This is a genomic window from Ruegeria sp. D4 (assembly GCF_056534475.1).
In genome coordinates, this window is the sequence record NZ_JBQFPJ010000026.1 from 1 (window position 1) to 51,720 (window position 51,720).

49 protein-coding genes are annotated in these 51,720 nt (G+C 56.8%); 30 read left to right on the forward strand and 19 right to left on the reverse strand.

The features are described 5' to 3' along the window. Positions 1-234: 234 nt before the first annotated feature. Complete coding sequence (locus ACR0MI_RS22150; protein ID WP_480855609.1) at positions 235-1,131, reverse strand: LysR family transcriptional regulator; 897 nt, start codon at positions 1,129-1,131, stop codon at positions 235-237. 135 nt (positions 1,132-1,266) lie between these two features. Between ACR0MI_RS22150 and ACR0MI_RS22155 the strand changes: the two genes are divergently transcribed. The 4 genes from ACR0MI_RS22155 to speB all read left to right on the forward strand — a co-directional run bounded on the left by ACR0MI_RS22155 (position 1,267) and on the right by speB (position 5,222). Continuing rightward, complete coding sequence (locus ACR0MI_RS22155; protein ID WP_480536788.1) at positions 1,267-2,283, forward strand: TRAP transporter substrate-binding protein; 1,017 nt, start codon at positions 1,267-1,269, stop codon at positions 2,281-2,283. Positions 2,284-2,351: 68 nt separating this feature from the next. After that, positions 2,352-2,957, forward strand: a complete 606-nt coding sequence (locus tag ACR0MI_RS22160) for a TRAP transporter small permease (RefSeq protein ID WP_170617296.1) — start codon at positions 2,352-2,354, stop codon at positions 2,955-2,957. Further along, complete coding sequence (locus ACR0MI_RS22165) at positions 2,954-4,234, forward strand: TRAP transporter large permease (protein WP_170619798.1); 1,281 nt, start codon at positions 2,954-2,956, stop codon at positions 4,232-4,234. The genes ACR0MI_RS22160 and ACR0MI_RS22165 overlap by 4 nt, the downstream gene beginning before the upstream one ends. A gap of 22 nt (positions 4,235-4,256) precedes the next feature. After that, a complete protein-coding gene (speB, locus tag ACR0MI_RS22170; protein ID WP_170617292.1) occupies positions 4,257-5,222 on the forward strand; it encodes an agmatinase in 966 nt (321 codons plus the stop codon). A 226-nt stretch (positions 5,223-5,448) separates the two neighbouring features. Here the strand turns inward: speB and ACR0MI_RS22175 are convergent, their stop codons facing one another. Further along, on the reverse strand, positions 5,449-6,129 hold the full coding sequence (locus tag ACR0MI_RS22175; RefSeq protein WP_170617290.1) for a GntR family transcriptional regulator: 681 nt from the start codon (positions 6,127-6,129) through the stop codon (positions 5,449-5,451). Between the two features lie 322 nt (positions 6,130-6,451). Here ACR0MI_RS22175 and ACR0MI_RS22180 point away from each other — a divergent pair, with 322 nt between their 5' ends. After that, entirely contained in the window at positions 6,452-7,441 is a 990-nt protein-coding gene (locus ACR0MI_RS22180) for a TAXI family TRAP transporter solute-binding subunit (RefSeq protein ID WP_480442265.1), read from the forward strand. Positions 7,442-7,514: 73 nt separating this feature from the next. Beyond that, positions 7,515-8,465 (forward strand): aminotransferase class IV, encoded by a 951-nt coding sequence (locus ACR0MI_RS22185; RefSeq protein WP_170617288.1) that lies wholly within the window; start codon positions 7,515-7,517, stop codon positions 8,463-8,465. A gap of 294 nt (positions 8,466-8,759) precedes the next feature. Here the strand turns inward: ACR0MI_RS22185 and ACR0MI_RS22190 are convergent, their stop codons facing one another. Together ACR0MI_RS22190 and pdxR are read right to left on the reverse strand one after the other, a co-directional pair. Next, positions 8,760-10,301 (reverse strand): phospholipase D family protein, encoded by a 1,542-nt coding sequence (locus tag ACR0MI_RS22190; protein ID WP_170617286.1) that lies wholly within the window; start codon positions 10,299-10,301, stop codon positions 8,760-8,762. A gap of 287 nt (positions 10,302-10,588) precedes the next feature. Next, positions 10,589-11,986 carry a MocR-like pyridoxine biosynthesis transcription factor PdxR gene (gene pdxR, locus ACR0MI_RS22195; protein ID WP_170617284.1) on the reverse strand — a complete coding sequence of 466 codons (1,398 nt, stop codon included), beginning with the start codon at positions 11,984-11,986 and terminating at the stop codon, positions 10,589-10,591. 94 nt (positions 11,987-12,080) lie between these two features. Here pdxR and ACR0MI_RS22200 point away from each other — a divergent pair, with 94 nt between their 5' ends. The 4 genes from ACR0MI_RS22200 to ACR0MI_RS22215 are packed head-to-tail and all read left to right on the forward strand — an operon-like array spanning position 12,081 to position 15,086. Continuing rightward, positions 12,081-12,827, forward strand: a complete 747-nt coding sequence (locus tag ACR0MI_RS22200) for a GNAT family N-acetyltransferase (RefSeq protein WP_480855614.1) — start codon at positions 12,081-12,083, stop codon at positions 12,825-12,827. Continuing rightward, positions 12,824-14,008, forward strand: a complete 1,185-nt coding sequence (locus ACR0MI_RS22205; protein ID WP_170617280.1) for an MFS transporter — start codon at positions 12,824-12,826, stop codon at positions 14,006-14,008. The genes ACR0MI_RS22200 and ACR0MI_RS22205 overlap by 4 nt, the downstream gene beginning before the upstream one ends. After that, complete coding sequence (locus tag ACR0MI_RS22210) at positions 14,005-14,745, forward strand: YggS family pyridoxal phosphate-dependent enzyme (protein ID WP_170817383.1); 741 nt, start codon at positions 14,005-14,007, stop codon at positions 14,743-14,745. The genes ACR0MI_RS22205 and ACR0MI_RS22210 overlap by 4 nt, the downstream gene beginning before the upstream one ends. Continuing rightward, entirely contained in the window at positions 14,742-15,086 is a 345-nt protein-coding gene (locus ACR0MI_RS22215; RefSeq protein ID WP_170617276.1) for an antibiotic biosynthesis monooxygenase family protein, read from the forward strand. Before ACR0MI_RS22210 ends, ACR0MI_RS22215 begins: the two co-directional genes overlap by 4 nt. Before the next feature lie 49 nt (positions 15,087-15,135). Here ACR0MI_RS22215 and pcaQ read toward each other — a convergent pair whose 3' ends face one another. After that, positions 15,136-16,053, reverse strand: coding sequence for a pca operon transcription factor PcaQ (gene pcaQ / locus ACR0MI_RS22220; protein WP_170617274.1), 918 nt, complete (start codon positions 16,051-16,053; stop codon positions 15,136-15,138). Between the two features lie 93 nt (positions 16,054-16,146). On the opposite strand from pcaQ, the gene pobA reads away from it, so the two are divergent. The 12 genes from pobA (at position 16,147) to ACR0MI_RS22280 (ending at position 26,787) form a co-directional block, all read left to right on the forward strand. Continuing rightward, positions 16,147-17,316 (forward strand): 4-hydroxybenzoate 3-monooxygenase, encoded by a 1,170-nt coding sequence (gene pobA / locus ACR0MI_RS22225; RefSeq protein WP_170817382.1) that lies wholly within the window; start codon positions 16,147-16,149, stop codon positions 17,314-17,316. Between the two features lie 23 nt (positions 17,317-17,339). Further along, a complete protein-coding gene (gene pcaC, locus ACR0MI_RS22230; protein WP_170617270.1) occupies positions 17,340-17,723 on the forward strand; it encodes a 4-carboxymuconolactone decarboxylase in 384 nt (127 codons plus the stop codon). Continuing rightward, positions 17,720-18,445 (forward strand): protocatechuate 3,4-dioxygenase subunit beta, encoded by a 726-nt coding sequence (pcaH, locus tag ACR0MI_RS22235; protein WP_170617268.1) that lies wholly within the window; start codon positions 17,720-17,722, stop codon positions 18,443-18,445. The genes pcaC and pcaH overlap by 4 nt, the downstream gene beginning before the upstream one ends. Before the next feature lie 2 nt (positions 18,446-18,447). Further along, positions 18,448-19,047 (forward strand): protocatechuate 3,4-dioxygenase subunit alpha, encoded by a 600-nt coding sequence (gene pcaG, locus ACR0MI_RS22240; RefSeq protein WP_170617266.1) that lies wholly within the window; start codon positions 18,448-18,450, stop codon positions 19,045-19,047. Then, on the forward strand, positions 19,040-19,891 hold the full coding sequence (locus ACR0MI_RS22245) for a 3-oxoadipate:acetyl-CoA acetyltransferase (RefSeq protein WP_170619803.1): 852 nt from the start codon (positions 19,040-19,042) through the stop codon (positions 19,889-19,891). Before pcaG ends, ACR0MI_RS22245 begins: the two co-directional genes overlap by 8 nt. After that, entirely contained in the window at positions 19,891-20,676 is a 786-nt protein-coding gene (gene pcaD, locus ACR0MI_RS22250; RefSeq protein ID WP_170617261.1) for a 3-oxoadipate enol-lactonase, read from the forward strand. Before ACR0MI_RS22245 ends, pcaD begins: the two co-directional genes overlap by 1 nt. Further along, positions 20,673-21,731, forward strand: coding sequence for a 3-carboxy-cis,cis-muconate cycloisomerase (locus ACR0MI_RS22255; RefSeq protein WP_170617259.1), 1,059 nt, complete (start codon positions 20,673-20,675; stop codon positions 21,729-21,731). Before pcaD ends, ACR0MI_RS22255 begins: the two co-directional genes overlap by 4 nt. A 73-nt stretch (positions 21,732-21,804) precedes the next feature. Beyond that, the gene (locus ACR0MI_RS22260; protein ID WP_170617257.1) at positions 21,805-22,839 is read left to right on the forward strand and encodes a TRAP transporter substrate-binding protein; all 1,035 of its coding nucleotides are present in this window, start codon (positions 21,805-21,807) and stop codon (positions 22,837-22,839) included. Positions 22,840-22,902: 63 nt separating this feature from the next. Then, complete coding sequence (locus ACR0MI_RS22265; RefSeq protein ID WP_170617255.1) at positions 22,903-23,400, forward strand: TRAP transporter small permease; 498 nt, start codon at positions 22,903-22,905, stop codon at positions 23,398-23,400. After that, a complete protein-coding gene (locus ACR0MI_RS22270) occupies positions 23,393-24,784 on the forward strand; it encodes a TRAP transporter large permease (protein ID WP_170617253.1) in 1,392 nt (463 codons plus the stop codon). Before ACR0MI_RS22265 ends, ACR0MI_RS22270 begins: the two co-directional genes overlap by 8 nt. Before the next feature lie 135 nt (positions 24,785-24,919). Then, complete coding sequence (locus tag ACR0MI_RS22275) at positions 24,920-25,846, forward strand: MBL fold metallo-hydrolase (protein WP_170817381.1); 927 nt, start codon at positions 24,920-24,922, stop codon at positions 25,844-25,846. Further along, on the forward strand, positions 25,843-26,787 hold the full coding sequence (locus ACR0MI_RS22280) for an MBL fold metallo-hydrolase (protein WP_480442251.1): 945 nt from the start codon (positions 25,843-25,845) through the stop codon (positions 26,785-26,787). The genes ACR0MI_RS22275 and ACR0MI_RS22280 overlap by 4 nt, the downstream gene beginning before the upstream one ends. A 1-nt stretch (position 26,788) precedes the next feature. Here ACR0MI_RS22280 and ACR0MI_RS22285 read toward each other — a convergent pair whose 3' ends face one another. From ACR0MI_RS22285 to ACR0MI_RS22350, 14 genes are all read right to left on the reverse strand, one after another. Continuing rightward, positions 26,789-27,847, reverse strand: a complete 1,059-nt coding sequence (locus ACR0MI_RS22285) for a YeeE/YedE family protein (RefSeq protein WP_170617249.1) — start codon at positions 27,845-27,847, stop codon at positions 26,789-26,791. Between the two features lie 52 nt (positions 27,848-27,899). Continuing rightward, a complete protein-coding gene (hemA, locus tag ACR0MI_RS22290; protein ID WP_170617247.1) occupies positions 27,900-29,123 on the reverse strand; it encodes a 5-aminolevulinate synthase in 1,224 nt (407 codons plus the stop codon). Between the two features lies 1 nt (position 29,124). Beyond that, positions 29,125-29,559: a DUF302 domain-containing protein gene (locus tag ACR0MI_RS22295; RefSeq protein WP_170617245.1), complete on the reverse strand. Its 435-nt coding sequence runs from the start codon at positions 29,557-29,559 to the stop codon at positions 29,125-29,127. 81 nt (positions 29,560-29,640) lie between these two features. Then, entirely contained in the window at positions 29,641-30,903 is a 1,263-nt protein-coding gene (locus ACR0MI_RS22300; protein ID WP_170617243.1) for an NAD(P)/FAD-dependent oxidoreductase, read from the reverse strand. A gap of 24 nt (positions 30,904-30,927) precedes the next feature. Further along, complete coding sequence (locus ACR0MI_RS22305; RefSeq protein WP_480442271.1) at positions 30,928-31,581, reverse strand: c-type cytochrome; 654 nt, start codon at positions 31,579-31,581, stop codon at positions 30,928-30,930. A 56-nt stretch (positions 31,582-31,637) separates the two neighbouring features. Then, positions 31,638-32,696, reverse strand: coding sequence for a c-type cytochrome (locus ACR0MI_RS22310; protein WP_170617240.1), 1,059 nt, complete (start codon positions 32,694-32,696; stop codon positions 31,638-31,640). After that, a complete protein-coding gene (gene soxC / locus ACR0MI_RS22315) occupies positions 32,680-33,951 on the reverse strand; it encodes a sulfite dehydrogenase (RefSeq protein ID WP_170817379.1) in 1,272 nt (423 codons plus the stop codon). The genes ACR0MI_RS22310 and soxC overlap by 17 nt, the downstream gene beginning before the upstream one ends. A 64-nt stretch (positions 33,952-34,015) precedes the next feature. Continuing rightward, positions 34,016-35,713 (reverse strand): thiosulfohydrolase SoxB, encoded by a 1,698-nt coding sequence (soxB, locus tag ACR0MI_RS22320; RefSeq protein WP_170617236.1) that lies wholly within the window; start codon positions 35,711-35,713, stop codon positions 34,016-34,018. An 87-nt stretch (positions 35,714-35,800) separates the two neighbouring features. Next, positions 35,801-36,646, reverse strand: a complete 846-nt coding sequence (gene soxA / locus ACR0MI_RS22325; protein ID WP_170817378.1) for a sulfur oxidation c-type cytochrome SoxA — start codon at positions 36,644-36,646, stop codon at positions 35,801-35,803. Positions 36,647-36,716: 70 nt separating this feature from the next. After that, entirely contained in the window at positions 36,717-37,046 is a 330-nt protein-coding gene (soxZ, locus tag ACR0MI_RS22330) for a thiosulfate oxidation carrier complex protein SoxZ (protein ID WP_170617232.1), read from the reverse strand. A 34-nt stretch (positions 37,047-37,080) separates the two neighbouring features. Further along, positions 37,081-37,497, reverse strand: a complete 417-nt coding sequence (soxY, locus tag ACR0MI_RS22335; protein WP_170617230.1) for a thiosulfate oxidation carrier protein SoxY — start codon at positions 37,495-37,497, stop codon at positions 37,081-37,083. A 46-nt stretch (positions 37,498-37,543) separates the two neighbouring features. Continuing rightward, on the reverse strand, positions 37,544-38,020 hold the full coding sequence (soxX, locus tag ACR0MI_RS22340; RefSeq protein ID WP_170617228.1) for a sulfur oxidation c-type cytochrome SoxX: 477 nt from the start codon (positions 38,018-38,020) through the stop codon (positions 37,544-37,546). Positions 38,021-38,151: 131 nt separating this feature from the next. Next, entirely contained in the window at positions 38,152-38,730 is a 579-nt protein-coding gene (locus ACR0MI_RS22345) for a thioredoxin family protein (protein ID WP_480855624.1), read from the reverse strand. Between the two features lie 14 nt (positions 38,731-38,744). After that, on the reverse strand, positions 38,745-39,485 hold the full coding sequence (locus tag ACR0MI_RS22350) for a cytochrome c biogenesis protein CcdA (protein WP_170617224.1): 741 nt from the start codon (positions 39,483-39,485) through the stop codon (positions 38,745-38,747). Between the two features lie 80 nt (positions 39,486-39,565). On the opposite strand from ACR0MI_RS22350, the gene ACR0MI_RS22355 reads away from it, so the two are divergent. The 8 genes from ACR0MI_RS22355 to ACR0MI_RS22390 all read left to right on the forward strand — a co-directional run. Further along, positions 39,566-39,940 carry a thioredoxin domain-containing protein gene (locus ACR0MI_RS22355; protein ID WP_170617222.1) on the forward strand — a complete coding sequence of 125 codons (375 nt, stop codon included), beginning with the start codon at positions 39,566-39,568 and terminating at the stop codon, positions 39,938-39,940. Between the two features lie 100 nt (positions 39,941-40,040). Further along, positions 40,041-40,349 carry a metalloregulator ArsR/SmtB family transcription factor gene (locus tag ACR0MI_RS22360; protein ID WP_170617300.1) on the forward strand — a complete coding sequence of 103 codons (309 nt, stop codon included), beginning with the start codon at positions 40,041-40,043 and terminating at the stop codon, positions 40,347-40,349. 43 nt (positions 40,350-40,392) lie between these two features. Next, entirely contained in the window at positions 40,393-41,454 is a 1,062-nt protein-coding gene (locus ACR0MI_RS22365; protein ID WP_170619808.1) for a YeeE/YedE family protein, read from the forward strand. Positions 41,455-41,587: 133 nt separating this feature from the next. Then, positions 41,588-45,187: an adenylate/guanylate cyclase domain-containing protein gene (locus ACR0MI_RS22370; RefSeq protein ID WP_480442244.1), complete on the forward strand. Its 3,600-nt coding sequence runs from the start codon at positions 41,588-41,590 to the stop codon at positions 45,185-45,187. A 26-nt stretch (positions 45,188-45,213) separates the two neighbouring features. Next, positions 45,214-45,471 (forward strand): DUF4242 domain-containing protein, encoded by a 258-nt coding sequence (locus ACR0MI_RS22375; RefSeq protein ID WP_170617216.1) that lies wholly within the window; start codon positions 45,214-45,216, stop codon positions 45,469-45,471. Positions 45,472-45,580: 109 nt separating this feature from the next. Then, positions 45,581-46,996, forward strand: a complete 1,416-nt coding sequence (locus ACR0MI_RS22380) for an FAD-binding oxidoreductase (RefSeq protein ID WP_170617214.1) — start codon at positions 45,581-45,583, stop codon at positions 46,994-46,996. Positions 46,997-47,580: 584 nt separating this feature from the next. Next, positions 47,581-48,678, forward strand: a complete 1,098-nt coding sequence (locus tag ACR0MI_RS22385) for an efflux RND transporter periplasmic adaptor subunit (RefSeq protein WP_170617212.1) — start codon at positions 47,581-47,583, stop codon at positions 48,676-48,678. Beyond that, the coding region (locus ACR0MI_RS22390) for an efflux RND transporter permease subunit (RefSeq protein ID WP_480442242.1) at positions 48,678-51,720 on the forward strand (3,043 nt) is incomplete at its 3' end. The genes ACR0MI_RS22385 and ACR0MI_RS22390, both read left to right, overlap by 1 nt.

The following is a 51,720-nucleotide window of genomic DNA, read 5'->3' on the forward strand; positions in this document are numbered from 1 at the left end:
AGCCGCGACCCGATAAAACCCGCGCCCCCCGTGATCAGAATCTTCATTAAGCTATCCACCATGTCTACAGATGGCGCGTCACTAGTTCATTCAGGCGAATTTCGCAATGTAGCCCGGATGTGCCGGGTGCAACCGGCCTGAAAATTCAACGTCTCAGGCGTTGTCCTGGAGCCGGCAGGTGCCGGCATTTATTGGGGCAGGTGAGCCCAAATACTAGCTACACGGCCAGTGCATTTAGGTTTCAACCGCCTCGCATGACCGGAGCACGTCCGCCACAAAAAGTTCAACTGCCTGTCTGTGCAGGCTGGAAGATCGCGTTGCGAGGTAGAATGTCGAGGTCCAGTGCAGTCTTTCAGGCGCAAGTTCTCTCAGACGGCCGTTTTGCCCAAGGCCTTCCACAAAGTGAACAGGCAGCGGCCCCAGAAAATGGCCGGTTTCAATCAATGTCGCCATCGCCTCCATATTCGCCACGACCGCTTTGGATTCCTGGGATTGCAGTTCTGGCGATACCAGCATTCCGTAGGACCGCTGGCAAATCTGATGTTGCGAGATGACGTCGAAATCGATTTTGTTGTCGGGCAGACCGAACAACGGATGGTCGCGTCCGCAGTAGAGCCGATGTTCTTCCTGACACAGTTCATTATAGGTCAGTTCGGCAACCTGATTGCGAAAGGGCGCAATTGCCACATGCAGTTCCCCGGTCAGCAACCGTTGCGTCAATTCTGTTGGTGAGGCAACGACGACTTCCAGCTGCACCTCGTTTGGCCGATCCAGAAATCGCTTGAGGGCTTCTGCCAGGTTCAGCTCGGCCAACGAGTTGACAGCGTCCACGACGCCGATCCTCAAATCGCCGGCTATCGTGTTTCGAAGCCCCAGCAGTTCGGCATCAAAATCACGCGCGCTCCGCAATATGTCTTTGGCCTTTTTGTACGCAATCTCGCCGCGTTCCGTCAGCCAGAAACCGCCGCGCCCCCGTTCGCAGACCCGGTAACCAAGCGCAGCTTCCAGGTCGCGGATTCGGATGCTGATGGCTGATTGGGTGATACCCAGCGCATATTGCGCATCGGTGAATCCACCGGAATCGACCACGGCAACAAAAGTCTCCAGAAGTGTATTTCTCAGCAGTTTCAACGATCAGCCCTCACTGAGGTCATTACATGAAGAATCCTTATGTCAACATTTACAGTATGATATTTTTTAATGAAAGGAACCGTGATGTGATCTCCCTCAGAAGCAACTGACTAAGCGAAACGGGAGGATATTCGCGTGGCTTTTACTCTGAGTACCCTAAGAACAACTGCGACCGCCGCGCTGCTCGGGCTGGCGCCCATTGGTGTGCTGGCGGAAGACTGGAAATTCGCCATCGAGGAAATTCCGGGCTCGATCATGGACGCCTATGCGCAGGAGTTCAAATCCCGCATCGAAACCGCGACGAATGGTGACGTGACCGTGACCGTCTATCCGATGGGCGCGCTGGGCACGCCGACAGAAACAGTCGAGCAGGCCGCCGATGGCATCATCCAGTTCACCAATGTCTCGATCGGCAACCTGGGCACTGTTGTGCCGGAAAGCCAGGTGTTCCTGCTGCCCTACCTGCTGCCGTCCGACCCGGCTGCAATCTCGAACATCCTGAGCAGTTCGGAAACCATATACGGCCCGATGAATGATGATTTTCGCCAGCGCGGTCTGGAAGTTCTGACGATGTATTCCGAAGGCCCGCAGGTCTGGACCACCAACCGCGAGATCCGCACGCCTGAAGATTTCGACAACTTCAAGATGCGCGTGATGGTGTCGCCGATCCTGTTGGAAACCTACAAGAACATGGGTGCAAGCCCGACACCGCTGCCGTTTGGCGAAGTGTTCGGGGCGCTGCAACTGGGTGCTGTTGATGGTCAGGTCAACCCGATCCCGACCATCGAAGAGATGAAGTTCTATGAAATCACCAGCCACCTGATCTGGGCTGGCGAGCAGGAGCTTGTCACCACTGTCGTGGCCGGCTCGGATTGGTTTGAAACCCTCAGTCCTGACCGTCAGCAACTGGTGCGTGACACCATGGCGGACATGACCGGTTTCATCGACGGTGTCGTTGCCGACTTTAACCAGCAGCGTCTGGACATCATCAAGGAAGCCAAGCCCGACATCGGTCTGGTTGTTCTGACCGAAGAAGAGCGTGACGTGTTCCGTGCACGCAGCACCGACACTTCGGCGGCCTATGTCGATACCGTCGGTTCCCGCGGTCAGGAATTGCTTGACGCACTGCAGGCGGAGCTTGCGGGTAACTGATCTCCCCACCACTCACACAAAACTTCCTCACGCCCCCCGCGCGTGAGGGCATTCAAAGGGAGGACATCATGCAAAGCGGCACTGCCACTCCCTTCGGCTTTCTGGGAAAGATCGACACCGTCATCGGACGGATCGAAGTCTGCATCCTGGGCTGGGGGATCATCCTGATGGCCGTGAACACAATTGCCAATGTTTTTGGTCGCTATGTGTTCAACCAGTCCATCTATTTCTCTGAAGAACTGAACGAGTTCCTGATCGTCATCGTCACCTTCATGGGACTGGGTTATGCCACCCGCAAAGGCATCCATATCCGCATGTCGGCGATCTATGACGCATTGCCGATCAAACTGCGCAAGGCTCTGATGGTGGTGATTGCCGCCACCACCGCAGCCGTCATGGCGGTTTTGGCCTGGTACGCGCTTGAATATGTTCAGAAAGCCGCCTCGCGCGGGCGGATAACTCCGGCGCTGCAGCTGCCGCTGTACCTAACTTACGTCTGGGTGGTGATCGGACTTGCGCTGGCCTCGTTCCAATACCTGCTGACCGCGATCCGCAACCTGAATTTCGCCGAGGAAGAGGTCTACGTCTCGTACCTAGAGGTCGACAGCTACGAAGATCCCGAGACTGCGGCGGCCATCAAGAAATTCGAAGATTCCAAGGAGGCAGGCAAATGACCGAGTTGATGCTGGTCGTCATGATCGTCCTGCTGCTGGCAGGCTTCCCGATGAAAATGCCGCTGATCTCGGCGGCGGTGCTGGGGTTCCTTGTCTACTTCCCAGACATGAACATGCAGATCCTGATCCAACAGATGATCGGGGGTGTGAAACCGGCTGCGCTGATCGCGGTGCCGATGTTCATTCTGGCCGCTGACATCATCACACGTGGTCACTCTGCCAACCGGCTGATCGACCTTGTCATGAGCTTCATGGGCCATATCAAGGGCGGATTGGCGATCTCTGTCACCTCGGCCTGCGCCTTGTTCGGCGCGGTTTGCGGTTCGACCCAGGCGACGGTTGTGGCCATCGGCGGCGCGATGCGCCCCCGGATGCTTAAATCGGGCTACAGCGACAGTTTCTCGATCGGTCTGATCGTGAACGCCGCCGACCTCGCCTATCTGATCCCGCCGTCGATCGGCATGATCATCTATGGCGTCGTGTCGGGCACTTCGATCTCGCAACTGTTCATCGCGGGTATCCTGCCGGGTCTGCTGATCGTGGCGCTGTTCTCGGCCTATTGCATGGTCTACGCCTATCGCCGTGACATCCCCGTGCTGCCGCGCGAGGGCTGGGCACAGCGTTTTACCGCCCTGCGTAAAGCGCTATGGCCGATGGGTTTTCCAGCGATCATCGTGGGCGGTATTTATGGCGGTGTCTTCTCTCCGACCGAGGCGGCGGCGATCTGTGTGCTCTATGCGGTCGTGCTGGAGGTCGTGATCTTCCGCTCGATCAAGGTCGGTGATCTGTTCGATATCGCGTTGTCCACCGGTGCCATCACTTCGGTCGTTTTCATCCTGATTGCGGCAGGCGCGGCATTCAGCTGGACGCTGAGTTTTGCCCAAGTGCCGCAGACCATCATCGCCGCACTGGGTCTGGAAAACGCCAGCCCGCTAATGGTGTTGCTGGCAATCAACGTGGCCTTCTTCGTCGGCTGCATGTTCGTGGACTCGATCGTGGTGATCCTGATTCTGGTTCCGATCTTTGCGCCGATGATCAAATCCAGCGGCCTCGACCCGGTATTGGTCGGTGTTCTGATCACGCTTCAGGTTGCCATCGGCGCGGCCACGCCACCCTTCGGCTGCAACCTGTTCACTGCCATCGCGGTCTTCCGCCGCCCCTTTGTTGAGGTGGTACGCGGAGTACCCCCGTTCCTGATCATCCTTTTGATCGTGACGGGCTTGCTGATAACCTTCCCTCAAATCGCCCTGTTCCTGCCGGAACTGGCCTATCGCTAAACCATAAGAAACGGAGAAAATCATGTCGGGACATGGTTATGAAGCTGGTCGTCTGAATCTGCCTTTTGTCGGCATCTCGACCTTTGGCAAGAAGCCTTATGTCGAGAACTGGGACGAAATCGACGCGGATGTGGCGATCCTTGGCGCGCCATTCGATTTCGGCTGTCAGTTCCGCTCGGGCGCACGGTTCGGGCCACGCTCGGTGCGCGAGGCATCGACCCTGTTCAGCTTTGGTCACGCGGGAGCTTATGATCACGAGGATGACGCCACCTATCTGGGCAGCGACGTTCGCATCGTCGATCTGGGGGACGCCGACATCATCCACACCAAGACCGAGGAGAGCCACGCCAACATCGAATACGGCGTCAGGAAAATCCTCGATGCCGGCGCGATCCCTGTCACCATCGGCGGCGACCATTCGGTCAATATTCCCTGCATCAATGCATATAAGGACGACTGCGCCAAAAACGGACCGATCCACGTGATCCAGATCGATGCGCATCTGGATTTCGTCGATGAACGGCACGGTGTCACCGTTGGCCATGGCAACCCGATGCGCCGCGCCATCGAAAAGGACTATGTCTCGGGCATGACCCAACTGGGCATCCGTAACGTGTCCTCGACCGCGAAAGAAGGTTATGACGATGCGCGGGCGCGCGGATCGGACATCCTGTCGGTGCGGCAGGTTCGCAAGCTGGGCGTCGAAGGCGTTCTGGATCGCATCCCGGAAGGCAGCCGGTACTATGTCACGATCGATATCGACGCTTTCTGCCCGTCGATTGCGCCGGGTACAGGAACACCCAGCCATGGCGGGTTTCAGTATTATGACGTGCTGGAAATCCTGCAGGGCCTCAGCAAACGCGGCGACGTGGTCGGCATCGATCTGGTCGAGGTCGCGCCTGCTTATGACCCCTCGGAAAGCACACAAATCCTGGCGGCCCAATTGTTGCTGAACTTTATCGGGTTCATTTTCCACAACAGGAAATAAGCTCCCTCCCATGGCGTTTTCTGATGCCGTGAGATGCCGGCGCGCTGACAACAAACGTCGCGTGCCGGTTTGGACTGTTCCCATGATGCATTGACGGTTGCGAGGCTTGAACCAAGGCCCCTTTGCATCCTCGGACGATCGGTTCGGGAAGTGGCGCGAATCTCAAGATGTGCGACTCTAAGGGCGTGCAGTGTTTGTTCAATCCCCGGGAAAGCTATGGCCTGACTTACGAAACGTTTCGTTCATCAAGAAACTTCATCGTATTTTCCAGGCCTTGTTGCATGTGGTCTTCAAGGTGATCCAGCATGTCATCCAAGCTGTCCCCGTAGGCTAGCTGAATATACTTGTCGTGGGACTCATGGAGCGGGCCGCCACGCCCATGCGCCTTTTGATGCATGGCAAAGTAGAACTGCAGGTTGGGTTTCAGACGTTCCCAGCTTTGCAACAGCAGGGTATGCCCCGACAGCTCGTAGCACCAAGAATGAAGATGCATTTCGGCCATGATCGCACCGTATGGATCATTGTTCGAGATGCAATCGCATAGCTTGTTGTTTCGCATCTGCAGGTCGGCGAGGCTGATCAGATCGCGCTTGTCCCAGCAGAACCGGAAGGCCATCTTCTCGAGCCCGGTGCGAAACGAATAGATTTCATCCAGATCAACCGGATCCAATGTACGCAGGAACGTTCCGCGGAAAGGCAGATAGACCAGAAGCCCGATCTCGCTCAATTGAACCATGGCCTCGCGAAGCGTTGCGCGGCTTACGTCCAATTGGGCGGCAACTTGTGTTTCAAGCAGCTTTGCACCCGGATTCAGATTGCCGGTCAGGATCAGTTTCTGGAGACGCTCCAATGTTCTGTCTTTCAGCGTATCGCCGGATTTCTCTGGTGAGGATGCTTGCCGTGTCATTTCGATCCCGTTGGTGGAACACCCGATGGGTGGAAGGCGAGATTACTTCTTTAAGCCAGGATAGCCAGAAAAATGACCGAAGCTGAACTTTCTATTCCGGTTCGATGGCTGGCTGCGGTGTTTGGAAACTTGAGTTAGTTCGAATATGCAATATTGTCGACAATAATACAAATTGTCGACAATATAAAAATCCTGCTGTAGTGTCATGCCAGGTGGGGATTCGAAAAGCGCGAAACCTGGCTGCGATTGCCCACCCCATCGGCAGGAACAGTTCATCCGGTCCGGAACCGGAATGACGCAACAGGTGAAAAGGGAGAAATTCATGTTGTCGACCGGCGTTCTTAAACGGAAAATGCACTCGGGGCTCGCGGTGATTGGCGCCGCTGCGCTGCTGTCGGGCGCTCCGGCAAAAGCCGAAGAGTTCCTGACCATCGGCACGGGCGGTGTTACCGGCATCTATTACGCCGTTGGCGGCGGCATCTGCCGACTGGTCAATCAGGGACGGAAAGAGCACGGCATTCGCTGTTCGGTCGAGAGCACCGGCGGTTCGGTCTACAATCTGCGCACGATGCGTGAAGGTGAACTGGAGATGGGCATTGTGCAATCGGACTGGCAGTTCCACGCCCTGAACGGAACCAGCTTATTCGAAGAGGACGGTCCGGATTCGGAGCTTCGCAGCCTGTTTTCGCTGCATCCGGATACGGTCATCATCGCCGCGCGCAAGGATACGGGAATCGAGTCGCTGGACGATCTTGGCGGTCGGACCATCAACTTGGGCAATCCCGGCTCTGGTACGCGAGGGACGGCAGAGGTTCTGGTAGACGCGTTGGGTTGGGACATGGATCACTTCGGGCTGGTGACCGAATTGAAGTCCGCAGAACAATCCGCAGCGCTGTGCGACAATACTATCGAGGCGTTTCTGATGGTCGCTGGGAACCCGGTGGCCAACGTTCTGGAAGCCGCTACAACCTGCGACATCAACATCATTCCGGTTGAAGGCGAAGCCGTGCAGGCTCTGGTCGAGAGCAAACCCTATTACGGTAACGTCACAATTCCGGGTGGTCTGTACCGCGGCGTAGATGGAGACGTTCCGTCCTTCGGTCTTCCGTCCACCTTCGTGACATCCTCGGACGTGCCGGAAGAAACCGTATACGTGATGGTCAAGGCGGTCTTTGACAACTTTGATGCCTTCAAGTCGTTTCACCCGGCCTTTGCCAACCTCAAGAAAGAGGAGATGGTCGTAAACGGACTGTCCGCTCCGATGCACCCCGGTGCAGAGCGCTATTTCCGCGAAGTCGGGTTGTTAAACTAACCACCTTTACCGGGGCGGCGGCCATCGCCGCCTCTGCACCACCTAAACCCAGCGTCCAGCTACGAGCGAAGATATGAGCGAGCAATCCCTGAGCCATTCCACCCATGACGCGCAGGAAGACCTGCGCAATCGGGACATCAAGATCTTTCTCAACGGCAGGATCGTACCGCGCAGCGAAGCCATGGTGTCCGTCTACGATTCCGGCTTCATGCTGGGTGATGGAATGTGGGAGGGGCTACGGCTTTATGACGGTGTATGGGCGTTTTTTGACGAACACATGGATCGGTTTTTTAACAGCTGCAAGGCCGTCTCGATTGATGTTGGCATGACCAAGGCCGAGGTCCTGCAGGCGCTGAACGACACCGCCAAGGCCAACGGTATGACAACGGACGCGCATTGCCGGTTCATGGTGACTCGTGGTCCAAAGGACAAGCCGTTTCAGCATCCGGGGTTGTCACGTTCCGGGCCAACGGTAGTTGCGATCGTCGAGCACTCGAAGCCGGTGGACAGCCTGATGAGCCAGGGCATCCGGCTGGCCACCGTGCCTCAGGTGCGTGGCCTGCCGATGAGCCAGGACGCCAAGTATAACAGCCACTCGAAACTGAACTGCGTTATCGCATGTTTGCAGGCCGAGCAGGCGGGTGCCGACGAAGCCCTGATGCTGGACCCTCATGGCTTTGTGAACACCACGAATGCATGCAACTTTTTCATTGTGCGCCGTGGCGAGGTTTGGACATCCAACGGAGACTACTGCATGAATGGGGTGACGCGCCAAAAGGTCATCGACCTGTGCCATGCTAACGACATCCCTGTGTTCGAAAAGAACTACTCGCTCTACGAAGCCTATGGTGCCGACGAGGCATTCCTGACAGGTACTTTCGGCGCCCAGACACCCGTCGCGTCAATTGACGGGAAAAAGATCGGTGAACATGAAGGTGCCGGTCCAATAACACATCGCATCCGAGAGCTTTACAAGGAGCTTGTGCAGCGAAATGTCCACCATCAAGGCGGTTGCCCCTACTAAGCGGAGAGCATTGAGCGCGACCTGGCCAAACTGTTGCTTTTTTTCGGTCTGCTATGTGCGCGCCGTCTTCCAAAATGAGTGATGTTGAGGAAGGGGAACCTGCAAAATCACAGCGGACATTGTCCGCCCACATGGCCTCCAGAGTGAGAGAGGCATGTTCTTCCAACAGCAACTTGGCGTTATCCGCATCTTTGACCAGAGCAGCGTCGAACATGCCTATGGGATCAGAACCCTCAGTCCGGTTATCGCAAGCAACGACGGCTCGTAAACACCTGACTGTTCAAAGTAGGGTAACTAGAGCATCCACTCGACCGGCAGCCACCTTACGACCGCCGTCATCGCGCGCTGGAAGCTGCTGGTTTCCGGTTCCGTCGTGTGAACAGTGACTGTCCCGTCTTTTTCTTCTTGCAGCCAGATCACCTCACCGTTGTCGGCCAGTTCAACACGGTACGCGAATTCGGGCCTGTTCAGTTGATCGGCAAGCGACGCTGCAATCGCGGGGCTTTCGACCAGCAATCCCATTTCGGTATTGAGACGCGCAGATCTAGGGTCAAGGTTATAGGAACCGATAAAGACCCGCTTTCCATCCGACCCAAAGACCTTCGCGTGTAATCCCGATGCTGAACCGGCCAGTATCTCGGGCAGGCTTCGGTCGCGATGTTCCTGCCGTAACGCCCGAAGTTCCAGCAACTCGACACCGCTGTTCAGCAGGCCATCCCTGTATCGCATATAGGCCGCATGAACCGGCATGACGTCCGTGGCGTCCAGCGAGTTGGTCAGAACGCGGACCTTAACGCCGGACTTCGCCAACCCTTCCAGAATGTCAGCGCCTCTTTCGCCGGGAATAAAATACGCCGACACAAGGTCCAGTGAGGTTTCAGAGCCTTGCGCGAATTCGATCAGCCGTTCCACGATCAGGTCTTCGCCTTTGACTTCGCCAAGGCCTTTTGCCGGGTCGTCAGCAAAAAGGGTGATTTCGCTCCATTCGAACTTCAGATCATGTGCGGCTATTTGGTCGGTCAGCGCATTTTCCTGGATTGCCTTTTGATAGCCCGCGCCAACGGCAGTCTGTCGCGCAGCGTCGGCCGTGGATTGAAGGCTTTGTTCCGCCGGAGGCCCAAGAAAGAGGTCGGCGTCGTAGGATGAACCGCTGTTCCAGTATGAGTCGAAGGATTGCGAAACCTCGTCCACGATCGGACCAATGGCTATCGCGTCCACGTCCAGGTAGTGGGTTCCAGCGCCGTAATCGAAGTATATGTCGCCGACATTGCGGCCCCCGACAATCGTTGCCACACCGTCCACTGTCATTGATTTGTTGTGCATGCGTCGATTCAGGCGGCCGAAGTCAAAAGCATATGACAGGAGTTTTGGGTTTCTCAGCGTGAACGGATTGAAAATACGCACATTTGCGGTCGGTAGGGCATCGAGTTCGGCAAGATAACTGTCCATTCCGGATATGCCGTTATCGTCGACCAGCAATCTGACCCGCACGCCGCGCTCGGCCGCCGACCTAAGCTCATCCAGCAGCATCAGGCCCGTGACGTCATCTTGCCAGATGTAGTACTGAGCATCGATTGAGGAAACCGCCTCTCTCGCGAGGATGGCCCGGGCCGCGAAAGCCACGCGCCCATTGCCCAAAGGCCGAATTCCGTCCCGCCCGGGATTCCGTTCGAGAGCGTTTTTGATCGTCTCCCCCAAGGGTCCGGTCCAGTCCGCATCTTGCTTCAGCGTTCGCTCTGAGAAGTTCTCTTCAGGAAGCGGAAACGCCAGTCTTAACCCGACTACGGCGATTGCGATCACCGCCACTGCAATCAAACAAATCCTGATCAGCCGCATTCAGGGTCCCTTGTTGTGTGCGCCGGATTGGCCTTGTTGCCGAGATTGACCTATTGGAACTTGGATTTTCAAGAGAATAGATCGAAGCAAGTGGTCTAGCGACATGCTGTGATTGCCTTTGGGCGGAATCAGACCATCGCGCTAAGTTCCGGACTCTGAGGTAGGGTGCGGATCTCAGGCAAAGTGAGGATCAGCGCATCGAACAACAGGATCGTTCACTCGAATTTCGGCTGGGATTGGGCTTGACGCTTTGCAGAGCGAACGGACGGTCACTGGCGGGCTTTGCGCTACATGAAACAGGTTTTTAACGCGGCCAATGCCGAATCCATTTCTTCCTCGGAATATCCGCAAAAGCCAAGGATCAGGCCATTGTGGGCCGAACCTTTGACTGAGAACCGTGATAGCGGCTGCGCTGTGACGCCCATCTCTGATGCGCGCATGGAAATCTCGGTATCTTCGAAGCCATCGTTGAGGTGCAACACTACCTGCATACCCGCCTGGTGGTTGATGAAGTGCCCATAATCCGAGAAATCGTGCCTGAGCCGTTCCAGAAGATATTTCCGCCGATCATCGTATATCCGACGCACCCGGCGCAAGTGTCGGTAAAATTCCCCTGACTTCATGAACTCGGCCAGCGCCTGTTGGGGCATATAGCTCGCTTTCAGCCCGAAGCGCCTCAACGTTGTTCGGAAACGGTCGATCAGGACCTCGGGGACGATGACATATCCCAACCGCAATGAATTAGAGAATACCTTGGAGAAACTGCCGACATAGATTGCTCGGTTCAGACTATCAAATCCCGCCATGGCAGGGATCGGACGGCCCGCATACCGGAATTCGCTGTCGTAGTCGTCTTCGAGAACCCACGCGTCATTTCTTTGCGCCCATGCCAGGAAGTCCAGCCGACGGCTTGGCGACATGGCCCCACCAAGCGGGTATTGATGTGACGGCGTCAAAACGGCAAGCTTTGGCACGGTGCCCTGTTCGGGCAAACGGGCGCCGCTTTCATCCACGTCCAGATAGGTCGGCGCAAGCCCCTGGGCGTCGGCAAGCTGGCGAACGGGCAGATAGCCCGGGTTTTCCAGGCCGACGATCTCGCCTTTGCCAACCAGACTGCGCAAACAAATCTCGATTGCATCGATTGAGCCGGCGGTCACGATGATCTGATGCGGCGAGGCATCGATCCCACGCCACTCTGATACATGTGCGGCGATGGCTTCGCGCAGATCGCTATTTCCAAAACCGGAACTCCCGACCAGCATGGCCTCGGGATTTGTTCGGCAGACGCGGGCAACCGCCTTGGCCCACTGCCGGTGCGGGAACAATCGCATGTCCGGATAGCTGGCCTCGAAAGGGATCGGGGTTTTGATTTGTTTATCGGCGGATCGGGTCCCTGTGCGATTGCCTGACTTGGTCAATTCAACTTCACCCAAGGCACAAATAGTGTAGCCCGACCCTTGCAGGCTGTTCAGGTAGCCTTCGGCAACCAGTTGTTCATAGGCTGTCACGATGGTCGAACGCGACACACCAAGTTCGGTGGCAAACACGCGGGTTGGCGGCAGTTTCGAACCCTCGGCCAGATCGCCGGAAATGGCGCGGTCTCGGATAGCGGCACAGATCTGCTCGAAGACCGGTGTCTTCGCGGACCGGTCGATGGAAAAGGCAAGCCAGGGTGTTTGCTTCATATTGGTATGCTCATTTTTGTCCATTTTGGACATTAATGAACATCCAAAATCATGACAATCGATTCCCGACCAAAAACACCTTGAGGACGCCGCCATGACAGTGCGTAGAAATGAACACGGCCAGCTGATCGGCATGGCCTTGCCCAACTGGGCAGGCGCCGAGCACCCCGGACACAAGGGAATGGCCGGGCGCTATGCGCGCTTGATCTCTCTGGATCCGTTGACGCACACAAAAGAACTGTTCGAGGCGTTCAGCCAGGATCGTTCGGGAAAAATCTGGACCTACAACTTCATTGGACCGTTCAACACGGCTTCGAGTCTCAGGGCCTGGACCGAAGGCGCCAGCGGCGTTGACGCGCAACCCTATTTTGCTGTGATCGATCAGGAAACCGGCAAGGCGTCGGGGATTGCCAGCTTTATGCGCATCCAGCCCGAACATGGCGTGATCGAGATCGGCGGCATCACTTTCGCACCCGGCTTGCAACGCACAAGGGTTGCGACCGAGGCGATATACCTGATGATGCAGCGCGCCATGACCGAACTGGGCTATCGCCGCCTGGAATGGAAATGCGACGAGTTGAACACACCCTCTCGGGCAGCGGCAGAGCGTTTCGGTTTTCGGTTCGAAGGCGTGTTCCAACAGGCAGCCACTTACAAGGGCCGCAACCGTGACACCGCTTGGTATGCGCTTTTGGATCGGGAATGGGAACCCGTCCAGCGTGCTTTCCAGACGTGGCTTGCACCGGAAAACTTCGATGAAGGTGGCCGACAGCACCAGAAGCTCTCGGACCTGATCGCGCTGGAACGCTCCAAATTCTACAAAACGGAGGACGTCGCATGAACCGACTGACCATGTTCGCCCTGTTTTACACCGCCAGTTTCCTTCAGGCGGGTGCCTATGGCCTCACGTTCATGTTGCCGCGCCTGTTCGAAACCTTTGGGGCCAATGAGAAAGTGGTGGGCGTAACGTTGTTCGTCACCACCATCGCCACGCTGATCACTGTCTATTATGCCGGTCATCTGTCAGACAGGTTCGGGCGCCTGCGCACGCTTGGTGTGGCCTGTTTGTCCATCGCGGCCGCGCTGACCGCCTATGGCCTCGCCGAAGGTGTCGGGGCGCTTCTGATCTTTGCCAGCATCGCGATCGGCTTTGGCTGGGGACTGACCTACGCGCTGTCGCCCATCGTTCTGACCCGCTTGGTCACGACCGCTGAACGGGTTCGTTATTTTGCCATTCTGTCGGTCGCCTTGATGGCCGGGTTCGGCCTGTCGCCGGTCATGGCGTCGATGATGGAAAAAGCCGGCATGACGGTGAACACCGCATTCTTTGTCACGGCCGCACTGTGCGCACTGGCCGGCGCTATCTTCTTTGCCCTCATCAAGCCTGTTCGCGCTCATTCCGAGGGCTCCGGCCCCGAGCTGCGCTCCTCCCTCTCGCTGGCCGGCGTCGCCGCTATCATGCGCTCGCGTGCGCGACTGCCGGTGATCATGGTCTGCCTTGGCGCGTCGGTCTTTGCCGGGATGAACAACTTTCAGACCGTCTTTGCGGATGAGCGTGGACTGGATTACGCCGATTATTTCCTGATCTACACGGTCACTGTCGTGCTGTTCCGGGTGGTGCTGGCGCGGTTCAAAGGCGGGCGCAATCCCTACATGACGATCGCCGCCCTGCAATACGTGATGTTCGGGTCCGTTGTGCTGTTCATGGGGATCGGCGGCAATGTCCAGATGTATCTGGTCGTCGCCTTCCTGTTCGGCATCGGTTACGGGGTAAGCTATCCGATCCTGGCAGCGATGGCAGCCAATGATGCCGACCAGGACCTTTTGCCCCAGACACTTCAGTTCTTCGCTCTTTCTTACTTCATTGGCATCTTCGGCTTCCCGCTGGTGGCGGGATGGATGATCGTCGAATTGGGCAACTTAGCACTTCTGATCCTGGTGGCCGCCCTGGCCGGGATCGAGGCAACCATGGCGGCATTACGCGGCGCGCAGCAACGCAAGGCTGTTCCGGTCAGCACATGACCCGGATTGCCGAGAACCTTGCGGCGGTGCAAGCCCGGATCACCTGCGCTTGTATCGCCTGCAACCGAAACTCGGCGGAGGTGACGCTGCTGCTGGCGACCAAGACGCAACCGGCAGCACGGATCCTGGAAGCCATGGCGCACGGCCCCTTCCTGACCGGCGAGAACCGCGTGCAGGAACTTGTCGAGAAATCACCGGCTCTGGCCGGGCACAGGATACAACGGCATCTGATAGGGCACCTGCAATCGAACAAGGCGGGTAAGGCATTGGAACATGTCACTTGCGTGCAATCCGTCGACCGGCTGTCGATCGCCGAAAAGCTGAATCGCCTGTGCGAGGTTCGAGAACGGGAGTTAGATGTTTTCCTGCAATTCAACACATCGGGCGAGGCCAGCAAGTTCGGCATGGATCCAGCCGACGCCATATCATTCGCCCGTGCCGTGGCTGCACTGCCCAACCTGCGGGTGCGGGGCTTGATGACGGTTGGTTTGCTGGCCCCGCACCCGGTTCTGTCCCGCGATAGTCTGCGCGACTTGCGCCTGTTGCGGGACAAGATCACATCCGAAGATATAGACGACGTGGACCTGCGCCACCTGTCGATGGGCATGAGCACGGATCTTGAGATTGCTATTCAGGAAGGATCAACCATGCTTCGCATCGGGACTGACGTTTTCGGAAAACGAAACCTGCCGCCGGGAACCTTTTGGCCCGAAAAAGAATGGGAGTATCTGGCATGATTGCAGTCATCTTCGAGGTTGAAATCGCCGACGGGCGAAAACAGGACTATCTGGACGTTGCCGCAGACCTGAAGCCGCTGCTGGAGCAGGTGGATGGGTTCATATCCGTCGAACGCTTTCAAAGCCTGACCAATCCCGGAAAACTGCTGTCGCTTTCATTCTTTAGGGATGAGAAGGCTGTTGAAGCTTGGCGCAATCTGCCGCGTCACCGGGCCGGACAGGCCATGGGCCGAGACGGAATTTTCGAAGGTTATCGCCTGCGCGTTGCCGGTGTGATCCGGGACTACGGAATGAACGACCGGGAACAGGCCCCGAAGGACAGCCGGGAAACGCACAGTTGAAGGTTGGGTGCCTCGCTGCCGTCGATCCGCATCTGGAATTGCCTGATGACTAAGCAAGGTTCAGATTGCTCACAGCGCGAACAGATGCTTGCCGGAACAGACTTGCCAATGGGGACATTTCACTGTCCGCCCGGGCCATTATGCCAATTGGCCCCGCAGTCAGACTTGTATCGATCGGTAGCGCCTTTAGCCGTCCGCTTTGGATGTCTGCGGCGACCACGCCCGTTGAAATGATCCATACGGCACCGCCGGCAAGCGCAACCTGCCGCCCGAACGCTGCGGAGACGGATTCGATCATTCTTGGAAAACTGCTCAGACCGTTGGCGATCATCATCCGGTCGACCAGCGGTCGGATCGCCGAGTCATCCGGCGGATAGATAACGGGATAGTCTGACAACTCGCTCAGGTTCTGGGCATGGACCAATGGGTGATCGGGCGCACAAACGATTGCGACGCGTTCGATATACATTTGAGTGAACGAGATATCCTTCATCGTCGTTGGTTTTCCCAGCCGACCGATGACAAGCTCCAACTGCCCCGCGTGCAAGCGATCGATCAAATATCCATGGGGGCCGTCCTCGACCCGGGGAATGGTGTCGGGCGAAAGCTGGGAAAAGATCTCGAGCGCATGCGGCAGTAACCGGGCGGCAACGCTGGGCAGGGCGCCAATGGAAATCGAACCGGCATCTCCCTTGCGGATCGCGGCGACGCTGTTCATCGCCATGTCCAAGGCTGTCATTCCACTTGTTGCGTGTCGCAAGAACACGTCCCCGGCCACGGTCAGTGTAATGCCACCCCTGTTGCGCTCCAGAAGGGTGGTGCCGGTGATGTCCTCCAGTTCTTTCAGGGTTTTCGAGATTGCAGGCTGACTGAGATTCAGGTTCTCGGCCGCAAGTTTCATGCTTTGTCGCCGCACGATTTCAACGAAGGCTTCGATGTGCCTGACTTTTAGCCTGCGATCGATCATCACTTTCCATTTTTGGAAACTAAATGGGACATAACGTCATTTTACATAACGGAAACCGTAGTGCAATCTGGTCGAAGTTGGAGGAGGGGACAGATGCGCACACAAGTCGTGGTCATCGGTGGCGGACCGTCAGGCTTGCTTTTGTCGCAGCTTCTGCATGTCCACGGCATAGACAGCATCGTTTTGGAGAGAAAGACCAAGGAATATGTCCTCGGTCGCATCCGCGCAGGAGTATTGGAAAAGGGATTTGTCGGCCTGATGGAAGAGGCCGGTGTCGCCGACCGCCTTCATGCCGAAGGTTTCGAACATGACGGCACGCTGATTGCTTATGATGACGAGTGCTTTCGCGTCGATTTTCGCGAACACACCGACACGCCTGTCGTCATCTATGGCCAGACGGAAGTGACGCGCGATTTATACGCTGCCCGCGAAGCCGCAGGCGGCAGGATTGTTTTCAACGTGGAAGATGTCACGATCCATGATGCCGACACCGACACGCCGTTTGTAACATTCACGGTCGACGGTAAGGAGCAGCGTGTGGATACCGATTTCGTGGCTGGCTGCGACGGGTTCCACGGCGTCAGTCGCCAGACCATTCCTTTGGATGTGCGCCGCGAATACGAAAAAGTCTATCCATTCGGTTGGCTTGGCGTTTTATCTGAGACGCCCCCTGTCCACGAAGAACTGATTTATTCTTCATCGAGCCGTGGTTTTGCGCTGTGCTCCATGCGCAACGAGTCTCTTAGCCGCTATTACTTTCAGTGTTCGTTGTCCGACAAACCCGAAGATTGGTCTGACGCGTCTTTCTGGGCCGAGCTCAAGCGTCGTATCCCGTGCGAATTCGCCGAAGCGTTGGTGACGGGACCGTCGATCGAGAAATCGATTGCGCCGCTACGCTCGTTCGTGACGGAACCGATGCGCTGGGGGCGGCTGTTTCTTTGTGGCGATGCCGCGCATATCGTGCCGCCGACCGGAGCGAAGGGGCTGAACACCGCGTCTTCGGACGTACACTACTTGTACAACGCCCTCAGGGACTTCTACGAAAACGGCTGCACCCGGGGAATCGACAGTTATTCGCAAAATGCGCTGGCCCGCATCTGGAAAGCTGAACGCTTCAGCTGGTGGTTTTCATCGCTGCTGCACCGGTTTCCGGATCAGTCCGAATTTGACCTTAAGATGCAGCAGGCCGAGATCGACTTCCTGCGGACAAACACGGCGGCCCAAAGGGCGATGGCTGAAAACTACGTCGGTTTGCCATATTGATGGGCATAGCCAAGGAGATAACGATGACGGATCGCTATACCACGGGAATGTCAGTCCGGCGCCGGGTGCTTGGTGATGTGCATGTGGACCGGGCGGAGGCACAGAAATCCGCCTTTGATGCGCCGTTCCAGGAAATGATAACTGAAACGGCGTGGGGCACCCTTTGGGCCAACGATGCGATCACACCGCGCGAACGTTCGATGATCACGCTTGCCCTTTTGGCGGCCACGCGGAACTTCGAGGAGATCCCGATGCATGTGAAGGCGTGCAGAAATACAGGTGCCTCGAGGGAAGACATCATGCAAGCTTTCATGCATGCGGCGGTTTACGCAGGCGTTGCATGCGCGAACCAGGCCGTGAAGCTGGCAAAACAGACATTTGCCGAAATGGAGGGTGAGGTGAAATGACCAGGCCGATGGACCTGTACCAGCGGGACCGCGAATGGCACCCGCCTGCCTTTTCCCCGAATTACAAGACGAGTGTGTCGCGCTCGCCCAGAAATGCCCTGTTGTCGCTGGAACCTTCGCTGAGCGAGGCCACAGGACCGACATTCGGCCATGATGATCTGGACCCGCTGGATAATGACCTGATCCGAAATTACGCCAAGACAGGCGATCCGATCGGCGAGCGTATCATCCTCCATGGCCGGGTTCTGGACGAAAACGCACGGCCGGTTCCGAATACCTTGGTGGAGATCTGGCAGGCCAATGCAGGGGGCCGCTATCGCCACAAGAAAGACACCTATCTGGCCGCGATTGATCCCAATTTCGGAGGGTGTGGCCGTACGCTGACGGACGAGAATGGCTGTTACACTTTCAGAACGATCAAGCCAGGGGCTTATCCGTGGCGCAACTGGGTCAACAGCTGGCGGCCGGCGCATATTCATGTTTCGGTGTTCGGCCCAACCTTTGCGCAGCGGCTGATCACGCAGCTTTATTTTGAAGGCGACCCCCTGATTGCCAAATGTCCGATCGTGAACACGATTCCGGATCAAAACGCGATTGATCAACTGGTTGCCGCGCTGGATCTGAACGCGACGGTTCCGCTGGACAGTATCGCCTACAAGTTCGACATCGTGCTGCGCGGTCATCGATCGACCTATTTCGAAAATCGCCCGGACGGGAATTGATCATGGTTCAGAAGCTCGACTATCTGAAAGAAACCCCATCGCAAACGGCCGGACCCTACGTTCACATTGGCCTGGCCCCGGGGGATGCAGGGTTTGACATCTACCGGCAGGAATTGGGCCGGGACGTTGTCGGCGCGCAGGCCGAAGGTGAGCGGATCACTATTCGGGGCAGGGTGCTGGATGGCATCGGCGCGCCGGTCAAGGATGTTCTGATCGAAGTCTGGCAAGCCAATGCAAAGGGGATTTACCCCGGGCAGGGCGAGGTTGAGCCCGGTTTTCGTGGATGGGGCCGTATCATACCCGATTTTGAATCCGGAGAGTGGATCGTTGAAACAGTCAAGCCCGGCTCTGTTCCGTATCGGGATGGCAGGCCAATGGCTCCGCACATCAGCGTGTGGCTGGTAGCCCGCGGCATAAATGTTGGGCTGAACACGCGGCTCTATTTCCCGGAAGAAGAAGCCGCCAATTCGGTTGATCCGGTTCTGAATCTGATCGAACAGGTTGACCGGCGGCAAACCCTGATAGCTGAAAGAACCCCGGATGGCTATCGGTTCGACATTCGCTTGCAGGGGGAAAATGAAACGGTGTTCTTCGATGTCTGACGAAACAAAACAAAACCCGTGTATTATTTGCGTGGCAATCACCGGCTCGGTTCCGACCAAGGCGGACAACCCGGCTATTCCGATCAGCGTGTCGGAACAGGTTGAAAGCACACAGGAGGCTTTTGAGGCCGGTGCTGCCATCGCCCATTGCCATGTGCGCGATGAGGAAGGCAAACCTACTTCGGACCCCGATCTTTTTGCCGCGTTGAAAGAAGGGATCGAAACCCACTGTCCCGGCATGATCGTGCAGCTTTCGACGGGTGGGCGGTCCGGGGCGGGCTCCGCCCGTGGTGGCATGTTGCCGCTGCGGCCGGACATGGCGTCCTTGTCCGTCGGATCGAACAACTTTCCGACCCGCGTTTATGAAAACCCACCTGATCTTGTCGAATGGCTGGCCAGCGAGATGGTGAAGTACGATGTCAGGCCAGAGATCGAGGCGTTCGACCTGTCTCATATCTTTCAAGCGGCCAAAATGCATAAGGCAGGTCAAATCAGGGATGTGCCCTATGTCCAGTTTGTCATGGGCGTGAAAAACGCCATGCCCGTTGATCGTGAGGTTTTTGATTTCTACGTGCATACAGTGCGCCGCCTTTGGGGGGATGTGCCATGGTGTGCGGCGGGCGTCGGGGCAAATCAGATCGTGTTGAACGAGTGGTCCGTTGTTTCCGGCGGGCATGTTCGAACGGGGCTTGAGGACAATGTGCGCCTGAACAGAACCACGCTTGCCCCCTCGAATGCAGCGTTGGTTCGTCGAGCTGTCGAAATCTGCGAAACGCACGCACGCCCTGTCGCGACTGTCGCGCAGGCGCGCGCAATCCTTGGGTTGCGAGAGGTCGCCGCCTGATGCCGAGCTTCGCCAGACCCCGTGACGTAATCTTGCACTACGAAGTGGCAAACCACGGTGTCGGCAGAGTGCCTGTTGTCTTTCTGAACTCTTTGGGAACGGATTATCGCATCTGGCGGGAAGTCGTGGCAGGTCTGGGCAAAACAGAATGCCTTCTTTGGGACAAGCGCGGGCATGGCCTGTCGGATTGCGCCGCAACTTCAATTGATACGCTGGCCGAAGATGTTGCCGATCTGATGGACATGTTGGGTTGGCGTCATGCAATTCTGTGCGGTGTTTCGGTCGGTGGACTGATCGCTCAGCGCATTGCCCACCGACGCCCCGATCTTGTGGCCGGGCTTATCCTGAGCAATACCGGCACGAAAATTGGGGATGACGAGGTTTGGAATACGCGCATTCAGGCTGTGCGTGAATCCGGTATCGATGCCATCGCCGACACGGTAATGGAACGTTGGTTCTCCAACCGTTTCCGAGCCGAGCACCCCGATGCTGTGGCCGGTTACCGGAACATGCTGACACGCATACCTGCCGAAGGTTATGTCGCGACCTGCGAGGCCATTCGGGATGCGGATCTTGCCGAAACAACCAGCCAGATCAAAGTACCCACCATCTGTATCGGTGGGCGTGAAGATCAGGCAACGCCGCCCGAACTTGTAGAGGCTTTGGCCGACCTCATCAAAGGCGCAGAGCGGCATATTTTGCCGGATGTCGGGCATTTGCCATGCGTAGAAGCGCCGGGATTTGTCGCGGGTCAGATCCGGGCACTATTGGGTCGTGTGGCATGAGTGACGTGTTCAATCATCCTTGGTTGTCGGGCCTTTTTGGCGATCAGGACGCCGAGGCGATCTGGTCAGCCGAACGTACACTGACCCATATGCTTGCCTTCGAAGCCGCTTATTCCCGCGGACTTGGCGCCATTGGCGTCGTACCAGAGGACCAGGCCCGGGCCGCCGCCGAGTTGATTGAGCGCGCCAATCCGGACCTTCGGGATTTGCAGGCCGGAACCTTAAAAGACGGGATGCCAATTCCCGCATTTGTGCGTGGTCTGAAGGCCGAGGCCGGGCAATTGGACGGTGCGATCCATACCGGCACAACCTCACAGGATGTGATGGATACAGCGCTGGCAATGACAATGCGCGAAAACTCAGATCTGATCGCGGATCGCCTGTCGACCCTGACCGAGCGATTGGGTAGTCTGGGCCGCCGGTTCGGCAGCAACAAGATGATGGGCCGCACACGGATGCAGGCCGCATTGCCGATCTCGATCGGGCACCGGATCGAGAACTGGCAAGCGCCGTTGATCGAGCACGGCGATCGCATCGAACAGATGCGCAAGAGTGTCGAGCGCCTACAATGGGGCGGGGCAGTCGGGGATGGACAGGCCATTGGTGAAAAGCATCGCGACCTGGCAGCCTTTGTTGCCAAAGCGTTGTCGCTGCGCCCACCCAGCCGCAACTGGCATTCAGATCGCGCAACCGTCACCGATTATGCAAATCTGTTGTCGCTTATTTCCGGTTCGATTGGAAAAATAGGGCAAGACATCTGCTTGATGGCGCAGCAAGGTGTCGACGAAATCAAGCTTTCGGGCGGCGGTGGGTCATCAGCCATGCCGCACAAACAGAACCCAATTCTTGCCGAATTGCTGGTGACGCTGGCGCGCTTCAATGCCACGCAAGTATCCGGGATGCATCAGGCGCTTGTGCATGAACAGGAACGTTCAGGAAGCGCCTGGTCGCTGGAATGGATGCTGTTGCCAAACATGGCCAGGTGCACGGCCAGATCGCTTTCTGCAGCGAATGCCCTGTGCGCGCAAATTGATTCAATGGGGGTGCGGGAATAGGCGCGAGGCAGACATCGCGCCGAACGCCAAACACCGAACTGCGCCATCACGACACAACGGAGGAGGAGAAATCATGACCATAAGGAAATCCTTGCTGAGTTCACTGGCCGCCCTGGCCGTTTCAGCAACAGCCAGCCTGGCCCAGGAAGTGACGCTGACGATGCATCACTTCCTGCCGCCAGTCGCAGCGGCGCACAAAGGCATGCTGCAGCCATGGGCCGATAAGATCACTGCCGACAGCGATGGCAGGATTGCGATTGAAATCTTCCCGTCAATGTCGATGGGTGGCAAACCACCTGAACTGTTCAGCCAAGTGCGTGATGGGTCTGCCGATATTGTCTGGACAGTCCTGGGATACACGCCGGGTGTCTTTCCGCGCACCGAAGTTTTCGAGCTGCCGCTTGTACACGCAGGCTCTGCGACGGATACAACGGTCGCCATGAACGCCTCGATGGAGATGCTCGCGGAAGACTTCGATGACGTCCACGTCATCTTTCTGCACACCCATGATGGGAATGTCATACATTCGGCGTCCGACCCGGTGCGCACTCTGGAAGACGCAAAGGGGATGAAGCTGCGGACCCCCAGCCGTACGGGCGCGTGGGTGATCGAAGGCATTGGTGCGGAACCGGTTGGCATGCCCGTGCCAGCCTTGCCCGAAGCCATGTCGAAAGGCGTTGTGGATGGCGCGCTGATCCCGCTGGAAATCGTGCGACCCCTGAAATTGCAGGAACTGGACAAGTCCATAACGGAACTGCCGAACGGAGACCGCTTTGGCACCGCGACCTTCATGGTGGCGATGAACAAAGACGCCTACGAAGCGCTGCCGGATGACCTTAAGGCCGTTATCGACGCCAATTCAGGCGCCAATGTCGCGCGCGAGGTCGGGTCCAATTGGGAAGGTTTCGAAGAAAGCGGCACCGAGGCACTTGAAGACGCAGGTGTAGAACGGATCGTGTTGTCCGACGAAGAAGCGGCCAAGTTCAACGCCGTGAGCGAACAGATCGTCCAGCGTTGGATTGACGAGGTGAGCGAGAAGGGCATTGATGGTGCTGCCCTCGTCGACAAAGCCCGCGCGGCAATTGCCGCAGCCCAGTCTGGCAAATGATTGGAAACCGACCGAGCGGTCCGATGATCGCCCGGTCGTTTGTGAAGCCTCGGGAATATGAGAATGCGCGTGGTTCTGAAACGGCTGGCGGATGCTTTTGCATTGCTCGGCGGCGTCATCCTGCTTGCGATTGTCGCCGTCACCACAACGAATGCTTTTGCCTTCATCCTCGATCGGTTTGCCGGGGCGTTTGGCGCGGATGTGTCGGGCCTGCCGGGCTATGAGGATTTTGTTCAGCTGGCAATCAGCTGCGCAGCCTTGATGTTCTTTCCCTACTGCCAGGAAAACCGAGGCCATGTGTCAGTGGATTTGCTGATGGATCACTTGCCGAAGGCCGTGCAGCGCGGCTTCGATCTTCTTTGGTTGGGGGTCACCGTCATTGTCGCTGTGTTTTTAAGCTACTGGATGGTTTTCGGTATGCTCGAAGTACGCTCGGACGAGGTGGTGACCAGCGTTCTGGGGTGGCCGACCTGGCCATTCTATTTCCCCGGCCTGCTGTCGATGATCCTGTGGGCTTTGATCGCGGTGTCTCAGGCATTCGAGGGCGCCGCAGATGCTTGATCCCATTTCCATCGGCATTCTTGGCCTGATCGTTCTTTTCGTCCTACTGCTGCTTCGGATGCCCGTCGGGATCGCGATGATCGTTGTGGGGATTGGCGGCACGTGGGTGCTGAGCCAATCTGTCAGTTACATCCGGTTCGTGCCCTACCTGAAGCAATTCAAAAGCCTGTTGTGGGAAAACGTGGCCAACTATGACCTTTCCGTCGTCCCGCTGTTTGTCCTGATGGGCTATGTTGCGGCCGAAGCGCGACTATCCACTGATCTCTTCAAAGGCCTCGAAGCGCTCATGTCGCGTTTGCGCGGTGGCGTTGCGATGGCTGCGGTCGCGGCTTGCGGTGGTTTCGGTGCAGTTTGCGGGTCTTCTCTGGCGACCGCAGCCACGATGGGGCGCGTTTCGTTGCCCGAACTGAAACGGCTGGGATATGCGCCCAGTCTTGCCTCAGGATCACTGGCCGCCGGAGGGACCTTGGGAATTCTGATCCCGCCATCGGTAGCCCTGGTGATCTATGCGATCATCGTGGAAGGCTCGATCCTGCGGATGTTTCAGGCCGCTATCGTGCCAGGGATATTGGCCGTTCTGGGTTTTATCGCCGTGATTGCCATTCAGGTGAGGATGAAACCATCGCTGGCGCCAGAGCCGACGCAGATGGATCCGGTTGAACGAAAACTGGCTATACGTCGCCTCTGGCCCGTTATTCTGATTTTCGGTGCCATCATACTGGGTCTGGGCTTTGGTCTGTTCACGCCAACACCCGCCGCCAGCATTGGGGTTTTTGTGATAACGGCCTACGGTTTTGCGCTGCGGGTTTTTACGGGCGAAGGATTGGCGTTTTCCGGGTTGTTGAAGGCCATTCGCGCCACGGCAATCACCAGTGGAATGATCTACCTGATCCTTTTTGGCGCCGAAGTTCTGAAAGGCTTTTTTGCCCGCACTCAGCTGCCGCAGGCCTTGTCCGACTGGGCCGCAACCAGTGGTATGGATCCGATGCTGATCCTTGTGATCATGCTGTGCCTCTTTGTCATTCTTGGCTGCTTCATGGAAAGCTTGGCAATGATCCTTGTGGTGGTCCCGTTTTTCTGGCCGACCCTGATTGCGTTGAATGGGGGCGAGTACGCCACGGTCGAGACGGCGGCGTTCGGAATGGACGCCGATAACCTCAAGATCTGGTTTGGAATACTGGCGCTGATCGTTGTGGAACTAGGGTTGATAACGCCCCCCGTCGGGTTGAACGTGTTCATCATTTCGTCGCTTGAAAGGGATACGTCCATGGGCACGGTGTTCCGGGGCGTCTTTCCCTTTCTTGGTGCCGAGGTCGTACGGGTTGCATTGATCCTGTCGATACCGGCCCTGACGCTAGCGGTGCCGGCACTCATCGGGGGCTAAGCAAGTTTTGATACCTGTTTTGGACGCTTGCGCAGTATCTCCGACTTAGATGCGCTGTGATTTTGAGGAAAACGGCACGGCACCAAATTCCTTTTCGCCGTTTACAAATTAAAATATTCATTTTAGTGATTGTGTATGAGTGAGAATGCATGGTCCCGACGCACTTTCTTGTTTCACGCCGCATGCCTGACGGCATTGGGTGCTCAATCCAGGATTGCACTCGCCGAGCTGCAGCTTGGTACTTCGGCCCGGATATCAACAGTGTCAGACGGGCACCTGTCGTTGCCGCCGGAGATGGTGTTCGGATCCATGCCGAATAAAGAGCTGAAGCAGCTTCTGAACCGCAATAAGGTGGACACGACCAAGTACGAGCCGGAGTGCAACGTTGCACTTTACCGCGACAATGAAAACACGGTGTTGTTCGATGTTGGGGCGGGGTCTGATTTCATGCCGACGTCCGGCAAGCTTCTGGAAACTCTTGAAACAATTGGCCTGGCGCCTGAAGACGTAACTCAGGTGATCTTTACCCACGCGCACCCGGATCACCTTTGGGGCGTTTTGGACGACTTCGACGATCTGCTTTTTCCCAACGCCGCACACCACTTTGGTCGCAAGGAATGGGACTATTGGTGGAACCCTTCAACGGTAGGGTCGATAGGGGAAGATCGCGCCGCGTTTGCCGTGGGCGCAAAGCGACGCATGGAGGCGATTGAGGATCAGGTCGCGTTCTTTGACGACGGTCAGGAGATCCTTCCCGGTATCGCCGCTCGGGCAAGTTATGGGCACACGCCCGGCCATATGGCATTTGAAATTCGCAATGGAACCGAGGCCGTCATGATCGTCGGCGATGCGCTCGGGAATCCGCATGTCGCGTTCGAACGCCCGGACTGGCACAGTGGTACTGATCAGGACCCTGAAGCTGCAGCAACTGCGCGCACATCACTGCTGGATCAGATTTCTCAGGAGCAAATGAAAATCATTGGCTTTCACCTGCCGAACGGTGGGATTGGCCGGGTCGAAAAGACCGGCTCCGTATATCAATTCATTGGAGAGCCTTCATGATGCGATCGTTCGTGATTGCCGTTGCCTTGGCCACACCAGCCTGGGCCAGCGAAGATATTGCAGATCAATACCCGCAAAGCGTGCTGTATTCCAAACCGGTCGAATACATTCCCGGCGTCTATTCTGCCATTGGCGCAACTGCTCCGCCCACCTATGAAAACTCCGGTCACAATAACAACCTCAGCTTCATCGTAACAGGTGAGGGCGTGGTCGTTGTAAACGGTGGTGCGGCCTATGTACTTGCCGAAGCGCTTCACAAGGAAATCCAGGCGATCACGGATCAGCCGGTCAAACTGGTCTTTAACGAGAACGGTCAGGGGCACGCGATGCTTGGCAATGCCTACTGGTCAGAACTTGGCGTTCCAATCATCGCACACTCGGATGCAGCGGCAGAGTTTGAGGAATACGGCGCCCAGATCCTGCAGGGGATGCAAGAGTACAACAAGGACAAATCCGAAGGGACGTTCCTGGCTGGCCCGACCGAAACATTCGACGACGAATATGTGGTCGAGCTGGGCGACTATCGCATTGAGGCGAAATACCTTGGACCGGCACACAGTCCCGGTGATATTTCGATCTGGTTGCCCAACCAAAGCCTTGTCATCGCAGGCGACATGGCCTTCCACGAGCGTATGCTGCCGATCTTTCAGGAGACCTATACGGCCGATTGGCTTGAGACCTGGGACAATGAGTTCGAAGCCTTGAATGCCACATATGTCATTCCCGGGCACGGCCACCCGACAAACATGGATCAGGTACGCCGCTATACGCGCGATTATCTGATTTACCTGCGCGGCAAGGTTCAGGAGCACATGGATGCCGGTGGCGATCTGGCCGAGGCCTACTACGTCGATCAGTCGCCTTATGCCCAACTGGATACGTTTGAAGAACTGGCAACAAAAAACGCCGGACGTGTTTTTGAGCAGATGGAATTCGAATAGTTCAGGACTGCTGTGGAACGGGCAACCGCATCAGCAATCTGTGCGTGCTGATCGCCCCAACCCACATGAAGAAGACGGCGAGCCATGCGGTCGATGACAGGGCTGACCCACCAGACAAACCGGCCCCAACGGCGCAGCCGCCTGCCAGCATCGCTCCGAAACCCATAAGAACGGCCCCGACCAGGTAGCGTTCCATCGGTGTATCCGGGCCAAACCGTTCAATCTTCCACTCTCCGGCAAGTATGGCAGATCCCGCTGCACCGATGGCCACACCCGGAACAAGGCCGATACCGAAGGACAGCACGACATTACGCTCTGCAACCAATGCCATCAGTGTATCTGTGGAGGGGCCCGTGAAGGTGACCGAGGACACGGGCACAACTTCAAAAGACGCTTGCGCGATTGCAAATGTCATCAACCAGCCAAATGCAACCGCCACCCCAACTCCTGCTGCGGATACGATCTTGGTGATCGTGACATTCCGGCGGATTGCAAATGCAATTGCCAGGGCCAAACCGAAGGACGCAAGGCTTGCGTAAATCACCGGAGAAAACCCAATTATCTTGGACAGATCACGCGGCGCGCCTCCAGCGATGGTCCAGATGCCGGAAAGCGCCTCGCGCGCCGGGCTGAGAACACCGGTGTAGGCCGCCTGAGCCACCAAGGTCAGAATCAACCCCGCTACAAGGGCACGCAGGTTCCCGCTGGACGCCAGAACCAACAGGCGTGAGGCGCACCCGCGCGACAGAACCATTCCAACCCCGAACATTGCACCGCCAATTACCGCACCGCTGAGACTTCCCGTCGATGCAATCGCACGCGCCCCGGACAGGTCCAGCCATCCGAACGAGACAAACCCCTGCACCAGAGTCAGCGCTGCGGAGAAGGCAATCAGCCAAACCGCAAGCCGTGGCCCGAACTCACCTTCAGCGACCTCGACGGTCGAGGCGCGCAAACAGAAGTGGGATTTCTGGGCGGTCACACCGAATAGGAGGCCGACAAGCGCTCCGGCAAATGCCAGCGCGCCCGGGTCTCCCAGCAGATCGATGAGCCTCTCCATGGACAGAAACTCTCACCTCGTTGATTGTTCGTCTTTGTCTTTCGTCAAATTACTATTGCGCGGCCATCGGCGTTCGAGCCAGTTGGCATTGCGTCCAAAGCTCGCCCAAAGCGGCTACCAACCTGTCGATGTCTTCCGGTGAATGCACGGGCGACGGAGTGATCCGCAAACGTTCAGTTCCCTTCGGGACGGTTGGGTAGTTGATGGGCTGGATATAGATCCCGAAATCGCGCATCAGAACGTCTGATATAAAGCGGCATTTGATCGGGTCGCCAACCATGACCGGGATGATGTGGCTTGGGTTGGGTGTGTGTGGAATGCCCAGATCGTCCAGCCTGTTTCTGACTTCCTGCACGCGTTGCCGGTGCAAATGCCGCTCCGCTTTGCTCTGCTTCAGATGACGAACAGAGGCCGCCGCACCAGCTGCCACGGCAGGGGGCAGCGCGGTGGTGAATATGAACCCACTGGCAAAAGACCGAACAAAGTCGACAAGGTCATGGGAGGCCGCGATGTATCCGCCGACTACGCCGAACGCTTTGCCCAATGTTCCTTCGATGACGGTCAGACGGTCCATCAGACCTTCGCGTTCGGCAATGCCACCTCCGCGTGGGCCGTAAAGTCCGACGGCGTGAACCTCATCCAGATATGTCATCGCGCCATAGCGATCCGCCAGATCGCAAATCTCGGCAATCGGTGCAATATCGCCGTCCATCGAATAAACACTCTCGAACGCGATGAGCTTCGGGGTATTGGCCGGCAGGTCCGCAAGGTGCCTTTCAAGGTCCGCGAGGTCGTTGTGCTTCCAGATCCGCTTGTTGCAGCGACTATGGCGTATGCCCTCGATCATCGAAGCGTGGTTCAACTCGTCGGACAGAACAGTGATACCGGGGATCTTGGATGCCAAAGTGCCCAAAGCAGCCCAGTTCGACACGTAGCCGGACGTGAACAACAACGCCGCTTCCTTGCCATGCAGGTCTGCAAGTTCTTGTTCCAGCAACACATGCTCGTGCGTGGTTCCCGAGATATTCCGTGTTCCGCCAGCCCCGGCACCACAGCTGTCAATGGCCTGATGCATGGCGGCGAGGACTTTGGGATGCTGGCCCATCCCGAGATAATCGTTCGAACACCAAACGGCTACATTCTCAGGACTGTTCTTCGTGTGGCTTCGGGCAGTTGGGAATTTGCCACACTGACGTTCCAGATCAGCGAAGACCCGGTAGTTCCCTTCTTCCTTCAGCTTATCAAGCTGGTCGCGAATGCACTGCTGGTAGTCCATTTCAGTTTCCAACGGCCTCTTCGACGATCTCGGACAACAGGGTCTGGACCTTTTGCATCGGACCGTCAGGATAGCTTCGGTATCCCACCATCACGCCGCTATCGTTCTCGGCCACAAAAATTCCGTAGGGGCAGTAGCCGATATTCATTGGGTCGGCTTCCATCACCTCACGCGAGATCTTTGCTGAACAGAAGATGAAGATATCTGCGGCCGAAAAAATCTGTTTGTCGCTGCCGACGTCAGAGCCTGTTCGGTTCAGCATTTCACCGACATGGCTGACATAGTCGATGACCAGTCCCTGTCCCACGATCGCGGACTCCACGGCGAAGGTGGCATCGTCAAAACTTCCGTCGAAGGGAGTGGTTATGATCGCTTCCGCAAGCGCCTGGCTTGCCAAGACAGCGGAAAGCGCGGCCGTAGCGATAAAGTGTTTCATGATCGTGATCCTCCTCGTGAACCGCATTCTCTCAGGTTGTGCTGTGGGGCCTTTGACACCGGTCAACCCCCCCCCAGTCCTTTAGCCAAACATGTCCGAGGTGATACCCGCGTACCAACCAAGCGACTCTTCGTAGGTTGCTTTCCGAAGGTCTGTGTTTTCGCCTGTCTGACTGATGAAACCATCCACCTTGGCGATCTTCTCGGGCGTCGCTTCGTACGTGGCACCGACTTTGACCCCGTCATCTGCATCGATGAGCGACCAGCACGTGTTCGAAAACTTGGCCGGAAACACTTTCGACCCGGTCAGCGCGCCTCGTACGGCATTTGCACAAACCTTCGCCTGACTGTTGGCCGAGAAACCGGATTTCGGCATGTCGCCCTGCTGGCTGGCATCACCAAGAACATAAATGTCCGGATCGGCTTTCGAGGACATGTCCGCCGCATTGACAGGCGCCCAGTTTCCGTCGGTCACACCCGCCATTTCCGCGATGCGCCCCGCTTTCATCGCCGGGATCACATTGCAGACATCGACCTTGGTCACTTCACCGTCGATGGTCACAGTCATCGCGTCCGGATTCACCGACACGTTGCCGCCGCCGAAGTCTTCACCGATCCAGTCTACCGTCCCTTCGTAGTGGTTTGCCCAGCCTTCCTGAAACAGTGACATCTTGGAAAACTTCGGTTTCGGATCAGCTACGATAATTTTTGCTGTCGGATTGTTCGCCTTCAAAACATGCGCGACCATTGAAACGCGCTCGTACGGCCCGGGAGGGCAACGGTAGGGATTCGGCGGGGCGACCATTGCAAAGATCCCGCCTTCGGGCATTGCCATTACCTGCGCTTTCAGGAGTTCGGTCTGGGAACCGGCCTTATATGCGTGCGGCATCTTGTTTTGTGCGGAGATATCCCAACCCTCGACCGCGCCATCGACGAAATCGATACCCGGGCTCAGGATCAGCTTGTCATACGGGACGGATCCACCCCCCGCCAGGGACACGGTCTTTGCGTCGCGATCCACGCCAACCGCCCAATCATGAACCACGTTGATGCCATAGTCCGCGGCCAGCGTGCCGTAGCTGTGTGCAATATCCGAAAGCTCCTGAAACCCTCCCAAATAAAGGTTCGAGAAGAAACAGGTGTAGTACGTTCTGGACGGCTCGATCAGAGTTACATCGATTTCGCCTTTGCTATCCTTGGCAATGTAGCGTGCAGCGGTTGCCCCACCGGCGCCGCCGCCAACAACCACGACACGTGGCTTGCCTTGCGCCAGTACCATCGGAGCGGACAGCCCGGCGGCAATTGCCCCGGCGGTTCCAAGAAATGCACGTCTATTGATTGTCATCGCGTTTCCTCCCCTTAGTCACTTTTATTCTGGATTGTTGAAATAGGCGGCCAAGGCCGCGATCTCGTCGTTGCTTAGCCGTCCGGCGATCATTTGCATGACCGGATGGGGCCGCTGCTTTTGCTTGTATGCGTGCATGGCGACCACGAAGTCCTCATCAGGCCAATACACGATCGAGGGAATGCCATCGTCGGCCCCTTGGATCTGATGGCATGTCGTACATTCGCTGCTGAGATATGCGCCGTATTCAGGATCACCCTGGATCGCCAGAATCGCCGGATCGACCGAGCGATCGGTACTTTTAGCCGTTGGATCCGCTTCGGGAATATCCCGGGGATTGTCCGAAAACGCCCGAAGATATGCGATAACGTTGGCCCTGTCTTCCGCGGTCTTCAAACCGCGAAAACTCATCCGTGTTCCTGACGCAAAGGCACGTGGGTTTTCGATGTAAGCCGACAGGGTGTCTGCGTGCCATTCCAGGCCCGAATTTCCCGCACGTTTCAGGCTTTTCGAATAGTTGAAGCCATCCAGCCCGGCGGCCTTGCGGCCGAAGATTCCGTTCAGATGTGGACCGATCTTGTTTTCAGCCCCGTCACCGACCTCGTGGCAGCCTTTACACTGCGCGAACACAGCTTTCCCGGCGTCCGCATCGCCCAGGTCCTCGGTTGCGCTTGCCATAGGTGCAAGACCACCCAAGACCGCAGCACAACTCAGTACCTTCGGCCACCCCATGGTCAGCCTCCGAACGACTTGAGATAGACAATGACCGCCTGGATATCGTCCTCTTTCTTAAGTCCCGCGAAAGACATTCGCGTCCCCTTCATGTAGGCTTTGGGCTTTGCCAGAAACGCCGCCATTTCTTCGTCAGTCCAGACGAGGCCGTCATCGGCGGCCGCCTTCATTGCCTTGGAGTATTTGAACCCTTCGAAAGCACCGGCATTTGCTCCGATAATCCCATTCAAGGCCGGGCCCGTCCGGTGCTTGGCACTTTCACCGACCTGATGACAGGATTGGCACTTCTTGAAAACTTTCTTTCCGCTTTCGATCATCTCGGGATCAAGTGCGGCGGTTTGTTCTACTGCTGTAGCTTCCGCCGGTTTCTCTTCGACCTCCACCGATGCTTCCTGAACCGAAGGCTGCGCCTCGGTCGCCTTTGCTGCGGTTTCTTCAGGCGTAACATCCAAAACAGCCGCGCGCATCGTGATTTCCACGCTTTCCTTGCAATCGGTCATGCAAGGTTTGCTGGTCCAGAAATGGGCCTCAGCGGTTTCACGATCATCCACGATGAAACCGCCTGCATTCGGCATTTCGACTTCGAGGAAATTCTCGTGCGACAGAGTAAACTCGTCATCGACGATGTCATTGGAATAAAGGATATAGGCCACCATCGCATAGACATCATCCGTTTCCAGCGACTGTGCGTTTCCGAAGGGCATGGACCGGTTCACATAGTCCCAGACCGTCGAAAGATAGGGCCAATAGGACCCGACTGTTTTCAGAGGGTCCTTGTCGGCCAGTGTGCCTTCGCCGCCCGCCAGTTTGGGCCAGTTGTCCACGCCTTCCGCGAAATCGCCGTGGCAGATCGCGCATTGCTCGGCAAAGACCTCTTCTCCGGTGAACACGTCACCAGAACCCTCCGGCAAACCGGTTCCGTCCGGAGCGACGTCCAGATCCCACGCCGCAATCTCTTCTGACAGTGCTGGCCGTCCAAGCCCGAATTTTTCGGCATAAGCCGGTACGGCCAAACATAAAGCAAGGGCGGAGGCGGCTAACAGCTCAGGATACTTCGACATTTTCCGCCTCTCCGGTCTCTTTGATCCACCAGGTCTGGATGCAATTGTTGTGGTAAATTGAATTCTCGCCGCGCACTTCACGCAGTTGGGGCTTGCTTGGCTGGACATAGCCTGTGGAATCCTTCGCGCGGGCCTGCAGAAGCATTTCGGACCCGTCCCAGTTGTAGTCCAGATAAAAGCGGGTCAGCGCCTTGTCCGTACCGGGCGCTGCCAGTCGGGCCGGAATCCAGTTCTTGCCCCCGTCCACGGAAACGTCGACACCCGTGATCGAGCCTCTTCCAGACCAGGCCAACCCCGTGATCACCAAGGGTCCCGGTCCGTGCTTGATCGGAGCCTGTGGACTGGGCGACGTTACAACGGACTTGGCGTCCATGACCCAGGTCCATTTGCGGGATGTGCCGTCTTCCAGCGTGTCGGTGTATTTCGAAGTCTCCTCGCGGCTCTCAATCGCCATTTCCGTGACCTCGACGCGGCGCAGCCATTTGACCCACATGTTGCCTTCCCAACCGGGGACGACCAGGCGAACCGGATAGCCATGTTCCTTGCGCAACGCCTCGCCATTGGCCTTGAAGGCCACGAGCACGTCGTCCATGGCCTTTTCCAGCGGGATCGAGCGCCCGTTCGAGGATGCATCCGCCCCTTCAACGTAAACCCACTTGCCTTCGGGCTTCACGCCGGCCTCTTCCAGCAGGGTGCGAAGCGATACGCCGGAATATTCCATATTGTGGATCATTCCATGGGTGAACTGCGCACCATTCAGTTGCGCACCGGCCCACTCCATACCTGTATTTGCAGCGCACTCGCAGAAATAAACGCGGTTCTCTCGCGGGAAGCGTTCAAGGTCTTCGTAGGTGAACACAAGGGGTGTATCGACCAACCCGTTGATCATCAGGCGGTAGTCCGCCTTGCTCAGTTCGATGGCGCCTGAATGATGCCTTTCGAACGCGCAACCCTGCGGCGTGATTGTACCGTCCAACGCGTGGATCGGTGTGAAGTTTATCGAACTGATCGTGTCGGCGGTCAGCCACTCGACATTGCGGCGCACGACGTCGTCTTCAAACTGGATCGGCAACCCGTAGGGGGTCGCATCCACGCCCTCACCAGTGGCCTGTGCCCATTCCTGAACCTTGGTAATCAGCGGATCGGGGCCGGCAGCGCGCGCTGCTCCGGCGCCGACTGCTCCTACTCCAACTGCGGCCGCGCCACTTAGAAATTGGCGGCGGGAGGGTGCCTTTTCTCTGGAGTTTTCACTCATCGTGTTTGCCTCCGTTACTCGATCAGCAAATTTTGTTTATGTGTTGCAAGTTCCGGCCGCGGCCTCAGGCGCCGATGACATCGACCGATGTATTCGGCTCGACGGTCACGGTGCCCTGGCCGCGAATGTGGTTTTCGACGACATCCCAAATGGGTGGGCCTTCGGTGCCCTCGTTGACGCTGGCCCAACCCGCCACGACGTAGGTTTTCGACGGATCAATCGCCTCGCCGGTCTTGAGCAGGGTCATTTCACTGATCCGCTGGCCTTGCGGTTTGGTTACGTCGATGCGGTAGCCAAGCCCGCCGACACGCACCATGTCGCCGCCCTGCTGGTAATAGGGATCAGGGTTGAACAGGTTGTCACCGACATCTTCGAGGATGACGTGGATGAATTCGCCCGTCATTTCCGTGCGATACGCGTTCGGATAGGACATCGAGGTGACGTTCCAGATGTCTTCGCGGGTAATGTCCTGCCCCGGCAGGATCGACGGCCCCCAACGGACGCCGGGCGACATCGCGATGTCCGCCTCGCGCTGGTTGATCAGGGCATCGCAGATCAGATCATCCCAGGTGCCGTTAAAGTTGCCCCGGCGGTAAAGCAGCGAGTCGGTCTTACCGATGACCTTGCTCAATGCCGTTTCGAAAGGTGCCCGTTGATCGTTGATCAAGGCGGAAATGGCAGGATCTGGGGCGATAACGTCCGAGAAGATCGGGATCAGCTTGTGCTTCAACCCCATCATCTGGCCATCCCGCACATCCAGGTCCACGCGGCTGACGAATTTGCCATTCGAACCCGACGCGACGATGTGGGTCTTGCCAACCAGAACTGGCTCGGGCAACGCATCATGGGTGTGACCGCTGAGGATCACGTCGATCCCCTGCACCCGTGCGGCCATCTTTTTGTCAACGTCGAACCCATTGTGGCTGAGGACAACGACAACATCGGCACCGGCATCGCGCACTTCGTCGACCATGGCCTGCATGTTTTCGTCCCGAATACCGAAAGAGTATTCCGGGAACATCCAGCCCGGGTTGGCGATTGGCATGTAGGGGAATGCCTGCCCGATCACGGCGACCTTTGCGCCGCCCCGGTCAAAGAACTTGTAGGGTTGGAACAGCTCGGCGGGTTCGTCCCATTCGGCGTCAAAGATGTTCTGGCCCAGGGCGGCAAAGGGCAAACCTTCGACGATTTCGTTGACTCTGTCGCTGCCCAGGGTGAATTCCCAATGGAATGTCATCGCGTCAGGTTTCAGCGCGTTCATGACATTGACCATGTCCTGCCCAGCCGTCTGGTAGCAGGTGTAAGAGCCGTGCCACGTATCGCCGCCGTCCAGAAGCAGGGCATCAGGGCGGTCAGCGCGGATAGCGTTTATGACTGTCGAGACCCGGTCCAGACCACCGACCCGGCCATAGGTCTTCGCCAGCGCCGCGAAATCATTGTAGGTCAGTGCATAGGCAGACGGGCTTCCATCCTCGATCCCGTAGGCTTTGCGAAACGCGGCACCCGTCACATGCGGCATGTGCCCGCGCGCGTCGCCGATACCCAGATTGACTTCGGGTTCGCGGAAATAGATCGGCTTGAGTTGCGCGTGTATGTCGGTGACATGGATCAGGCTGATATTGCCAAAAGTCTCAAACTCCAGCAGCTGATCCTGCGTCAGGCTTTGCTGCGCGGCAAGTCTGGCCCAGTTTCCAAACCCGGACGCCCCATAGAGCGCGGAAGCGGCCATCGAAACCTGCAGGAAGTCACGTCGCGAAATCATCTATCGGCTTTCCTATTTCACATATAAATGTGTGAATGTTTAATCAGTCGAAAACCCGCGCAAGACATCTCTTGCGCGGGTTCAGTGTTATTGACGCACGGCCGGAGTTTCGACCGACAGCCCGTTGCCACGTGAAGCAACATAAAGCTCCAGCGCGCGGAACTCATCCGATCCTTCGGCAAAGGTTTCCGCCCGCGTATCGCGAATACAGCCACGGAAACGATTGTGGCGCGAAATCAGCTTGGCCTGTTTCAGGCGGTAGGTCGGAAATCCGTTGATCATACCCTGGCTCAGGTGATCCGCCCGGATCATGTTGCCCCAGTTGTCCTCATGACAATTGGCGCAGCTCAGTTCCAACTGGCCATAGCGGGTGTAGTACATTTCCTTACCCTGCTCCCAATAGGGGGCGGCATCGCCATCAATAGCGACGTTCATCGGCATCCCGCGTGACTGCAGACCAATCAGCGCGACCATACCCTGCATGTCGCCGCCGGACCATTTCCAGGCATCGGCTTCCATGCGATCCCTACGACACTTGTTGATCAGATCTTCCATAACCATCAGCTTGCCGCTTTCGGCATCGACCTTGGGCATGGACGCCTGCAGCCCCTTGAAGCTTTCCACGCCATCATGGCACGAGGCACAGCTTTCACCAGCGGCACCATCGGCCGCCTGGAACAGGTCCGCCGCCTGGTCGACAAAGATCATCGCCGGATTGTCAAAATCGTCGATTTGAAGCGCCTGGGTTTCATCGGTTCGGAAATGCCACCCCGAATAGATCTTGTCGAAGTTTTCGACATGCGCCGGTGCCGCGGTTACCGAGATCATATCCAGCTCGTCGTTGATCACGAGATTGTCGCCGTCTGGTTCGGCCACCGCCGCCATTGGGAAAGCCAGAATAGCTGCAATCGCCGTAAGTGCCTTAGTTTTCATTACGTTCCTCCCTTGGTGGACAAGCGCCAGAACTCATAACCGGCGCTGACCTGCCTTAGCGGTCGAGCCGTCAGGCGATCTCGATCGATTTCTTTTCGTCGTAGACAGAACCGTCATCGTCGTACCATGTGAAGACAAACTCACCGGCCTCGGGCACAGTTGCTTCGAACTGGAAGTACGGGTTTGTCGAAATCGCCGGCTCCATCGTCACATCAACGACCAGTTCACCGTTAAACTCGCAGGTGAAACGGTTTATGATCGAACGCGGGATGACATTTCCTTCTTTGTCTTTGCGCTGACCGCTTTCCATTTTGTGGCTGATCAGCGTTTTGATCGTGATCGTTTCGCCAGCAGCGGCAGTCTTGGGAACCTTGACGCGGGGTTTTACACCGGATGCCATTGGTTGAACTCCTGTTCTTCAGGGCGCGTGGCGATCAGCCGCCGCAGCCGCCAATTGTCACTTTTACGGTCGCGGATGCCTTGGCAAAGCTGCCATCCGCCATCTTGGCCACGGCAATGACGTCCTGCGTTCCGGCAAGCCGAATGCGCGTGGAAGCAGCCTGTTCGGCCGCCAGAGGGCCGAAATTGAACGTGGCAACGCCCGGCTCGGGGTTACCTGCCGCCACGATCAGAATTGCGGAAGCACCCGGCGCACTGACTTCAATCGGTACAGTATTGCCATTCTCGGCAATTTCCGGCGCCGTAAGGGTGACACCACCGTCCGCCATGTCCGCCCCGCCGGTAAACGCCGCGATGGCATCTTCGGCGGCCGCATTGGCGCGGAGCGGCATCAGTGTCAGGAACGCGGCGCTCAGGCCAAGGGCCAGAGTCTCGCGACGAGAAAGTTCCATTTTCAATCTCCTTCGGATTCTCGCAATTTCACGCCTTAACGCGTGATCATTCCTCTTTCAGGGTCGCCAGAAATGCGACCACATCCTCGATCTCCTGCGCGGTGAGGATCGTCGTCAAAGGCGCTGACGGAGCTTTGCCGGTATAGGCGTCGCCGGGGCGAATATAGCCGTCATCCTTGTAGAAGGCGGGCATGACCGTTCCTTCAAACGTCATCTTGGCATTTGCGACCAAACCGCGAAGTTCTGCTTCGCTCCAACGATCACCAGCTCCGTCCAGCATCGGTCCAACTTCTCCATGAAACGGAATTTCCGCCAAGGCCGTAACCGCATGGCAGGCCACGCAGTTGCCCTTGGACTTGTCTCCGACGATGATCGCACCGTTTTCGGCATCACCTGCAACGCCAGTCAGAGAGACCTCGATTGCACCATAATCATCATAGGCTACGTCTTTCGGGCCTGTGCCTGCCGCATAAGCGGCGACACCTGTCATTGCGCAGACCAAAGTTAAGAGTCTCAGCTTCATGATCCCTCCCATTTGCTACCGCGCCGATGGCGCTTTGCGGCCCAAAGCTTTGGTGTACCGTAGTCGACGGGCAGGGTTCGTCGCAACATTAAATTCATCAAAATGAATTTTTTTATTTGTAACGCTATCGCTCAGTCCTGCGAAATATTGTTTCGCTCCTGAATGCGCCGCGCATGGTATCGTTGAAAATCTTCACCATTATCAAGTTCGTATCGTTTCTCATTGACCCAAGTAAAAAGATCCAGGGTTGTTCCTTTGGAGAACGCGCCTGGCATGACGGCAACCGCCGCATTGATGGCTGTGACGTCCTCGGGCACCTCTTCCGGCAGAAAAACAAGCGTCGGGGTGAACAGAATCCCCCACTTGCGCATCAGCGCTCTTTGCTCATTTTCTTCCCCGTCAAAGTCGGTGGCGGTGGTGCTTCCATGCAAATCCAATTGGACCACAAAGAAGTTGTCTTCGATATACACCGCCAGATCAGGCTGGGGAAAAACCTCATCATGCATCTTTTTGCAATAGATGCAGCCTTGTTGTTCAATGAATAAAACCAAGCGCTTACCTTCACTTGAAGCCTCTTCAAGGTCCTCGCCGAGGTCCTTGAACGTATCGCGCATCCACGGCGTTTTGTGCAAGCCGTCGTCGCCCAGTTCCGCAGCGGAAACTGCCCCACCCAACAGGCACGCTGCCAGGAAAAGTAATACTCGGTTCATGTCTTCCTCCTGTCTTAGCCAATCGCCGCGAGCCAGGGCATATGGTCCAGCATCCACTGGGCGATGAGGTTGATAGAGTTGGTTGCAATCAGCACGCCGAAGAGAATCAGCAGCCCGCCCATTGCCTTTTCGATCAAAGGCAAATGCTTCCTGAACCGCGCCATCCATTGCATGAACGGGCGAACCAAAAAGGCCGCCAGAACAAACGGCGCGGTCATTCCTGCACCGTAGACGAACAAAAGCATTGCACCACGCCAGGCCGTCTCGGTACCTGCCGCCGTAAACAGGATTGCCGCAAGCACCGGTCCGACGCAGGGTGTCCAGCCAAAAGCAAAGGCCAGTCCAAGAACGTAGGCTCCGATCAGGCTTATATTCGACGTCTCGCCTATGTCCGCGCGAAACTGGCGATACAGAAACCCGATTCGGACAAGCCCAAGGAAATGCAGTCCCATTGCAATGATGATGGCCGCCGCGATCCAGCGTAGAATGTCAAAATACTCTCGGACCAACTGCCCAAAAATCGAAGCCGTCGCTCCGAGAGCCATGAATACGGTGATGATCCCGGCCGCAAATGCGATTGCAGATAACGTGGCCCTGCGACGGACGCCGGGCGAAATGGCGGAACCTGCTGAAATCTGCTCCATCCCGACACCCGCCAGATAGCTGAGGTAGAAGGGCACAATCGGCAGGATGCAGGGAGAGAGAAAAGATAAAAGCCCCGCGACCAAAGCTCCTGCAAATGTAATGTCGAGCATGGTCAAACCCGTCCCAAAACGCTATCATTCACACATTCAAAATAGTAAAGATATAATGCTGCGGTCAATCGGAGCTTGAGATGCGTCAATTACTCTTGCTTGTTCTGGCAATCACATTGCTTGTTTCCCCTGTGTCTTCGCGGGCCGAAATGACACTTCTGATGGCAGAGGAAGATGGGTGTATATGGTGCGCCCGTTGGGATTCCGAAATCTCTCAGATCTACCCGAAAACGCCCGAAGGACATACCGCACCATTGCAGCGCGTCGATATCCACGCAGCACTGCCAGACGGTATTTCTCTGACAAAACCTCTCTACTACACGCCGACCTTTGTTTTGTTGGACAATGGCCACGAGGTCGGCCGGATTGAAGGCTACCCGGGCGAGGACTTTTTCTGGGGCATGTTGGGTGTTTTGCTTCGTGACGCAGGAATACCGATTGAGACCTCTGGCTAATTGGCGGCAAATTATATAAACTGTTTTGAATACGTGAAGCCAAGACAGCGAGGCATTCTTGTTGGACAAACCATCGAAACTGCCTGTGTTCTCGAAGGACATGTGTGCGGAAGATCTGGACCGAATGATGGAAAATGCCCAGACGGCATCAAACTTCCTGAAGGCTATCAGTCACGAAGGGCGTCTGATGATCCTGTGCTATTTGTCCTCGGGGGAAAAATCCGTCACCCAGATGGAGGAGATGCTATCGGCTCGGCAGGCTGCGGTCTCTCAACAACTGTCTCGCCTGCGCTTCGAAGGTCTGGTCAAAACCCGGCGCGAAGGAAAAACGATCTACTACAGACTGGCTGACGACCGATCGACACAGATTCTCGAGGTTGTTTACGATCTTTTCTGCAGGGAAAATTAGAGGCCCTGTCTGAAAGGCCGCCAGCTTTGGGAGGGGACTGGCCATGTTCGAATTGCTGGGAGACGCCAATTCCGTTGCCCTGATCGGATTGATCGGCGGGATAGTGTTGGGATTGGCGGCACGTATCGGTCGTTTCTGCACGTTGGGCGCGATTGAGGACTACCTATACGCGGATGATGATGGGCGGTTGCGAATGTGGGCGGTGGCAATCGGTGTGGCCATTGTCGGTAGCCACGTGGCTATGGCGTTGGGTTGGCTCGATCCCGTCGAAACGACATATCTTGCACAATCGTGGAACCCGCTCGGCTCGATCGTGGGGGGGTTGCTGTTCGGCTACGGCATGGCCATCAGTGGAAACTGTGGCTACGGCGCATTGGCAAGGCTGGGGGGCGGTGACCTCCGATCATTCGTAATCGTATCTGTCCTTGGTCTGTCAGCATACGTCGCGATGTCGGGCCCTTTGGCGTATCTCAGGGTTTCGGTATTTCCTGTGGAAATGGATATCGGCCAGCCGCAGAGCATCAGCTTACTGGCCGAGCGCTTGACCTCTGTTCCGGCCTGGTTGATTGGCACGCTTGTCGGCGCCGCCACGGTGGGTTTCGCTCTGGCAAACGAACGGTTTCGCCGCACCCCGTCGCGGGTATTTTGGGGCACAGCCGTAGGACTGGCGGTCGCCTCAGGTTGGCTTGGAACGTATCGGGTTGCGTCTCATGGCTTTGACGGAGAGACGGTGCAGACCCATACATTCGCAAAGCCGCTGGGTGACACGATACTCTATCTGATGACGGCGTCCGGCACCACGCTTTCCTTTGCTGTCGGTTCGGTCTCAGGTGTTCTCATCGGAGCGTTCCTTGGATCCTGGTCCAAGGGCCATTTCCGGTGGGAAGCGTGCGAGGATCCACGTGAACTCAAGCGGCAAATGCTGGGTGCCGCCATCATGGGCCCGGGCGCGGTCATCGCGGTTGGATGCAGCGTTGGACAAGGCATCTCTGCCTTCTCACTTCTTGCCTACAGCGCGCCCGTCACATTCGCTGCGATCTTCGCCGGGGCAGCCCTTGGTTTGAGGCAACTCGTCTCAGGGCTGTCTTTCATAACTGAGCGTTGAGTTCCTAATTCAACGCCAACCGGAAACAACTTCCCGCCGCCTCCCTGACGTCGGTGAGTTTCTTTCGCCAATAATCAGTTCGTGTTGATAGCGTTTTCTTGATTAGCGCCTCATACCTCATCATGATCCAGATATGTCGGTCGAAATTGAAAAGTGGCTAAATGATCTCGGATTGAGTCAGTACGCAGATGCTTTTGCGGAAAACGATATCGATGCGCGCGTTCTGCCATTGTTGACAAGCGACGACCTCAAGGAGCTTGGGGTAAGTCTGGGTCATCGAAAAATCATTCTCGCTGCGGTTCGGGAACTGAGTGGCCAACAGAAATTGCCCACTTCACCCCAGTCAGCGGACGGGCGAGTCGATGAGAAGGATGAGGCATTTGTTTCTGATGAGGCTGAAAGTGGAAGTCCATCGAAAAGAAGATCTACAACACAAACAGCCGCTGAGAGGCGACATTTAACAGTCGTGTTTGCTGATCTGGTTGGCTCGACAGAACTGACCAATCGCCTGGATCCCGAAGACATGCGGGGTCTGTTGCAGAATTACCAGGATGCCGTCGCAGGGGCGGTAAGCCGATATGGCGGCTACGTCGCGAAATATCTGGGCGATGGCCTTCTGGTGTTCTTCGGCTGGCCAACGGCCTATGAAGATCACGCTGTTCGCGCGGTAAAGGCCGGTCTTGAGGCTGTTCGACGGGTCAAAGAACTTAAAACGCCGGACGGCGAGCGTTTGTCGGTAAGGCTGGGCGTTGCGAGTGGTGATGTGGTGGTCGGCGACACGGTCGGAGAAAACACTTACGAAGAAGGCGCAATGACCGGCCCGATCGTCAATCTTGCGGCTCGGTTGCAGGAATATGCAGAACCAAACTCAGTCGTCTTGTCTGTTGAAGAAACCGAAGCAGCCTTGCATCAGATTTTCGAGTTCAAATCTCTTGGGCAAACCGAACTCAAGGGGTTCAGAGAACCACGCACTCTGTTGAAAGTAGTTTCGGAGCGCAGCGCGGAGAGCCGTTTTCGCGCTTCACACAGAAATGACGCCGGCAGCGCCATGATTGGCAGGGATTACGAAAAAGGGATCCTTTTGCAGTCGTGGCAACGTGCCAAAAGCGGTCATGGGGAAGTTGTCCTTCTGGCGGGCGAGGCCGGAATCGGAAAATCGCGCCTGACAGAGGAATTCCTTGCAGAAGTCGCCGCAACTGACGAAGCCGATGTGATAAGACTGAACTGTTCCCCTTATCTGACCAGCAGTCCTTTCCACCCGGTTACGCAGCGAATTTCCCAGGACGCGGATGTTGAACCTGACTTTGATGACAATCTGATCCTCGACCATGTCAGGAAGATGCTGGAGGGCAGAAAAGGCTTGGACTGGGAGAAGGTCTTGCCTGTTTTCGCCGCCTTGGTCGCGCCTCGTAGCGCGCTCGCTCGAGAAGTGCTCGACTTGACGCCGCAGGAGCAGCGCGACCTAACAATTCAAACCTTGATCCACGCGGTTCAGGTTCGGTCAAACGTGCGTCCGGTTATTCTGTGCGTTGAGGATGCTCATTGGATCGATCCTTCGACGCAGGCCCTGTTGGAGCGTTTCAAAGCGATTTGCACCGATCTTCCCCTGATGATGTTGATAACGCACAGACCGGGCTGGGAAATGGCCCGTGACGATGGAGCCTCGCACGTTCAGACCCTCTTGCTGAGGCGGTTTGATTCAGCTCATGTCTTCAATCTGGTTCGCAATATTACCGGTCAGGATCCGGACGATGCGCTGATCGCCGCAATTGTTGAGAAGACGGATGGCGTGCCCTTGTTCGTCGAGGAACTGACCCGTGCAATCGTGGAAGCCGGAGAGCAGGGACAAATCCACATACCGTCGTCTTTGAAAGGTGCGTTGATGGCGCGGCTCGATGCGGTTTCACCAGAGGCCAAACAAGTCGCGCTTACGGGATCCGTCATTGGCCGGGAGTTTGAGCCGAGCATATTGAGTGCCGCAATGAGCCTAGATGAAGCCGACATCATCAAGCGTCTCGAAGAGCTTTCTCGTACCGGCCTGATCTTTGAAAGCGGGCATAATCGTGGGCATTTCGTTTTCCGACATGCCCTTATTCGTGACACTGCCTATCAGTCTATGTTGAGCTCTACCCGAAGACAGCAGCACTCAGGTGTGGCGCGGGCTTTGCTGCAGATGCGATCCGCTGAGATTGAACGCAGACCCGAATTGGTCGCCCGCCATCTTTCAGAGGCCGAAGAATGGCCCGCTGCGTTCGAAAAATGGCGCACTGCGACTGAAATGGCCCTCGGGCGATCCGCTAGTCAAGAGGCGATGGTCAACGCCCGGGAAACACTCAAGGCAGCGGAAAATCTCGGACCTGAGAACAGTGCTGAAACGATCAAGAGCAAAATACTGATCGGTCGCAGCCATGACAGCCTGGGTCAGTTGCCAGAGGGTATAGCGGTCTTGAAAGCTGCTTCGGACGCAGCCCGTGTCATACGTGACGTAGAGCTCGCTGCAGATGCGGCCAACCACTTTGCGGATTCGTGTATGATGTCGAGCGAGAAATACAGCGAGGCAATTGAACTTTGTGACGACGCGCTGAAGGACCTGCCCGACCATGACGAAGTTCGCCGGTGCAGGCTGATGAGCCAACTTGCGCGCGCGCACATGTTTGCTGGCCAGCTTTCCGAGGGCGTGCGTTTTGGCCAGCAATCCATGGAACTGGCCGCGAGACTGGGTGATTACAAATCCCAGTTCTCTGTGATGATGATGCATTTTGGCGCGCCGTTTGTCGCGCGCAAAGGAAGAGAGGCACGCCATTGGCGTGAAAACCTCGATGCCATGCATCGGGTGGCCGAGAACCTGGGAAGTATTGATCAGGGCCGGAATTGGACACTCAGCCTGTTTGTCGGAGCCGAAATGGCCGACCGAGACCTGATGGACAAATCGCTCGAATTGCTGGCGGAGAACTCGGAAAAGGAAAACCATCTGCAGCTCTACTGGGTTCAGAAACACGCACGCGCCATGATTGCAATTATGGACGGCGATTTTGACCAGGCCGAAAAGCATGCAACCGAGGCGGTGCAGATAGGTCGGAAGACCCACGGCGAACACGTTGAGGGCGTCTTCGGTGTTCAGATGTTCACCATCCGCCGCGAACAGAACCGTCTGCACGAGGTCGCGCCGGTGATCAAAAAACTGATGACGGACAGCCCCGATGATATTTCCTGGAAACCGGGCTTTGGCCTGATCGCGGCAGAGTTGGGATATACAGAACCAGCCGAACGCATTTTGAACGAAATGGCAGAAAATGGCTTCGATCTTCCACCGGATGCCATGTATTCGACCACATTGTCCTATCTTGCCGACATTTGCGTCGCCGTTGAGAACCTTAAGCATGCCAAGACCCTCTTTGACATGCTTGCCCCATACGAAGAGCTGACGATCACCGCTGGGGCAACCACAGTTTGCACCGGGGCCGCTGCGAGACGCCTTGGCAGTCTGGCCGCGCTGCTGAAGGACTGGGATATTGCCGAAAGGATGTTCGAAAAGGCTATCGAAATAGACACGCACATGAAATGCCCGCCCTGGATTGCGCATAGCAAGGCAGCCTACGCATCCGCGCTGCGGCGCCGGGGTAGCGCGAGTGATCTGAAGCTGGCGTTTCAACTGGAAGGGGAAGCGTTGGCAATTTCACAGAAATTGAGTATGGTTTCCTTAAGGTCAAAGCTCGAAGGAACAGCCAGTTAAGGCCATACCATGCTTGGGGGAGCATCATGCCAAGGTACATCATAGAAAGACAATTCGCCGAGCAACTGAATGTCACCGACGATGACAAAATCCACATCAAGCAGATCAATGACGAGGTCGGAGTCGAGTGGATTTTCTCGTTCCTGAGCGCAGACAAGCGCAAAACATACTGCCTGTATGAAGCCCCTGACGAGGAGAGCCTCAGAAAGGCGGCCGAGCGCCTGAACATTCCTGCCGATGTCATAACACCTGTGGATCAGATTGATCCGGGCATATTCGCCTGACCGTCAGCCGGTCTTTTACCTGAAAGAACGTAGCTCCTTCGTGAAGGGCTTCATAAGTACATGAGGCAGCCGTGCAAGAAGCCTGACCTGACAATGGGGAGGCCCAAGCATGTATGACCTGAAAACACTCGACGGAAGCACAGCAACTGTGGATCAGGAAGCGCTGGACGCGCTGGATGCCTCACTTCGTGGCGGTGTCTACCTGCAGGGAACTTCGGAATATGAAAGCGCAAGGACGACCTGGAACAGTATGTTCGAGCGTTATCCCGGGTTCGTAATCCGCGCCATGGGGGCGAGTGATGTCCAGAAGGCAGTGAACTTTGTCAGAGACGCAGGCCTCATGATGTCGGTCCGGTCCGGTGGGCATCAGATTGCAGGTCATGCTGTCGCAGACGAGACCGTAATGCTCGATCTGTCCCAGATGCGGTCTGTACACGTGGATCCGGTCAACAAGATTGCGCGGGTTGCGCCAGGTGCACTGCTTGGCGACGTAGATCGCGAAACTCAGGCTCATGGGCTTGCCGTTCCCGTTGGCATCAACTCGACCACGGGTATCGCAGGCCTGACCTTGGGCGGCGGCTTTGGATGGACCACCCGGAAATTCGGCATGACTATCGACAACCTGCTTTCGGCAGAAGTCGTGACCGCAGACGGCGCGATTGTAACGGCCTCTTCCACGAGCCACCCAGAGCTTTTCTGGGCCATCCGCGGTGGGGGTGGAAATTTCGGGGTCGTCACTTCCTTCGAGTTCCAGTTGCACGACCTCGGACCCGATGTTCTGTCGGGACTGATCGTACATCCGATCGAAAAAGCGCCGGAGCTTCTTGCCCAATTTGCGGCCATTGCAGACAATTCCCCTGATGAACTGACCGTCTGGAGCGTAATGCGCAAAGCACCGCCTCTGCCTTTCCTGCCGGAGGAATGGCATGGGCGGGAAGTGCTGATCTTTGCGGCTTGCTATAGTGGACCGATGGGCGAGGGTGAAAAGGCGATGTCACCTTTACGTGCGCTCGGCGAACCGATTGCCGATGTCATATCACCGCACAAGTTCGTGGACTGGCAAGCCGCCTTTGACCCCTTGTTGACGCCCGGAGCCCGGAACTATTGGAAAAGCCATGATTTCGATGCGCTATCCTCGGGTGCGATAGCGGGTCTGCTGGAGGCAATTTCCAGCCTTCCCGACCCGGCGTGCGAAGTCTTCATTGCCCATGTAGGTGGCGCAATGGCCCGCGTTGAATCCAGCGCGACAGCGTATCCGGAAAGATCGGCACATTTCATCATGAACGTTCACACGCGCTGGGAAGACCCCAGCAAGGACGGAGAATGCATAGAATGGGCGCGCAGGCTTTATGAGCAGATGCGACCACATTCGACTGGCAGCGCGTATGTGAACTTCATGCCAGAGGACGAAGCGGATCATATGACTTGCGCGTACGGCGCGCATGGCGAGAAACTAACAAAGATCAAAGGCAACTATGATCCAAATAATCTGTTCAGGATCAATCACAACATCTTGCCCGGGTGAGGCCATGCAGTGCTTGCAAGGTCGGGCTGAGTAGAGACCCGTAACCTGATTTGGTACCGCACAAATGCTCTCTTGGGTGTGCCAAAAGCCCGCAGGGACCTCTTGGTTGCCGTCTTGAGGGTCCATACGAATCCGGTTTCGAAATCAACCGAATGAGGCGGCGAAGAGAGGACTGTGCATTGCATATCTGCCGGTCTTGCTGATCGAAGCGTTCCGCCAGCTTCACCATAGCCGGCTCTCGTTTCCCGACCTGAGCGGCGCGCATGTGATCAATAAGGTAGTGCGCCCGCCGCTCTCATTCTCGGGGGACTACACTACACACTGGGTCTAAATAGCCATTGCAGGCTGTCCAGACCTTTGGATGACACTTATCCGCTTTTCTCTGAACGAGCATATCCGACGACGCCAATTCGGTTTTGGAAAGATGCGTACAGATTTCTTTTTGATACTTCCTCGACAAATTCCGATTTTTGACTTTGTTTCATAAGCGCGTACAATTCCAACAGCTTTTAGCGTTGGATTTTCAAGTTGGCCCACCTTCACGAAGACGACGGTAGGAAAAGCGGCCAGCACGGGAGGGGGAAATGAAGAGATTTTCTGTTTGGTTGTTTGCCCTCCTGTCGCTTACGGGGTGCTGGGAGAAGGAAGAGGAAACAGCCGAAACGGTCGTCCGTCCCGTCAGAGCAACCGAGATTTCCGATCTGTCCAGTTTGCATGACCGGTATTTTGTTGGAACAGCCAGAGCCGCGCGCGAGGTGTCCCTGGCATTTCGCGTCCCGGGCAACGTGGTCGGAGTGGACGTTCAGGTTGGCGACCTGGTGGCCAAGGGCGACGTTGTCGCAGCCTTGGACCCGGCCCCATACCAGGCCGAGGTCGATCGGCTTTCAGCAGAACTTGAGAGCGCGCAGGCGACGTTCGAGAACGCCAAGCTTCAAACGGACCGGCAACGTTCATTGGTTGAAAAAGACGTTGCTGCGCAAGCGACACTTGATCGGTTTGTCGCGGGTGAAACATCAGCTCAGGCAGCAATCAATTCTGTCCAGGGCGCGCTGGACAGGGCCACCTTGGATTTGACCTATACAAGCCTGACTGCGCCATTCGATGGGCGTGTGGTCGCAAAATACATCGAGGATTTTGAAGAGGTCGCGGCACAAAGCCCGGTTCTGCGCATTCTGGATGCGGAGCACATCGAAGTGGTGATCGATATCCCCGAACGATACATCGCCCTGATCCCGCATATCGAGGACATAACCGTTACTTTTGACGCTTTAGGGGACGTGATCCTGCCTGCCGAGATCAGTGAGATTGGTTCTGAAGCTTCTGCAACCACCCGAACCTTCCCCGTCACGCTGATTATGGAGCAACCAGAAGACTCGCTTGTTCTTCCGGGCATGGCAGGGCGTGTCAGCGGTCAGCCAAAGGAAGGGCACGAGCCATTTGACGCGATCACGGTTCCTGCCAGCGCGGTTTTTGTGCCCGAAGGGGAAACCGCCCCTCATGTCTGGGTGTTTGACGCAGCCTCGGAAACCGTGACCGCACGGAAGGTTGCGCTTGGCACACCCCGGTCGCAAGGGGTCGCCGTCAGCGAAGGACTGGAGTTCGGCGACGTGGTCGTTACGGCCGGCGCGAACTCTTTGCGAGAGGGCCAGAAGGTGTCGCTGCTTTCTGAGGATCCGGAATAATGGGCCTTGCCGCATTCGCAGTCCGCAACGCCAAGTTTGTTTGGTTTACGGTCGTCATGCTTACGTTGGGCGGCATTTCGGCGTTCTTCAGTCTTGGCCAGTTGGAAGACCCCGAATTCACCATCAAGACCGCAGTTGTAACCACCCCCTATCCCGGTGCCAGCCCTGAAGAAGTTGAGCAGGAGGTCACCGAACGGATTGAACTCAAGCTTCAAGAGATCAAGGAAATCGACTACATCTCGAGCGAAAGCCGGGCCGGCATTTCGACCATCAAGGTCGAGATCCGTCCGAATTACTGGTCCGATGAACTTCCCCAGATCTGGGACACGCTGCGCCGCAAAGTCAGGGACGTGGAAACAGACCTGCCCCCTGGCGCAGGCCGTCCTGCTATCAACGACGATTTCGGTGATGTCTTCGGGCTTCTGCTGGCCATGACATCTGATGGGTTTGCCGCCCAGGAACTCGACCGGTTTGCCGAAGACTTCAAGCGAGAACTCTCATTGATCGACGGTGTCGGACGCGTCGATCTGTGGGGAGAGCGCGACAGGGTCATCTATCTGGAAACACGGGAAGAAACTTTGGCTGCGCTGGGCGTATCGGCTCAGACCATTCTCAGCACCTTGCAGACGCAGAACGCGATTGTGGATGCGGGGCGGGTGAACATTGGCGACTACCGCATGCGGATTGCGCCAAGCGGTACATTCACCAGCCCGACGGACATTGCAGATCTGGTGGTGCGGCCAAGCGGTCTGGATCAGGTTCAAAGCGGCCAACGTCGGGGCCCGGAACTGCTCCGGCTGGGTGAAGTTGTCGAGGTCAAGGAAGGTTACGCTGATCCACCGACCACCATGATGCGCTATAACGGTCTTCCGTCCATTGGATTGGCGATATCCTTCCAGTCAGGTGTCAACGTCGTCAGCGTGGGAGAAGCTGTAGATGCGAGAGTGTCTGAACTGATCGCGGCCCTGCCTGTGGGCATCGAGGTTGAGCGGGTTCATTGGCAGTCCGACGACGTGAATCTGGCAGTCAGTAGTTTCCTGATCAGCCTCGGACAGGCCGTCGCGATTGTCTTGGTCGTTTTGACCTTGGCGATGGGTGTTCGGATGGGCATCATCATCGGCAGCGGGTTGATCTTGACGATACTCGCCACCTTCATTCCGCTGGCGATGCTGGGCATAGATCTTCAGCGCATGTCCTTGGGCGCGCTGATCATTGCGCTGGGCATGATGGTCGACAACTCAATCGTCGTGGCGGATGGCGCAATGGTTCGGATGTCGCAAGGCATGGATCGCGCGAAAGCCGCAATCGACGCCGCAACGCGCCCCGCCATGTCCCTGCTTGGGGCCACGTTCGTCGCCGTGATGGCCTTCTACCCGATCTTTGCATCTGTCGAGAGCGCGGGAGAGTACTGCCGAACACTTTTCTCGGTTGTCGGGATTGCGCTGCTGGTCAGTTGGCTGTTGTCCATGACGGTCACGCCACTGCAGTGTGTTGCCATGCTGCCCGAGCCAAAGGGCGGAGCCAGCGAGACTTTTGACACCGGTCTCTACGCCGTTTACCGCCGTTTTCTGGCCGCCGCGATCCGGGTTCGCTACCTGACGATCGGTGTAGCCCTGGGTGCTTTGGTTGTCGCAGGCGTGGGCTTTGGTTCGGTCACACAACTGTTTTTCCCAACCTCTTCGATGACCAAGTACATGATCGATTATTACGCGCCCGAGGGAACGCGGATTGAAGCCGTGTCAGAAGCCATCAAACGCATCGAAGAGCAGGTGGAAATGGATGACCGCGTGACTGGTATCGCAAGTTTTATCGGGGCAGGCCCGCCGCGTTTCTACTTGCCCGTCGATCCCGAAGGGACCAATCCGTCCTACGCGCAAGTCATCGTGAACGTCCAGGATTACCGGGACATTCCCGAGATGACCAAAGCCATTTCGCTGTGGATGTCCGAGAATATGCCCGAGGCAACCTCGTTCACGCGCCAGTTTGGTGTGGGCCCCAGCAATACCTGGGCGTTTGAAAACCGTATCATCGGCCCGGCAGATGCCGATCCCGAAACCCTGCGCGAAATTGGCGACCGGGCTGTTGCGATATTGGATCAGCATCAATGGACGAAGGTGGCGCGCACCGATTGGCGCAACAGGGTCCTGAAGACCGTGCCTGACTATGACCAGGACCGGGCACGATGGACGGGCATCACGTATGAAGACCTTGGCAACACGACGAAACGCGCGTTTGACGGCCGTTCGGTTGGCCTCTACCGCGAGGGCGATGAGTTGCTGCCGATCATCGTCCGGCCCGGCGCGGAAGATGTGGCCGCCGTGGACAACTTTGAACTTCTGCAACTGCAGTCTCCGTTTTCAGTGGAACCGGTCCCGTTGGCCCAGGTCGTGCGCGGCGTGAATATCCAGCCGGAAGACCCAACGATCAATCGCCGCGACCGGCGCCGAGTTCTCACCGTTCAGGCCAACCCCATCGACAGCGTTACCCTGCCAAGCTATCGCGCCGCAGTTATCGCCGATTTTGACGCGTTGGAGGCCGACTTGCCGCAAGGCTACAGCATGGAGTGGGGCGGAGAGTACGAGGACACGGTATCTGCTCAGGCGTCCCTGATCCCCGGAATGATACCCGCGTTTTCGATCATGGCTCTTATCGTTGTTGGCCTGTTCAACTCGTATCGCAGACCGCTGGTCATTTTTCTGACCGTGCCTTTTGTGCTGATAGGCATCGTCCCCAGCTTGCTTCTCACGAACACACCCTTCGGGTTTGTGGCGTTGCTCGGCGGCATGAGCCTGGCTGGCATGATGATCAAGAATGCGATTGTTCTGATCGATCAGATCAACGACAACTTGGCTGAAGGTCAACCGGGATACGACGCCGTTTTGAATGCCGGCGCCTCAAGACTGCGCCCCGTCGTATTGGCCGCGGCAACCACGGTTCTGGGTGTCATACCACTGCTGCCGGACGTGTTTTGGGTGGGTCTTGCTGTCACGATCATGGGCGGATTGACGGTGGGCACGATGCTCACAATGATCCTCGTCCCGG

What these genes read in the sequence shown, in the direction of transcription:
- ACR0MI_RS22160 (WP_170617296.1), top strand. Translation starts at nt 2,352, where the DNA reads ATGCAAAGCGGCACTGCCACTCCCTTCGGCTTTCTGGGAAAGATCGAC.
- ACR0MI_RS22165 (WP_170619798.1), top strand. Translation starts at nt 2,954, where the DNA reads ATGACCGAGTTGATGCTGGTCGTCATGATCGTCCTGCTGCTGGCAGGC.
- speB (WP_170617292.1), top strand. Translation starts at nt 4,257, where the DNA reads ATGTCGGGACATGGTTATGAAGCTGGTCGTCTGAATCTGCCTTTTGTC.
- ACR0MI_RS22175 (WP_170617290.1), bottom strand. Translation starts at nt 6,129, where the DNA reads ATGACACGGCAAGCATCCTCACCAGAGAAATCCGGCGATACGCTGAAA.
- ACR0MI_RS22180 (WP_480442265.1), top strand. Translation starts at nt 6,452, where the DNA reads ATGTTGTCGACCGGCGTTCTTAAACGGAAAATGCACTCGGGGCTCGCG.
- ACR0MI_RS22185 (WP_170617288.1), top strand. Translation starts at nt 7,515, where the DNA reads ATGAGCGAGCAATCCCTGAGCCATTCCACCCATGACGCGCAGGAAGAC.
- ACR0MI_RS22190 (WP_170617286.1), bottom strand. Translation starts at nt 10,301, where the DNA reads ATGCGGCTGATCAGGATTTGTTTGATTGCAGTGGCGGTGATCGCAATC.
- pdxR (WP_170617284.1), bottom strand. Translation starts at nt 11,986, where the DNA reads ATGAAGCAAACACCCTGGCTTGCCTTTTCCATCGACCGGTCCGCGAAG.
- ACR0MI_RS22200 (WP_480855614.1), top strand. Translation starts at nt 12,081, where the DNA reads ATGACAGTGCGTAGAAATGAACACGGCCAGCTGATCGGCATGGCCTTG.
- ACR0MI_RS22205 (WP_170617280.1), top strand. Translation starts at nt 12,824, where the DNA reads ATGAACCGACTGACCATGTTCGCCCTGTTTTACACCGCCAGTTTCCTT.
- ACR0MI_RS22210 (WP_170817383.1), top strand. Translation starts at nt 14,005, where the DNA reads ATGACCCGGATTGCCGAGAACCTTGCGGCGGTGCAAGCCCGGATCACC.
- ACR0MI_RS22215 (WP_170617276.1), top strand. Translation starts at nt 14,742, where the DNA reads ATGATTGCAGTCATCTTCGAGGTTGAAATCGCCGACGGGCGAAAACAG.
- pcaQ (WP_170617274.1), bottom strand. Translation starts at nt 16,053, where the DNA reads ATGATCGATCGCAGGCTAAAAGTCAGGCACATCGAAGCCTTCGTTGAA.
- pobA (WP_170817382.1), top strand. Translation starts at nt 16,147, where the DNA reads ATGCGCACACAAGTCGTGGTCATCGGTGGCGGACCGTCAGGCTTGCTT.
- pcaC (WP_170617270.1), top strand. Translation starts at nt 17,340, where the DNA reads ATGACGGATCGCTATACCACGGGAATGTCAGTCCGGCGCCGGGTGCTT.
- pcaH (WP_170617268.1), top strand. Translation starts at nt 17,720, where the DNA reads ATGACCAGGCCGATGGACCTGTACCAGCGGGACCGCGAATGGCACCCG.
- pcaG (WP_170617266.1), top strand. Translation starts at nt 18,448, where the DNA reads ATGGTTCAGAAGCTCGACTATCTGAAAGAAACCCCATCGCAAACGGCC.
- ACR0MI_RS22245 (WP_170619803.1), top strand. Translation starts at nt 19,040, where the DNA reads ATGTCTGACGAAACAAAACAAAACCCGTGTATTATTTGCGTGGCAATC.
- pcaD (WP_170617261.1), top strand. Translation starts at nt 19,891, where the DNA reads ATGCCGAGCTTCGCCAGACCCCGTGACGTAATCTTGCACTACGAAGTG.
- ACR0MI_RS22255 (WP_170617259.1), top strand. Translation starts at nt 20,673, where the DNA reads ATGAGTGACGTGTTCAATCATCCTTGGTTGTCGGGCCTTTTTGGCGAT.
- ACR0MI_RS22260 (WP_170617257.1), top strand. Translation starts at nt 21,805, where the DNA reads ATGACCATAAGGAAATCCTTGCTGAGTTCACTGGCCGCCCTGGCCGTT.
- ACR0MI_RS22265 (WP_170617255.1), top strand. Translation starts at nt 22,903, where the DNA reads ATGCGCGTGGTTCTGAAACGGCTGGCGGATGCTTTTGCATTGCTCGGC.
- ACR0MI_RS22270 (WP_170617253.1), top strand. Translation starts at nt 23,393, where the DNA reads ATGCTTGATCCCATTTCCATCGGCATTCTTGGCCTGATCGTTCTTTTC.
- ACR0MI_RS22275 (WP_170817381.1), top strand. Translation starts at nt 24,920, where the DNA reads ATGAGTGAGAATGCATGGTCCCGACGCACTTTCTTGTTTCACGCCGCA.
- ACR0MI_RS22280 (WP_480442251.1), top strand. Translation starts at nt 25,843, where the DNA reads ATGATGCGATCGTTCGTGATTGCCGTTGCCTTGGCCACACCAGCCTGG.
- ACR0MI_RS22285 (WP_170617249.1), bottom strand. Translation starts at nt 27,847, where the DNA reads ATGGAGAGGCTCATCGATCTGCTGGGAGACCCGGGCGCGCTGGCATTT.
- hemA (WP_170617247.1), bottom strand. Translation starts at nt 29,123, where the DNA reads ATGGACTACCAGCAGTGCATTCGCGACCAGCTTGATAAGCTGAAGGAA.
- ACR0MI_RS22295 (WP_170617245.1), bottom strand. Translation starts at nt 29,559, where the DNA reads ATGAAACACTTTATCGCTACGGCCGCGCTTTCCGCTGTCTTGGCAAGC.
- ACR0MI_RS22300 (WP_170617243.1), bottom strand. Translation starts at nt 30,903, where the DNA reads ATGACAATCAATAGACGTGCATTTCTTGGAACCGCCGGGGCAATTGCC.
- ACR0MI_RS22305 (WP_480442271.1), bottom strand. Translation starts at nt 31,581, where the DNA reads ATGGCAAGCGCAACCGAGGACCTGGGCGATGCGGACGCCGGGAAAGCT.
- ACR0MI_RS22310 (WP_170617240.1), bottom strand. Translation starts at nt 32,696, where the DNA reads ATGTCGAAGTATCCTGAGCTGTTAGCCGCCTCCGCCCTTGCTTTATGT.
- soxC (WP_170817379.1), bottom strand. Translation starts at nt 33,951, where the DNA reads ATGAGTGAAAACTCCAGAGAAAAGGCACCCTCCCGCCGCCAATTTCTA.
- soxB (WP_170617236.1), bottom strand. Translation starts at nt 35,713, where the DNA reads ATGATTTCGCGACGTGACTTCCTGCAGGTTTCGATGGCCGCTTCCGCG.
- soxA (WP_170817378.1), bottom strand. Translation starts at nt 36,646, where the DNA reads ATGAAAACTAAGGCACTTACGGCGATTGCAGCTATTCTGGCTTTCCCA.
- soxZ (WP_170617232.1), bottom strand. Translation starts at nt 37,046, where the DNA reads ATGGCATCCGGTGTAAAACCCCGCGTCAAGGTTCCCAAGACTGCCGCT.
- soxY (WP_170617230.1), bottom strand. Translation starts at nt 37,497, where the DNA reads ATGGAACTTTCTCGTCGCGAGACTCTGGCCCTTGGCCTGAGCGCCGCG.
- soxX (WP_170617228.1), bottom strand. Translation starts at nt 38,020, where the DNA reads ATGAAGCTGAGACTCTTAACTTTGGTCTGCGCAATGACAGGTGTCGCC.
- ACR0MI_RS22345 (WP_480855624.1), bottom strand. Translation starts at nt 38,730, where the DNA reads ATGAACCGAGTATTACTTTTCCTGGCAGCGTGCCTGTTGGGTGGGGCA.
- ACR0MI_RS22350 (WP_170617224.1), bottom strand. Translation starts at nt 39,485, where the DNA reads ATGCTCGACATTACATTTGCAGGAGCTTTGGTCGCGGGGCTTTTATCT.
- ACR0MI_RS22355 (WP_170617222.1), top strand. Translation starts at nt 39,566, where the DNA reads ATGCGTCAATTACTCTTGCTTGTTCTGGCAATCACATTGCTTGTTTCC.
- ACR0MI_RS22360 (WP_170617300.1), top strand. Translation starts at nt 40,041, where the DNA reads ATGTGTGCGGAAGATCTGGACCGAATGATGGAAAATGCCCAGACGGCA.
- ACR0MI_RS22365 (WP_170619808.1), top strand. Translation starts at nt 40,393, where the DNA reads ATGTTCGAATTGCTGGGAGACGCCAATTCCGTTGCCCTGATCGGATTG.
- ACR0MI_RS22370 (WP_480442244.1), top strand. Translation starts at nt 41,588, where the DNA reads ATGTCGGTCGAAATTGAAAAGTGGCTAAATGATCTCGGATTGAGTCAG.
- ACR0MI_RS22375 (WP_170617216.1), top strand. Translation starts at nt 45,214, where the DNA reads ATGCCAAGGTACATCATAGAAAGACAATTCGCCGAGCAACTGAATGTC.
- ACR0MI_RS22380 (WP_170617214.1), top strand. Translation starts at nt 45,581, where the DNA reads ATGTATGACCTGAAAACACTCGACGGAAGCACAGCAACTGTGGATCAG.
- ACR0MI_RS22385 (WP_170617212.1), top strand. Translation starts at nt 47,581, where the DNA reads ATGAAGAGATTTTCTGTTTGGTTGTTTGCCCTCCTGTCGCTTACGGGG.